The 52,782-nt window shown below is 62.6% G+C and carries 58 protein-coding genes, 1 tRNA gene and 2 pseudogenes (1 of these 61 running past the window's edge); 46 read left to right on the forward strand and 15 right to left on the reverse strand.

Translation table 11 applies throughout. The features are described 5' to 3' along the window. On the forward strand, positions 1-65 hold the end of the coding sequence (glyA, locus tag M2320_RS13165) for a serine hydroxymethyltransferase (protein WP_264597674.1). Its footprint begins 1,213 nt before the window's first position; 65 of the gene's 1,278 nt are visible here — the last part of the coding sequence; its start codon lies off the left edge, out of view; the stop codon is at positions 63-65. 74 nt (positions 66-139) lie between these two features. Continuing rightward, a complete protein-coding gene (locus M2320_RS13170) occupies positions 140-577 on the forward strand; it encodes a hypothetical protein (protein ID WP_184425296.1) in 438 nt (145 codons plus the stop codon). Between the two features lie 9 nt (positions 578-586). On the opposite strand, the gene M2320_RS13175 is transcribed toward M2320_RS13170, so the two are convergent. Next, entirely contained in the window at positions 587-1,390 is an 804-nt protein-coding gene (locus M2320_RS13175) for an NAD-dependent protein deacetylase (protein WP_264597675.1), read from the reverse strand. A gap of 111 nt (positions 1,391-1,501) precedes the next feature. Here M2320_RS13175 and nrdR point away from each other — a divergent pair, with 111 nt between their 5' ends. From nrdR to M2320_RS13190, 3 genes are read left to right on the forward strand one after another with little or no spacing between them, the layout of a single operon-like run. Then, positions 1,502-1,975 (forward strand): transcriptional regulator NrdR, encoded by a 474-nt coding sequence (gene nrdR / locus M2320_RS13180; RefSeq protein ID WP_184425300.1) that lies wholly within the window; start codon positions 1,502-1,504, stop codon positions 1,973-1,975. Beyond that, positions 1,972-3,075, forward strand: a complete 1,104-nt coding sequence (gene ribD / locus M2320_RS13185) for a bifunctional diaminohydroxyphosphoribosylaminopyrimidine deaminase/5-amino-6-(5-phosphoribosylamino)uracil reductase RibD (protein WP_264597676.1) — start codon at positions 1,972-1,974, stop codon at positions 3,073-3,075. The genes nrdR and ribD overlap by 4 nt, the downstream gene beginning before the upstream one ends. Beyond that, positions 3,076-3,693, forward strand: a complete 618-nt coding sequence (locus M2320_RS13190; RefSeq protein WP_264597677.1) for a riboflavin synthase — start codon at positions 3,076-3,078, stop codon at positions 3,691-3,693. It begins immediately after the preceding gene. Between the two features lie 5 nt (positions 3,694-3,698). Here M2320_RS13190 and M2320_RS13195 read toward each other — a convergent pair whose 3' ends face one another. Further along, on the reverse strand, positions 3,699-4,313 hold the full coding sequence (locus M2320_RS13195; protein ID WP_264597678.1) for a DUF2239 family protein: 615 nt from the start codon (positions 4,311-4,313) through the stop codon (positions 3,699-3,701). A gap of 116 nt (positions 4,314-4,429) precedes the next feature. Here M2320_RS13195 and M2320_RS13200 point away from each other — a divergent pair, with 116 nt between their 5' ends. Next, positions 4,430-4,765: a GIY-YIG nuclease family protein gene (locus tag M2320_RS13200; protein WP_264597679.1), complete on the forward strand. Its 336-nt coding sequence runs from the start codon at positions 4,430-4,432 to the stop codon at positions 4,763-4,765. A 45-nt stretch (positions 4,766-4,810) separates the two neighbouring features. On the opposite strand, the gene M2320_RS13205 is transcribed toward M2320_RS13200, so the two are convergent. Further along, entirely contained in the window at positions 4,811-5,512 is a 702-nt protein-coding gene (locus tag M2320_RS13205; RefSeq protein WP_264597680.1) for a YidB family protein, read from the reverse strand. Positions 5,513-5,668: 156 nt separating this feature from the next. Here M2320_RS13205 and M2320_RS13210 point away from each other — a divergent pair, with 156 nt between their 5' ends. From M2320_RS13210 to M2320_RS13230, 5 genes are all read left to right on the forward strand, one after another. Next, positions 5,669-5,929, forward strand: a complete 261-nt coding sequence (locus M2320_RS13210) for a GlsB/YeaQ/YmgE family stress response membrane protein (protein ID WP_184425311.1) — start codon at positions 5,669-5,671, stop codon at positions 5,927-5,929. Between the two features lie 69 nt (positions 5,930-5,998). After that, positions 5,999-6,481 carry a 6,7-dimethyl-8-ribityllumazine synthase gene (gene ribH, locus M2320_RS13215; RefSeq protein ID WP_264597681.1) on the forward strand — a complete coding sequence of 161 codons (483 nt, stop codon included), beginning with the start codon at positions 5,999-6,001 and terminating at the stop codon, positions 6,479-6,481. A gap of 4 nt (positions 6,482-6,485) precedes the next feature. Next, entirely contained in the window at positions 6,486-6,941 is a 456-nt protein-coding gene (gene nusB / locus M2320_RS13220; RefSeq protein ID WP_184425315.1) for a transcription antitermination factor NusB, read from the forward strand. A gap of 87 nt (positions 6,942-7,028) precedes the next feature. Then, positions 7,029-7,991 carry a thiamine-phosphate kinase gene (thiL, locus tag M2320_RS13225; RefSeq protein ID WP_264597682.1) on the forward strand — a complete coding sequence of 321 codons (963 nt, stop codon included), beginning with the start codon at positions 7,029-7,031 and terminating at the stop codon, positions 7,989-7,991. 274 nt (positions 7,992-8,265) lie between these two features. Next, positions 8,266-10,395 (forward strand): sodium-translocating pyrophosphatase, encoded by a 2,130-nt coding sequence (locus tag M2320_RS13230; RefSeq protein WP_264597683.1) that lies wholly within the window; start codon positions 8,266-8,268, stop codon positions 10,393-10,395. 272 nt (positions 10,396-10,667) lie between these two features. Here the strand turns inward: M2320_RS13230 and M2320_RS13235 are convergent, their stop codons facing one another. Then, positions 10,668-11,150, reverse strand: a complete 483-nt coding sequence (locus M2320_RS13235) for an outer membrane protein assembly factor BamE (RefSeq protein ID WP_264597684.1) — start codon at positions 11,148-11,150, stop codon at positions 10,668-10,670. 115 nt (positions 11,151-11,265) lie between these two features. Between M2320_RS13235 and M2320_RS13240 the strand changes: the two genes are divergently transcribed. The 27 genes from M2320_RS13240 to M2320_RS13370 all read left to right on the forward strand — a co-directional run bounded on the left by M2320_RS13240 (position 11,266) and on the right by M2320_RS13370 (position 33,388). Next, complete coding sequence (locus M2320_RS13240; protein WP_264597685.1) at positions 11,266-11,784, forward strand: ubiquinol-cytochrome C chaperone family protein; 519 nt, start codon at positions 11,266-11,268, stop codon at positions 11,782-11,784. Positions 11,785-11,835: 51 nt separating this feature from the next. Beyond that, complete coding sequence (locus M2320_RS13245) at positions 11,836-12,393, forward strand: YceD family protein (protein WP_264597686.1); 558 nt, start codon at positions 11,836-11,838, stop codon at positions 12,391-12,393. Between the two features lie 150 nt (positions 12,394-12,543). Further along, positions 12,544-13,629 carry a phosphate acyltransferase PlsX gene (gene plsX, locus M2320_RS13250; RefSeq protein WP_264597687.1) on the forward strand — a complete coding sequence of 362 codons (1,086 nt, stop codon included), beginning with the start codon at positions 12,544-12,546 and terminating at the stop codon, positions 13,627-13,629. A gap of 1 nt (position 13,630) precedes the next feature. Beyond that, positions 13,631-14,644 (forward strand): beta-ketoacyl-ACP synthase III, encoded by a 1,014-nt coding sequence (locus M2320_RS13255; RefSeq protein WP_264597688.1) that lies wholly within the window; start codon positions 13,631-13,633, stop codon positions 14,642-14,644. Between the two features lie 220 nt (positions 14,645-14,864). Beyond that, the gene (locus tag M2320_RS13260; protein ID WP_264597689.1) at positions 14,865-15,224 is read left to right on the forward strand and encodes an integration host factor subunit alpha; all 360 of its coding nucleotides are present in this window, start codon (positions 14,865-14,867) and stop codon (positions 15,222-15,224) included. Between the two features lie 149 nt (positions 15,225-15,373). Continuing rightward, positions 15,374-15,871, forward strand: a complete 498-nt coding sequence (locus M2320_RS13265; protein WP_264597690.1) for a MerR family transcriptional regulator — start codon at positions 15,374-15,376, stop codon at positions 15,869-15,871. 59 nt (positions 15,872-15,930) lie between these two features. Then, positions 15,931-16,008, forward strand: a tRNA-Pro gene (locus M2320_RS13270). Between the two features lie 1,491 nt (positions 16,009-17,499). Then, complete coding sequence (locus M2320_RS13275) at positions 17,500-17,802, forward strand: hypothetical protein (RefSeq protein ID WP_264597691.1); 303 nt, start codon at positions 17,500-17,502, stop codon at positions 17,800-17,802. Positions 17,803-17,811: 9 nt separating this feature from the next. Beyond that, positions 17,812-18,294 carry a hypothetical protein gene (locus tag M2320_RS13280; protein ID WP_264597692.1) on the forward strand — a complete coding sequence of 161 codons (483 nt, stop codon included), beginning with the start codon at positions 17,812-17,814 and terminating at the stop codon, positions 18,292-18,294. After that, entirely contained in the window at positions 18,291-18,536 is a 246-nt protein-coding gene (locus tag M2320_RS13285) for a hypothetical protein (RefSeq protein ID WP_264597693.1), read from the forward strand. Before M2320_RS13280 ends, M2320_RS13285 begins: the two co-directional genes overlap by 4 nt. 42 nt (positions 18,537-18,578) lie before the next feature. Beyond that, complete coding sequence (locus M2320_RS13290; RefSeq protein WP_264597694.1) at positions 18,579-18,785, forward strand: hypothetical protein; 207 nt, start codon at positions 18,579-18,581, stop codon at positions 18,783-18,785. A 47-nt stretch (positions 18,786-18,832) separates the two neighbouring features. Continuing rightward, positions 18,833-21,022: an AAA family ATPase gene (locus tag M2320_RS13295; RefSeq protein WP_264597695.1), complete on the forward strand. Its 2,190-nt coding sequence runs from the start codon at positions 18,833-18,835 to the stop codon at positions 21,020-21,022. 323 nt (positions 21,023-21,345) lie between these two features. Next, on the forward strand, positions 21,346-21,537 hold the full coding sequence (locus M2320_RS13300; RefSeq protein WP_264597696.1) for a hypothetical protein: 192 nt from the start codon (positions 21,346-21,348) through the stop codon (positions 21,535-21,537). Further along, positions 21,527-22,138: a hypothetical protein gene (locus M2320_RS13305; RefSeq protein ID WP_264597697.1), complete on the forward strand. Its 612-nt coding sequence runs from the start codon at positions 21,527-21,529 to the stop codon at positions 22,136-22,138. Before M2320_RS13300 ends, M2320_RS13305 begins: the two co-directional genes overlap by 11 nt. 522 nt (positions 22,139-22,660) lie before the next feature. Beyond that, positions 22,661-23,296: a hypothetical protein gene (locus M2320_RS13310; RefSeq protein ID WP_264597698.1), complete on the forward strand. Its 636-nt coding sequence runs from the start codon at positions 22,661-22,663 to the stop codon at positions 23,294-23,296. Then, positions 23,297-25,108: a phage terminase large subunit family protein gene (locus tag M2320_RS13315; RefSeq protein WP_264597699.1), complete on the forward strand. Its 1,812-nt coding sequence runs from the start codon at positions 23,297-23,299 to the stop codon at positions 25,106-25,108. Beyond that, entirely contained in the window at positions 25,092-25,511 is a 420-nt protein-coding gene (locus M2320_RS13320; RefSeq protein ID WP_264597700.1) for a hypothetical protein, read from the forward strand. The genes M2320_RS13315 and M2320_RS13320 overlap by 17 nt, the downstream gene beginning before the upstream one ends. 4 nt (positions 25,512-25,515) lie before the next feature. Next, positions 25,516-27,177 (forward strand): phage portal protein, encoded by a 1,662-nt coding sequence (locus M2320_RS13325; RefSeq protein WP_264597701.1) that lies wholly within the window; start codon positions 25,516-25,518, stop codon positions 27,175-27,177. A gap of 15 nt (positions 27,178-27,192) precedes the next feature. Beyond that, the gene (locus tag M2320_RS13330; RefSeq protein ID WP_264597702.1) at positions 27,193-27,528 is read left to right on the forward strand and encodes a hypothetical protein; all 336 of its coding nucleotides are present in this window, start codon (positions 27,193-27,195) and stop codon (positions 27,526-27,528) included. Positions 27,529-27,540: 12 nt separating this feature from the next. Next, entirely contained in the window at positions 27,541-28,158 is a 618-nt protein-coding gene (locus tag M2320_RS13335) for a hypothetical protein (protein ID WP_264597703.1), read from the forward strand. Positions 28,159-28,171: 13 nt separating this feature from the next. After that, positions 28,172-28,531, forward strand: coding sequence for a phage tail assembly protein (locus tag M2320_RS13340; RefSeq protein WP_264597704.1), 360 nt, complete (start codon positions 28,172-28,174; stop codon positions 28,529-28,531). Positions 28,532-28,719: 188 nt separating this feature from the next. Beyond that, the gene (locus M2320_RS13345; protein WP_264597705.1) at positions 28,720-31,050 is read left to right on the forward strand and encodes a phage tail tape measure protein; all 2,331 of its coding nucleotides are present in this window, start codon (positions 28,720-28,722) and stop codon (positions 31,048-31,050) included. 3 nt (positions 31,051-31,053) lie between these two features. After that, the gene (locus M2320_RS13350) at positions 31,054-31,458 is read left to right on the forward strand and encodes a hypothetical protein (protein WP_264597706.1); all 405 of its coding nucleotides are present in this window, start codon (positions 31,054-31,056) and stop codon (positions 31,456-31,458) included. After that, entirely contained in the window at positions 31,455-31,766 is a 312-nt protein-coding gene (locus M2320_RS13355) for a hypothetical protein (RefSeq protein ID WP_264597707.1), read from the forward strand. The genes M2320_RS13350 and M2320_RS13355 overlap by 4 nt, the downstream gene beginning before the upstream one ends. A 496-nt stretch (positions 31,767-32,262) precedes the next feature. After that, a complete protein-coding gene (locus M2320_RS13360; RefSeq protein ID WP_264597708.1) occupies positions 32,263-32,535 on the forward strand; it encodes a hypothetical protein in 273 nt (90 codons plus the stop codon). Positions 32,536-32,615: 80 nt separating this feature from the next. Further along, the gene (locus M2320_RS13365; RefSeq protein WP_264597709.1) at positions 32,616-32,942 is read left to right on the forward strand and encodes a hypothetical protein; all 327 of its coding nucleotides are present in this window, start codon (positions 32,616-32,618) and stop codon (positions 32,940-32,942) included. Between the two features lie 92 nt (positions 32,943-33,034). Then, positions 33,035-33,388 (forward strand): hypothetical protein, encoded by a 354-nt coding sequence (locus M2320_RS13370; protein ID WP_264597710.1) that lies wholly within the window; start codon positions 33,035-33,037, stop codon positions 33,386-33,388. A 420-nt stretch (positions 33,389-33,808) separates the two neighbouring features. On the opposite strand, the gene M2320_RS13375 is transcribed toward M2320_RS13370, so the two are convergent. Continuing rightward, complete coding sequence (locus M2320_RS13375) at positions 33,809-34,015, reverse strand: hypothetical protein (RefSeq protein ID WP_264597711.1); 207 nt, start codon at positions 34,013-34,015, stop codon at positions 33,809-33,811. Between the two features lie 228 nt (positions 34,016-34,243). Then, entirely contained in the window at positions 34,244-34,537 is a 294-nt protein-coding gene (locus M2320_RS13380; RefSeq protein ID WP_264597712.1) for a helix-turn-helix domain-containing protein, read from the reverse strand. A gap of 307 nt (positions 34,538-34,844) precedes the next feature. Between M2320_RS13380 and M2320_RS13385 the strand changes: the two genes are divergently transcribed. Then, positions 34,845-34,979, forward strand: a complete 135-nt coding sequence (locus M2320_RS13385; protein WP_264597713.1) for a hypothetical protein — start codon at positions 34,845-34,847, stop codon at positions 34,977-34,979. A 313-nt stretch (positions 34,980-35,292) separates the two neighbouring features. On the opposite strand, the gene M2320_RS13390 is transcribed toward M2320_RS13385, so the two are convergent. The 4 genes from M2320_RS13390 to M2320_RS13405 all read right to left on the reverse strand — a co-directional run bounded on the left by M2320_RS13390 (position 35,293) and on the right by M2320_RS13405 (position 42,447). After that, a complete protein-coding gene (locus tag M2320_RS13390) occupies positions 35,293-36,096 on the reverse strand; it encodes an HNH endonuclease (protein WP_264597714.1) in 804 nt (267 codons plus the stop codon). An 83-nt stretch (positions 36,097-36,179) separates the two neighbouring features. Then, positions 36,180-37,406, reverse strand: a complete 1,227-nt coding sequence (locus tag M2320_RS13395) for a tyrosine-type recombinase/integrase (protein ID WP_264597715.1) — start codon at positions 37,404-37,406, stop codon at positions 36,180-36,182. 714 nt (positions 37,407-38,120) lie between these two features. Continuing rightward, positions 38,121-41,261 (reverse strand): multidrug efflux RND transporter permease subunit, encoded by a 3,141-nt coding sequence (locus tag M2320_RS13400; RefSeq protein ID WP_264597716.1) that lies wholly within the window; start codon positions 41,259-41,261, stop codon positions 38,121-38,123. A gap of 22 nt (positions 41,262-41,283) precedes the next feature. Then, the gene (locus M2320_RS13405) at positions 41,284-42,447 is read right to left on the reverse strand and encodes an efflux RND transporter periplasmic adaptor subunit (RefSeq protein WP_264597717.1); all 1,164 of its coding nucleotides are present in this window, start codon (positions 42,445-42,447) and stop codon (positions 41,284-41,286) included. A 157-nt stretch (positions 42,448-42,604) separates the two neighbouring features. Between M2320_RS13405 and M2320_RS13410 the strand changes: the two genes are divergently transcribed. The 4 genes from M2320_RS13410 (at position 42,605) to M2320_RS13425 (ending at position 44,866) form a co-directional block, all read left to right on the forward strand. Next, complete coding sequence (locus tag M2320_RS13410) at positions 42,605-43,138, forward strand: TetR/AcrR family transcriptional regulator (protein ID WP_264597718.1); 534 nt, start codon at positions 42,605-42,607, stop codon at positions 43,136-43,138. Between the two features lie 155 nt (positions 43,139-43,293). Further along, complete coding sequence (locus M2320_RS13415; protein WP_264597719.1) at positions 43,294-43,497, forward strand: hypothetical protein; 204 nt, start codon at positions 43,294-43,296, stop codon at positions 43,495-43,497. Between the two features lie 193 nt (positions 43,498-43,690). Next, entirely contained in the window at positions 43,691-44,017 is a 327-nt protein-coding gene (locus tag M2320_RS13420; RefSeq protein ID WP_264597720.1) for an ArsR/SmtB family transcription factor, read from the forward strand. Between the two features lie 9 nt (positions 44,018-44,026). Beyond that, positions 44,027-44,866, forward strand: coding sequence for an arsenite methyltransferase (locus tag M2320_RS13425; RefSeq protein ID WP_264597721.1), 840 nt, complete (start codon positions 44,027-44,029; stop codon positions 44,864-44,866). A gap of 123 nt (positions 44,867-44,989) precedes the next feature. Here M2320_RS13425 and M2320_RS13430 read toward each other — a convergent pair whose 3' ends face one another. Beyond that, positions 44,990-45,184, reverse strand: a complete 195-nt coding sequence (locus tag M2320_RS13430; protein WP_264597722.1) for a hypothetical protein — start codon at positions 45,182-45,184, stop codon at positions 44,990-44,992. A 310-nt stretch (positions 45,185-45,494) separates the two neighbouring features. On the opposite strand from M2320_RS13430, the gene M2320_RS13435 reads away from it, so the two are divergent. Then, entirely contained in the window at positions 45,495-45,761 is a 267-nt protein-coding gene (locus M2320_RS13435; RefSeq protein WP_264597723.1) for a helix-turn-helix domain-containing protein, read from the forward strand. A 249-nt stretch (positions 45,762-46,010) separates the two neighbouring features. After that, positions 46,011-46,217: a hypothetical protein gene (locus M2320_RS13440; protein WP_264597724.1), complete on the forward strand. Its 207-nt coding sequence runs from the start codon at positions 46,011-46,013 to the stop codon at positions 46,215-46,217. Positions 46,218-46,594: 377 nt separating this feature from the next. Here the strand turns inward: M2320_RS13440 and M2320_RS13445 are convergent, their stop codons facing one another. Next, complete coding sequence (locus tag M2320_RS13445; protein ID WP_264597725.1) at positions 46,595-46,831, reverse strand: hypothetical protein; 237 nt, start codon at positions 46,829-46,831, stop codon at positions 46,595-46,597. A 66-nt stretch (positions 46,832-46,897) separates the two neighbouring features. Between M2320_RS13445 and M2320_RS13450 the strand changes: the two genes are divergently transcribed. Beyond that, positions 46,898-47,218 carry a DMT family transporter gene (locus tag M2320_RS13450; protein ID WP_264597726.1) on the forward strand — a complete coding sequence of 107 codons (321 nt, stop codon included), beginning with the start codon at positions 46,898-46,900 and terminating at the stop codon, positions 47,216-47,218. 41 nt (positions 47,219-47,259) lie between these two features. Here M2320_RS13450 and atzF read toward each other — a convergent pair. The 3 genes and pseudogenes from atzF to M2320_RS13465 form a co-directional block, all read right to left on the reverse strand. Next, positions 47,260-49,045, reverse strand: a pseudogene (gene atzF / locus M2320_RS13455) (allophanate hydrolase). Beyond that, a complete protein-coding gene (uca, locus tag M2320_RS13460) occupies positions 49,045-52,578 on the reverse strand; it encodes an urea carboxylase (protein ID WP_264597727.1) in 3,534 nt (1,177 codons plus the stop codon). The pseudogene atzF and the gene uca overlap by 1 nt, the downstream one beginning before the upstream one ends. Beyond that, positions 52,579-52,686 (reverse strand): annotated as a pseudogene (locus M2320_RS13465) (urea carboxylase); the annotation flags it as partial. Positions 52,687-52,782 lie beyond the last annotated feature (96 nt).

Here is a 52,782-nt window from a genome sequence, read left to right on the forward strand (position 1 = left end):
CGGCGGTCGAGGCCGGGGTGAAGGCCAAGGTCGAGGCGCTCACCAACCGCTTCCCGATCTACTGACAAAAAATTAAGCGGGGACAGGATCGCATTGCGCGCAATGCGTTCCTGTTCCCTGCTTCTTCCCGGAGCGCGCCATGTCCACAGAGTCGCAATTGCGCGAAAAGCTCCGCAAGATCGAGGCGCTGTTCGCCGGCGCGGGGACGCCGGGAGAACGGCTCGCCGCGGAAGCCGCGCTTGAGCGGGTCAGGGCGCGCCTGGCCGAGTTTGGCCGACAGGATCCGCCGATCGAGATGCAATTCTCGATTCCCGACCAATGGTCGCGCCATCTGTTCGTCGCCCTGGCGCGGCGCTACGGGCTCAAACCCTACCGGCTGAAGCGACAGCGGCGCACGACGCTGATGATCCGGGTCCCCAAGAATTTCGTCAATCAGGTGTTGTGGCCGGAGTTCAACGAACTCAACCGGGCGCTGCAGAGCTATCTGCACGAGGTGACCTTGCGCGTCATCCGCGACGAAATCCATGCCGACGCCAGCGAGGCGCAAGAGGTCGCCGACGCCCTGCCGGCGAGTTGACGGTAGCCATCACAGCAGCAACGACAGAGCCGCCGCGCAATCCGCCTCGACTTTCAAGGTCAGCAGCGCGTCGGCCCGGGTGCGGCCGAGATTGACCGCCGCGCAGGGTTTTCCCAGGCGCGCCGCCTCCTCGACAAACCGAAACCCGGAATAGACCATCAGCGACGAACCGACCACCAGCACGGCGTCGGCGGCGCGCACGGCGGCATAGGCCGCCTCCACCCGCTCGCGCGGAACGCTTTCGCCGAAAAACACCACATCCGGCTTTTGCACGCCGCCGCAGGCGGGGCAGGGCGGGACGATGAAGCTGGAAAAATCGGCGTTCAGATCGGCGTCGCCGTCGGGCGCGCCCGCCGCCTCCAGCGCCGCGAAATCCGGGTTGAGCCGCGCCAGCTCGCCTTGAAATTTCTCGCGAGAGTCCCGGGCGCCGCAGCCCATGCAACGCAAAGCGTCGATCCGCCCATGCAAGTCCAGCACGTTGGCGCTGCCCGCGGCCTGGTGCAGCCCGTCGACATTCTGCGTCACCAGCAAAGCGATTTTTCCCCGCGCCTCCAGCGCCGCCAGCGCGCGGTGCGAAACATTCGGCGCGGCGCCGGCGATTTTGGGCCAGCCGACCATGCTGCGCGCCCAATAGCGCTGCCGCACCGCCTCCGACCCCATGAAAGCCGAAAAATTGACCGGCGGATCGCGCTTCCACGCGCCAAAACCGTCGCGATAATCGGGAATGCCCGAGCCCGTGCTGCATCCCGCGCCGGTCAGCACGAACAGGCGGTCGTGCGCGTCAAAAAAATCCCGCAGCCCTGGAATGATCATACGCGCACTCTACATGTTGTGGGCGTTCTTGTCCTGTACTCGCAAAAATGCACAATGGCGCCGCTTTCGAATTGCGCCAGCGATTCGCGTCGAGTTTGTTCGGGAGGTGAAATGCGCTGTCCCTTTTGCGGTGGTCTGGACACGCAGGTCAAGGATTCGCGCCCGACCGACGATTCCGGCGCCATCCGCCGCCGCCGCGTCTGCCCCGATTGCGCCGGCCGTTTCACCACTTTTGAACGCGTGCAGCTGCGCGAACTTACGGTGGTGAAGAAAACCGGGCGCCGCGCCCCGTTCGACCGCGAAAAACTCGCGCGCTCGGTGCAGATCGCGCTGCGCAAGCGTCCCGTGGATTCCGAGCGGGTCGATCGCATGATCAATGGCCTCGTGCGGCAGCTGGAAAGTTCGGGCGAAGCGGAAGTCGCCTCCGACACGATCGGCGAACTGGTGATGCAGGGCCTGAAAAACCTCGACGAGGTCGCTTATGTGCGCTTCGCCTCGGTCTATCGCAATTTCCGCGAGGCGCGCGATTTCGGGCCATTGCTCGACGAGTTCGCCGAGGACGGCAAGAAGGCGGAGCAGGGATGAGCGTTTCGCCGGACGATCTCCGTTTTATGCGCGCAGCCTTGGCGATTGGCGCGCGCGAGCTTGGCGCGACCTCGCCCAACCCGGCCGTGGGCGCGCTGGTGGTCAGGGATGGCGTGGTGCTCGGCCGCGGCTGGACCCAAGCCGGCGGTCGGCCGCACGCCGAGCCCATGGCTTTGGCCCAGGCGGGAGAAGCCGCGCGCGGCGCCACGCTCTATGTCACGCTGGAGCCCTGCGCCCATCACGGCAAGACTCCGCCCTGCGCCGAGGCTGTGATCGCCGCCGGCATTGCCCGCGTCGTCGGCGGGCTCACCGATCCCGACCCGCGCACGGCGGGGCAGGGGTTTTCGAAACTGCGCGCCGCCGGGATCGAAGTCGAGACCGAGGTGCTGGCGCGGGAGTGCCGTCGCGCCCATCGCGGCCACATCCTGCGCGTCACCGAACATCGCCCCATGGTGACCCTGAAAATCGCGCACACGCCCGACGGTTTCGCCGCCGGCGCCGAGCACGACCGCCGCCTCGCCATCACCGGCCTCGCCGCCAATCTGCGCACCCATGTTTTGCGCGCCCAGCACGATGCGATCATGGTCGGGGTCGGCACCATTTTGGGTGACGATCCCTTGATGACCGTGCGCCTGCCGGGCGTGATCAGGCCATTGCTGCGCATCGTCCTCGACGCCCGCTGCGAGCTGCCGCCGCGCTCGCGTTTCGCCGCCACCGCCGTCGAGGCGCCAACGCTGGTCTTCTGTGGGGCGCAGGCCGATCCGGAGCGCCGCGGCGCGCTGGAAAAACTCGGGATCGAGACGGTCGAGCGCCCGCTGGTCGACGGCCGGATCGACCTGCGCGCCGCCCTCGAATTTTTGGCTGGGCGCGGCCTGACCCGGGTGTTTTCCGAGGGGGGCCCACGCGTCGGCGCCAACCTGATCGCGCAGGGCCTGGCCGACGAGGTTCTCCTCTTCACCGGAGAGCGGCCGCTCGGCCGACACGGGGTCGAGGCGCTCGACGAAAACGCGCGACACAAGCTCGCGGACCCCGCCTGTTACCAACTTTTGGCCCAGGGCTTGCTGGGCGCCGACAGCTACACCCATTATGAGAGAGTCTAAATGTTCACGGGCCTGATCACCGACGTCGGAACGCTTCTGAATGTGGAGGAGCGCGGCGGCCTGAAGCGCCTGAAGCTGGCGTCGTCCTATCCGGCGGACAGCCTGGTCCTCGGCGCCTCGGTCGCCCATAATGGCGTGTGCATGACCCTGGTCGGCTTCGGCCCGCAGGGCGAGGGCGGCGAAGGTTCTTGGCACGAGGTCGACGCCGCCGCCGAAACCCTGGCCGTGACCACGGCGGGCGAATGGAAGGTCGGCGACCGCATCAATCTGGAGCGGGCGCTGCGCATCGGCGACGAGCTCGGCGGCCACATGGTCTCGGGCCACGTCGATGGCGTGGCGACCATTGTCTCGCGAAAAGATTTCGACGGCATGGCCCATTTCGAGATCGAGGCGCCCAAAACCTTGGCCAAGTTCATCGCGGAAAAAGGCTCGGTCGCGCTCGACGGAACCTCGCTGACGGTGAACAAGGTCTCGGGAACGGTTTTTACGATCCTGCTGATCCCGCACACGCTGGAAAAGACCAATTTTGGCACGCGCAAGGCGGGCGACCGCATCAATATCGAGGTCGACACCATGGCCCGTTACGCCGCGCGGCTCGCCGAGGCGGCGGCGGAATAGTCGTGTTATGGCGACGGGGGCGCGTCCCCCGCGCCGAACGCCAGCGCCATGATGTGCGCGCGAATATCCTCGGGCCAATCGGCGATGTCTTGCGCCAGTTTTAGCCGATCCCCGGCGAACAGCGCTCGCGTCGCCTCCTCATAGCCGGGCCGGTCCCCGGCGATCGCCAGCATGAAACGGTAAGCGGCTTCCTGGGCGGCGCGCCTGCGCTGCCCCGCTTCGCCTTTGCGCCGCGCGTCATCCACCAGTCGCCGCAGCACGGCGGAGGCGCCGCCCGGTTGCGTAGACAGCCACTCCCATTGCCGCGGCAGCAGCGTCACTTCGCGCGCGACCACGCCCAGTTTCGGCCGCCCCCGGCCTCTCGCGCCATCCTGCGGCTCCGACTCAGCCGCCTCGGCTTCCTCCTCCGGCGGGGACAAACGCCCGAGAACCTCGGCCTCGGAGCCGCGCAGGTCCAGATCGATCACCCGCCCCGTCGCGTCGTCGAAGACCAGGATCGTGTGCGACGACTCCACTTCGCTCGCCGCCTTGACGGCCAGGGCGACCTCGCCCAACGGGCCGGAAAACAGCCGTTTTTCGCCGGCGAAGGCCGTGCTCGGATTGGTGGAAGATATTGACATGCTGCGAAGCCCAGGTTGAGGCAAAATATTACCCGGATAAAAATATTGCGTCAATATCACCCGTATAATAATAAGCGTCGGGATGCGGATGGGCCGCAGCGCAACGGAGATTGGCGATGAAGGGAGAGGCGCGCAAAGCGGCGACGGCGGCCTATAAGGAACGCAAGGTCGCGAGCGGGGTGTTCGCCGTGCGCTGCGCGGCGTCGGGCGAGGTCTGGGTCGGCCAATGGGTCGATCTCGCGACGATCCAGAACCGGCTCTGGTTCGCGCTGCGCCGCGACTCCCATCCGAGACGGGATTTGCTCGAGGCCTGGCGCAGCCATGGCGAAGCGCAGTTCTCCTTCGAGGTGCTGGAGACGCTCGATGAGGACGAGTCGCCCTATATCGGCGCCGCGAAGCTCAAGGAGCGCGCGACGCATTGGCGGGAGACGCTGAAGGCGAAACCGATCTGAACTTTTCGCGCATGCCCGGATTTGCGGCCGGGCATGCGATGCGCGTCAGCCCTGCGGCAGCCGGCCGCCGGGGGTCAGCTTGTCGACCAGCGTCGGCAGCGCCTGCGCCAGCAATTGCGACATTTGCTCCGGGCTGATGCCCGCCTGCGCCGCGATTTCGGCGATCTTGCCCTGTCCCAGCACGCTGTTGATCTGGTCGGGCGAAATCGGCTGGTTCTGGCCCGTGCCGACCCAGCTGTTGACCTGATCCGCATGGCCGGCGCCGCGGAACTGGTTGAGCAGCATGTCGAGGCCGCCGGAGACGGCGGTGCCCGCCGCCGCGCCGGCGATCACGCCGCCGAGCGGGCTGTTGGACAGGCTGTTGATGATGCCGCCGACAATACCGCCGCCGCCGAGGAACCCGCCGCCGCCCTGCTGCGGCGCCGGCTGTTGCCCAGGGTACTGCTGCGAGCCCGGGTATTGCGAGCCCGGATATGGCTGCGCGCCGGGATATTGCTGTTGCCCGCCCGGATATTGCGTCGGCTGCTGCCCGCCGCCCAGAGCGTTGCTGATTGCGGAGCCGATATTGTCGAGAAAGCCGCCGCCGCCCTGCGCGGGAGGAAGCGTGGGATTGGCCGGGTCGACCGGCGCGTCCTTCTTGCCGCCGAACAGGTGGCCGAGCAGCAGCGCGCCCGCCGCGATCATCAGCGGCTTGACGTAATTGTTGTCCGGAACCGCTTCGTTGACGGCGTCTTCGAGATTGCTCATCGCATCCTCCGGGAGGGTCAGCCGCCGAGGCGACGGCTCACATTATTTTGCCCCGCCCCCGGCGGCGCGCAAGTGACAATCCGCTTTTCTTGAGGGGGCGGCGGGTATCTAATCCTCGAGTTTCGCGTTTAGGTGATTTCTAAGGGAGGCGTGACCATGGGAATTATCAGCTGGATCGTCCTTGGCCTGATCGCCGGCTTCATCGCCAGCAAGCTGGTCAACCACACGGGTTCGGGCATGTTGATGGACATCGTCCTCGGCATCGTCGGCGCGGTGGTCGGCGGCTACATCGCCACGGCGCTGGGCATGGGCGGGGTGAGCGGGTTCAACTTGTACTCCATCATCATCGCGGCGCTCGGCGCCGTCGTGGTGCTGCTCGTCTATCAGGCGGTGACCGGCTCGCGCCGGACATACTAGCCGCGTTAAACGGTTGCGCGCCGGCGCGGCCCGCTCTATTCACTCGGACCCGAACAAAAGGAAGGTCCGATGGCGGAGCCGAGCCGCGCCCCGGAAACGGCGAAACCCGTTGACGGCGCGCATTTTCTCATCATTGAAGCCCGTTTCTACGACGCCATCGGCGAATTGCTGCTCGCCGGCGCGACCCAGGCTTTGGAAGCGTCGGACGCGCGCCATACGGTGTTCCGCGCGCCCGGCGCTCTGGAAATCCCGGCGGCCGCCGCCATCCTGCTCGACGCGGCGGAAAAGTCCGGCGCGCCCTATGCCGGCGTGATCGCGCTCGGCTGCGTCATTCGCGGCGAGACCTATCATTTCGAGATCGTCGCCGGCGAGAGCGCCCGCGCGCTGATGGACCTTTCGGTCGCCCGCAAAATCCCGCTCGGCAACGGCATTTTGACCACGGAAAACGAGGCGCAGGCGTTTGAGCGCGCCGATCCGGCGCGACTGGACAAGGGCGGCGACGCCGCGCGCGCGGCCCTCGCCATGTATCGCTTGAAGAGAGAGGCGCGCTAAGAAAATGGCCGCAGAAAATCGCTCCGCCGCCCGCCTCAACGCCTGCCAGGCCCTCTATCAGATGGAAGTGGCCGGCAAGGGTTTGAAGGAAATTCTGGCCGAGTTCGAGGTCTACTGGATCGGCGCCGAAGTCGAGGGCGACCAGTACAAGCCGGCGGAAATCGCCTTCTTCCGCTCGATCGTCTCGGGCGTGCTGGAAAACCAGGTGGCCATCGACCGCGCCGTCGACAAGATTTTGGCCGACGGCTGGCCGCTGCGCCGCATCGAGGCGCTGTTGCGCGCGATTCTCCGGGCGGGCGCGTTCGAATTGATGAAGCGCGGCGACGTGCCCGCGCGCGTGGCGATCAAGGAATATGTCGATGTCGCCGGCGCCTTTTTCGAGCGCGAGGAGGCCGGCATGGTCAACGCGGTCCTCGACGCGCTGGCGCGCAAGGCGCGCGCCGACGAATTTTCGGCGTAAGCTGCTCTTTCCCTAGCCCTCATCCTGAGGAGCCGCTGAAGGCGGCGTCTCGAAGGACGAGGGCGGTCCACGGGCCTTCGTCGCGCCATGAACGAGTCCGACCTCATCGCCCGCTATTTCGCCTCGCTTGCGGGGCCGGCGGGCCTCGGCCTGACCGATGACGCCGCCTGCCTGACGCCGCCGCCCGGCTGCGACCTCGTCCTCACCGCCGACGCCCTGGTCGCGGACACGCATTTCTTCGCCGACGACCCGCCGGACGCCATCGCCGCCAAGGCGCTGGGGGTCAATCTCTCCGACCTCGCCGCCAAGGGTGCGGACCCGCTCGGCTACCTGCTGTCGCTGGCCCTGCCGCCTGGCTGGACCGAGTCGTTTCTGGACGAATTTTCGCGGGGCTTAAGCGAGTCGGCCAAGGCCGCCGGCATCGCCCTGCTGGGCGGCGACACCGTCAAAACCTCGGGGCCGCTCACTTTGTCGATCACGGCGCTGGGCGCCGTCCCCCATGGAAAAATGATCCGCCGCTCCGGCGCGCAAAAAGGCGATCTGCTCTATGTCACCGGAACCATCGGCGACGCCGCGCTGGGCCTAACATTGCGCCGCGCCGAACGGGAGGGCGCGCCGCTTCCGCCCTGGGCGAACGCGCTGATCGACCGCTACCTGCGCCCGCGTCCGCGACTCGCTTTGACGCCAGCCCTGCGGGCCTGCGCAAGCGCCGCCATGGACGTTTCCGATGGCCTGATCGGCGATCTGCGCGCCATGATGCGGGCGAGCGGCGCCGCCGCCCAGGTCGATCTCGCCAAAATCCCGCTCTCCGCTTCGGCGCAGGCCGCGCGCGCCGCGGACGCGCGCGTCTTCGACACGATCCTCACCGGCGGCGACGATTACGAAATCCTCTGCTCCGTCCCGCCCGGGCTTGCGCAAAAATTCGAGTCGCTCGCAGAGACTGCGCAGCTCACCGTCACAAGCATCGGCGCGGTCGCGGATCGCGAAATTTTGGCCGGCCCCGACGGCCTTCCCCAAACCTTCGAACGCGACCGTTTCAGCCACGTCTGAAGCCTGAGCCCGCTGCGTCCAATCGCCGCATTTTCCCGGAAACCCGCACTAAAACTGCGCCGCGGCGGGCGTTTCAAGGCTTTGGCGCGAAAAGATTGATCTCGGTCAATCGATCCCAACTTTATACCAATGAGGCGGCTCCACAGCCCCGATTGCTCCCCCCGCGCCTTTGTGGAACATTCTGCGCCGAACCGTGAGCACTAAACGGAATCCGATCCGCGAGGACCGGAGCGATCCGGTTTTTTCATAAGCGGTCGAGCGAGGGGTAGGGAGTATGACAATCTGGCTGGTTATAGCGTGTGGCCTGATGTCGGTGGTCTACGGGGCCGTCACCATCAAGAGCCTGATGGCGGCCAACGCCGGCAACGCGCGCATGCAGGAAATTTCCGGCGCCGTGGCTGAAGGCGCGCAGGCTTATCTCAAGCGGCAATACATCACCATCGGCATCGTCGGCGTCGCCATCTTCATCGCCCTGTTCTTCCTGCTCGGCGCCAAGACGGCCGTCGGCTTCCTGATCGGCGCCATCCTGTCCGGCGCGGCCGGCTTTATCGGCATGAACGTGTCGGTCCGCGCCAATGTGCGCACCGCGCAGGCCGCGACGATCTCGCTGGCGGGCGGCCTCGACATCGCCTTCAAGGCGGGCGCGGTCACCGGCCTGCTGGTCGCGGGTCTCGCTTTGCTCGGCGTCGCCAGCTATTTCTATGTCCTCACCAGCCAGCTCGGCCTGGGTTTCGCCGATCGTGAAACCATCGACTCGCTCGTCGCCCTGGGCTTCGGCGCCTCGCTGATCTCGATCTTCGCCCGTCTCGGCGGCGGCATCTTCACCAAGGGCGCCGACGTCGGCGCGGACCTCGTCGGCAAGGTCGAGGCCGGCATTCCGGAAGACGACCCACGCAACCCCGCCACGATCGCGGACAATGTCGGCGACAATGTCGGCGACTGCGCCGGCATGGCGGCCGACCTGTTCGAGACCTATGCGGTGACGGTGGTCGCCACAATGGTGCTCGGCGCCATTTTCTTCGCCGGCAAGGCGACGCTTGAAGCCTCGATGCTCTATCCGCTGGCGATTTGCGGAACCTGCATCATCACCTCGATCGCCGGCGCTTATTTCGTCAAGCTCGGCTCCGACAATTCGATCATGGGCGCGCTCTACAAGGGCCTGATCGCCACTGGCGCGCTGTCCGTGGTCGGCCTGGGCCTGGCGACGCAGATCACCACCGGCTGGGGCTCGATCGGCCAGGTCGCCGGCCAGGACATCACCGGCCTCAACCTGTTCCTGTGCGGCCTGATCGGCCTCGCGGTGACCGGCGCCATCGTCTACATCACCGAATATTACACCGGCACGGGCAAGCGCCCGGTGGTGTCGATCGCGCAAGCCTCGGTCACCGGCCACGGCACCAACGTCATCCAGGGCCTCGCGGTCTCGCTGGAATCGACGGCTCTGCCGGCCCTGGTGATCGTGTTCGGCATCATCGCCACCTACCAGCTCGCCGGCCTGTTCGGCACGGCGATCGCGGTCACCACCATGCTCGGCCTCGCCGGCATGATCGTGGCGCTCGACGCTTTCGGTCCGGTGACCGACAATGCCGGCGGCATCGCGGAAATGGCGGGCCTGCCCAAGGAAGTGCGCCAGTCCACCGACGCGCTCGACGCGGTCGGCAACACCACCAAGGCGGTGACCAAGGGCTACGCCATCGGCTCCGCGGGTCTCGGCGCGCTGGTCCTGTTCGCCGCCTACACCAACGACTTGAACGCGTTCACCGCGCAGGGCCTGCCCTATTTCAAGGGCATGGGCCAGGTGTCCTTCGATCTGTCCAACCCCTATGTGGTGGCGGGCCTGATCTTCGGCGGCCTGATTCCCTACCTGTTCGGCGGCATCGCCATGACGGCCGTCGGCCGCGCGGCGGGCTCGGTGGTCGAGGAAGTGCGTCGCCAGTTCAAGGAAAAGCCCGGCATCATGGACGGCACGGAGCGCCCGGATTACGGCCGCGCCGTGGACATGCTGACCAAGGCGGCGATCAAGGAAATGATCATTCCCTCGCTGCTCCCGGTGCTGTCGCCGCTGGTCGTGTATTTCGGCGTGCTCGCGATCTCCGGCTCCAAGGCTTCCGCCTTCGCGGCTTTGGGCGCCTCGCTGCTGGGCGTGATCGTCAACGGCCTGTTCGTCGCGATCTCGATGACCTCGGGCGGCGGCGCCTGGGACAACGCCAAGAAGAGCTTTGAAGACGGATTCGTCGACAAGGACGGCGTGCGTCACCTCAAGGGTTCGGAAGCCCACAAGGCGTCCGTCACCGGCGACACCGTCGGCGACCCCTACAAGGACACCGCCGGCCCGGCGGTGAATCCCGCGATCAAGATCACCAACATCGTGGCCCTGCTGCTGCTGGCGATTCTGGCGCACTGAGCCTGATCGACAGGTCTGAAGATAGAAGGCCGGGCGAAAAGCCCGGCCTTTTTCGTTGCAAGGGTTCGCGGACGGAAAGAAAGTAGCCCACACCCTGAGGAGCCTGCGAAGCAGCGCTGAGCTTGCCGAAGCGTCGAAGGGCGGGGGGGCACGGGTTTTTCAGCAGCCCGCCAAAGGAAGAAAACGCTGCAAAATAAAAAACCCGCTCGGTGAAAAGGTTTCACCGAACGGGCTGCAAAAATCGGGCGCGGCCGCAGCCGCGCGGGGCTTTCTCAGAACATCTGGTACTTCAGGCCCGAGATCTGCTTGAGCATGCCCTGCAGCAGGCGGTTCTCGCCGCCGCCGGCGACCGTCTGGCGCGAGGTCATGTCGATGACGCGGCCGTCTTCCAGGCCGTAATTGGCGATTCGGGTGACGCGCTTGTTCTTGTCGAAATAAACGGCGTAGACGCGCTGGTTGGTGACCTTGGCGGGCATGGCCGGGATCGGCTGTTCGACTCTCTGGCTGATGTAATACCAGGCGTCGCCGCCGACCGTCGACGTCGTCGTCGGCGTGCCGAGCAGGGCGAGCACCTGTTCGGCGGGCGCGCCGACCTTGACTTGCGCCAGGGTCTGGTCGTCGAAGACGTAGCCGCGGGTGATCGTGCCCTGGTCCAGCGTCGAGCAGCCGGACAGAAGGCTCAGCGCCAACAGGGCGGGAGCAAGCCCCTTCAGGGCGCGGCTCCGTCCAACACGTCCATTGGCGATCGACTTCATTCCTGAATCTCCGGAAAATCCGCGAAAGGCTCTTGCGCTCAAGCGTTCACACGCCTAACCCCCACGCGGGGCAAAAGCAAGGCGTGGCCGCGCGCCAATTCAAGGATAGCGCCGAATGATTTTCGGATTCTTTCGCAAGAAACCCTTCAGGGACGAAGCGGCTGCGCTGGCCGGCGCCATTACGGCGCAATCGCGGCGGCCCGCGTTTTTTCTGCCGCCCTATGGCGCCCCGGACACATTCGAGGGCCGGTTCGAGGTGATGGTCCTCAACGCCGGCCTGGTGCTGCGCCGCCTGTCTCTGGCGGAAGCGCCGGGGCCGGAGCTCGCCCAGGCGACCTCCGACGCGGTTTTTTCGCTGTTTGACGACGCGTTGCGGGAAAAAGGCATTTCGGACACCGGCGTCCCCAAGCGGATGAAAAAGCTCGCCGGCGCCTTTTCCGGGCGCGGCGCCGCCTATGTACAGGCGGCGGAGCAGGGCGATGCGCCGCTGGCCGAGGCGCTGGCGCGCAACATTCTGTCGGGGCAGGGGGAGGGGACGGCCTTCGCCGCCTATTTCCGCCGCGCCGAAGCCGCGCTCGCCGAGGTCCCGGTCGAAACTTTTCTGCGCGGCGAGGCGCCTTTTTCCGCGCCCTGAGTTCAAACGCCGCGGACACGCGAACATCCGCAACGCGAGATTGGAGCCGTCATGGAAGAATATGCGTCGCCGTTTTCCCGCACCGTCGCCGTCGACAGCGTCGGCGAGGGCGGATCGAACGTGCGTTTCTCCGCGACTCCGGAGGAGTGCCAAAAGCTCGCTGAGCTCGACGAGCTCGTCGGCCTGCGCGACCTGACCGTCGAGGCGCAACTGATCCGCCGGGGCCGCGAGGGCCTTTTCGCGCGAGGGCGCGTCACGGCCGTCGTCACACAAACCTGCGTGGTCACGCTGGACCCGTTCGAGACGCAGGTCGACGAACCCTTTGAAATCGCCTTCGCGCCGGAGGCCGAGGCCAAGGCGGCTTACGAGCGCGCCATGGCCGAACTGGAGGCCGCGACCGACAAGGCGCGCCTGCTCGCGGAGCAGGCGGATCCGCCGGACCCGATCATCGACGGCAAGGTCGATCTGGGCGCGCTGGCCTGCGAATTCCTCGCGCTAGGCCTCGATCCCTATCCGCGCAAGCCGGGCGTCGCTTTCGACGGCCATGTCGAGGACGACGAACCCGCGCCTTCGCCCTTCGCCGCGCTGTCGAAAATCAAGAAGGACTGAGGCGGCGACGCCCCTGCGGCAATCTGGAGCGTGTTGGGGCTTGCCAAGAGCGCCGCAAAAGCTATTGTCGCGCGCTTCCAAAGGCCAAGCGTGGCGTGAAAACAAGGGCCAGGGCCGACGGCCGGTTGAAAAGGTTGGGATTCTTTTGCGATGGTTGAGCCTGTTCGGATCGCGCTCGACGCCATGGGCGGCGATTTCGGCCCCTCGGTAGTGATTCCCGGCGCGGCGCAGTTCCTCGACCGCAAGCCGGATTCTGTTTTCATCATCTATGGCGACACCGAGAAGATCGCCGAACACCTGAACGCCTTCCCGAAACTGCGCGCGGCGAGCAAGGTGATCCACTCCAGCGTCTCCGTGGGCATGGCCGACAAGCCGAGCCAGGCGCTGCGCGCGGGCCGCCGGGTCTCCTCCATGTGGATGGCGATCGAGGCGGTCAAATCAGGCGCGGCCCATTGCGCCGTCTCCGCCGGCAATACCGGCGCGCTGATGGCCATGTCGAAAGTCTGCCTGCGCACCATGGCGCAGATCGAGCGCCCGGCGCTGGCGGCGATCTGGCCGACCCTGCGCGGCCGCTCCATCGTTCTCGATGTCGGCGCCACCATTGGCGCGGACGCCCAGCATTATGTCGATCTCTCCATGATGGGCGCGGCCATGGCCCGCGCCTTGTTCGACATCGAGCGCCCGACCGTCGGTCTGCTCAATGTCGGCGTCGAGGAGGTCAAGGGCATCGAGGAGGTCAAGACCGCCTCGCGCCTGCTGCAACAGATCGATTCGCCGCTGTTCAGCTACCACGGTTTTGTTGAGGGCGACGACATCGGCCGGGGAACCTCGGATGTCGTGGTCACCGAGGGTTTTACGGGCAATATCGCGCTGAAGACGGCGGAAGGCACGGCCCGGCAGATCACCGCCTATCTGCGCGAGAGCCTGACGCGCTCGCTGATCAACAAGATCGGCGCCTTCATCGCGCGCGGCGCCTTTCGCGAGTTGAAGACGCGGCTGACGCCGCGCGAGACCAGCGGCGCCGTGCTGCTCGGCCTCGACGGCGTGGTCATCAAGGGCCATGGCGGCATCGACGCCAACGGTTTTTCCGGCGCGATCGAAATCGCCCACGGCATGGTGCGCCGCGCTTTGCTGCAAAAAATTCGGGACATGATGGCGCTGGCGGAAGAGCAGGTCGACGGCCAGACCGTCGCGGCCGCGGCCCCGTCGGAGCGCCCGCTAGCAACAGGACAATAAAGTGAGCGGAGTTTCTCGCCTGCGCGCGGTGGTCAAGGGTGTGGGTTCGGCGCTGCCGAAACGCTGCGTGACCAACAAGGAGCTGGAATCCACCGTCGACACCAGCGACGAATGGATCGTCCAGCGCACCGGCATCAGGCAGCGCTATATCGCGGGGGATGACGAAACCACCTCCACCCTGGGAATCGCGGCAGCCCGGGTCGCGCTCGACCGCGCCGGCCTGACGCCGGACGACATCGACCTCGTCGTCTGCGCCACCTCGACGCCCGACTACACCTTTCCCTCCACCGCGACCATGATCCAGGCGGGTCTGGGAATCACAAAAGGCGTCGCCTTCGACCTCCAGGCGGTCTGCGCCGGTTTTGTTTTCGCCGTGACCACGGCCGAAAAGTTTTTGGCCTCCGGTTCGCACAAGCGGGCTTTGGTGATCGGCGCCGAAACCTTTTCGCGCATTCTCGACTGGGAGGACCGCACCACCTGCGTGCTGTTCGGCGACGGCGCCGGCGCGATCGTGCTTGAGGCGCAAGATCAGTCGGAGCTGGCGCAGCCCGAGCAGGGGCAAGGCGACAATCTTCCGCGCGGACTTCTGGCGTCCTGCCTGCGCTCCGACGGCAAGCACCGGGCCAAGCTTTTTGTGGACGGAGGCCCCTCCACCACCAAGACGGTCGGCTTCCTGCGCATGGAAGGCAAGGAAGTGTTCAAATTCGCCGTCGGGCAGGTCACGGACGTGATGGCCGAGACGTTTGCGGCCTGCGGAATCACCGCCAAGGATCTCGACTGGTTCGTTCCGCACCAGGCCAACCGGCGCATTATCGACGCCTCGGCCCAAAAGTTCGGGATACCTCCGGAAAAGGTGGTGACCACCGTGCAGGATCACGGCAACACCTCCGCAGCGTCCATCCCGCTCGCCCTCGCCGTGGCCTGTGAGGACGGCCGGATCAAGCCCGGCGATCTCGTGATGATCGAGGCGATTGGCGGCGGCTTTACTTGGGGCGCCGCGATCCTGCGTTGGTAGAGCCCGATTTTTGGGCGCAAGAGCATTGAAAAACCGTCATTTTACGGCTTTTGCGGATACGCGGTCGCCTTGACAAGCCGCGTATCCGGCCTAGACTTACCGCTAAGTCGCAACCAATAAAGTTTTGTTTCTTCCTCAGGTTGCGAATGTGTGGCTCGCTCGGCTCCTGCCGAGGTTGAGCCAAGTTAAATAATCGTCATTTGTTTTATGGGGTGAGGCGATGTCCTCAAATGCTCTTTCAGTTGAAACGCGGCCCGCCACTTCTTCTACGGTAACTCTGCCGGAGAAGCACACGGTTACGCGTTCTGACCTCGCCGAGGCGCTGTTTCGCCGCATCGGTCTTTCGCGGATGGAATCCGCGCAACTCGTTGAAATGGTCATCTCGGAGATCAGCGACGCCATCGCCCGGGGTGAAAACGTCAAGCTTTCGAGTTTCGGCACTTTCCTGCAACGCGACAAGCGCGAACGGATCGGCCGCAACCCCAAGACCGGCGTGGAGGCGCGCATCACGCCGCGGCGCGTGCTGGTGTTCCGCGCCTCGCACATTATGCGCGCCCGGATGAACGGCGAAACCGACTGAGTCGCGCCGCGCCAGCCGGCGGCGCCTCGTCGTCGGCTGAATTTTGTGTAAAGTCTCCTCGACAGGTCATCTCCTCTGTCTCTGGGAAGAGGCGCGGCCCGAGGGCGGCGCTCTCGCCCGAGAGCTGATGCGCGTTCGAGGGAAAGCAGATGGACAAGACCACCGAAGCCTTTCGCACCATTGGCGAAGTGGCCGAAGAGCTTGATCTCCCCCAGCATGTCCTGCGGTTCTGGGAAACCAAGTTCACCGCGATTCGCCCGGTCAAGCGGGCGGGCGGGCGGCGCTATTACCGTCCCGACGACATTGCGCTGGTGGCTGCGATTCGCGTCCTGCTCTACAGCGAGGGCTATACGATCAAGGGGGTGCAGCGCATCCTCAAGGAGCAGGGGATTCGCGCGGTGCTCGCGGCCTCGGCCGCGCCGCGCGGGGCGACGCCGCTGGCGACGGGGCTCGCCCTGCGGGCGTCGACAGATGCTGCGCTTGCAGGGACCGATACGCCTGCGCCGGCGTCAGACGCAGGGCTCGTCGCGCGTTTGTCCAAGCCGGCCGCGCTTGCGAGCGGCGTGACGAGCCTGTCGATGCAGGATCGCCACCGGCTGGAGGCGATCCTGGCGGAACTGACGGAATGCGCGCGTCTTCTGGCGTGATGTTTTTTTCAACAGCCGCGTTGCCAGGACGAAAAGGCTTCTCTATAAGGCGACACAGTCGGAGTGTAGCGCAGTCCGGTTAGCGCACTAGTCTGGGGGACTAGGGGTCGTGGGTTCGAATCCCGCCACTCCGACCATTAAAACCCAAGGAAACCAAGGGTTTAGCAAAGAGCGGCGGATAGTTCCCGCCGCTCTTTTCGTTTCTGGGTTCGGAAATGGGACACAGGTAGCCGGGCCGCCCCTGCGAATCCTCACGAATCGTCGTTGGTCCCAAAGCACCATCAGGCGCTCTTGACCACCGATTCCCCGCTCTGTTACGTTCACGCCCGATCGATGCCACTGAAAACTGGCAGCCGACCAATCCCGCATAGGCCACCGCGCGCCCATGGGGACGGCGAGGAAGTAGGGGACAGGTTGCTGGTCGGGATTTGAAGGACCGACTGGACGCGCTGGACGAATTGGACGGTCAGCGCTGCAAACCGGCGACAGCCAGCGGGTTCAGGGCAGCGCAGAGAAAGCCCCCGCAATCACCTTCGCAACTGACGGGCGCATTGCGCCTGCTTGCGAGGTGAGGCAATGGCCGCTGAAAATCGAAATCCCCAATCTGAGCTTGTTCATGGTCGCCGCCCTATGGTGCGCCGTAGGGACCTTGCCGCGTTCTTGAAGGCAAGTCTGCCTACCGTCGATCGATGGCTTGCAGAAGGCTACCTACCGCCGCCCACCGTGAGGTTTGGCAACACGCCGCTATGGTCGCCGAGCATCTTGGACGACATCGCGGAAGGACGTCTGGGGCAAAGGCGCAGGCGTTCACCGGACGACGTGGCGTTGTCGTGACACGCAGCAAATCCATGGACAGCCCTCGGCGAAAGCCGGGGGCTTTCTTTTTGTCCAGGACGTCACACGTTGCAACGTTCAATGGTCTAAGTAACGCAACGTCGTTATGTCGTATTTGTGAAAATAGTACATACGAACATACGTCGTTTTGGCGCTTATAGTCGCATTATGACATTATAGGCCATGCATACAACTCAGGATGCACTTGACTTATATTTTAAAATATGCGCTGATGCCCCTATCGGGCGATTTGCCCCGAAATTTAGCCAAGCACGGCCACACCTGCCGCAGAACCCCATTTCTGCGAACGGCGAAGCTTTGCCCGAATGCGCTGCAATCATCGTGAATAGGGCGACCCGCTAGGCAAAACCTAGCTTGAGGGGAAGGGGCGGGGAGCGGTCCGCTTATAGCAAAAAGAACCGCCTAGCTGAGTGTTAGCGCACAGCTAGACTTGCGCGAGGACTGCCGACGACGGCTATGCGCGCTTCAGTATGAACAGAGAATTGGCGCGAAGTTTCATCGCGACGCGCCGTTTGGCAATTTTCAACGCCATAATTTTTGAGGAATAGACGAATGAACCGCTACGCGTCAGCGGCAGAAGCCGCTTCAATCACCTACCCCGACACAACCGGCGACGCTAAGACCGTCGCTTTTTCGTTGCCGCCAACGGACGTCTGCCGCCCGGCTTTGCACATTGGCGAGCCGTCTTTGCTCAGGCGCGCAGTTCAGTCCCCCGCGCCGTCTTAAGAACGTACCACTTAGCATACGGCGACTGGCTGGACGTCGCGGAGGCCGTGGAACGCAAGCTGAACCCGGCGACGCAGAGCGGTTACATCCCGTTCGGCTGGACGCCTACCGCGAACGCCGAGCCCACGCAGCCAAAGCGCTTGCCCGTCGATCCGATCACCCGAAAGATCGCCACCCTTGAAGCCGCTGCCGAAGCTGAGCGCCGCCAGCAGGCCGCCGAAATGCACGCCGCATTGACCGGGGCACCGCGCGACACGCCGCAAGCAAATTCTGTCGACGCGAAGCCTGCTGTGAACGTCACTGAGACGCCCGCCGAAACTGCCGACCCCAAGCCGCCAAAGAAAAAGTGAAGCCGCCACATGTCGAATCTACTGATAGCCTCTGACGGCGACCTGCTACCGCTTGCCAGCGTGCGCCGCATCGCTGAACGCCCGACGCGGCAAGGATATGAGACACGCGCCACGCTCGCCGATGGCCGCGAAAAGCTCCTGAGCTACGAAACAACGGACGAAGCGCTTTTGGCGACCGCGCCGGTTGTGCCCGCGCAGGACGACCATGTCGTGATCGTCGCGAGCGACCGCAGCGAAGGGCCTCGGGCCTGCGTCGGCGTGTCGATTCATCCCGTCGTCGGTTGGCGTGTCTATCGCGGCGGCGCGGTTCCAATCTGTGCGGGCTTCGATCCGACTGAGGAGCCCCACGCGCTGTTGGTGTCCGCATTTGGAGTTTGCCAAGCGGTCCGCCTGGATAACTCCAAATTTTACGAGAGCACGTGGGCTTGGCTTGACCAAGTGCTTGACGATTTCCAGCGCGACATTGACGCCGATCGAAAGGCGATCGCATGAGCGCGGTGCAACCCGATTGGGAAAATATGAGCGAGGCCCAAGCGCTAAAGGTAATTGCCGACTGTCAGCGAGAGGCAGCGGAAATTTTCCGGCAAATGCCGACATGCGAGCTGCTTCCATGGATCGATGACGAATCGTTCGGCCATCTCGTTGAGCAGGAGATAGAGCGCCGCCGAGCGCTTCGCCTCGCCGGCTGCAAGATCGATCCGCGATGCGCGGGTCCTGATGACGTTTTGAATTGAGCCGGCACCTGCCGGCTTTTTCTTTCCCGAGGACAAACATACATGAGCGAATTTATCGACAACGCGTCCGCGTTGACGGCCGAGCATTTCCGGGATGCTCTGGCCGAGATCGAACGGCAATTCGGGCGCGGCTACGCGCTGAAAAACCCCGCATTGGTTGGGCAATACCTCGGCGTACTGTCCGCGAACATCGCCGCCGAGACGCGACGCAGGCGGCAGGATGAACAGGCCCGCATGGGGCAGCGATAAACATACACACGCGAGTTTTTTGAATGGCCCCGAACCCGAAGCCCGTAATGGCTGAAACCTCTGGCGAGACGAAAGCTCGCCAGTCCCATAATCGCAAGCTGGCCCTGCGCCTTGTAAGCGCTGGCCTCGCGATCTTTCCGGCTGTGAACAAAAACCCGATCGCGAAACGCTTCCAGCACCTCGACACGGCTATGACAGCGTCAGAGATCGCCGAGGCCGCCGCCGAGTTCCGCGACAACTATGGGCGTGAACCCGCATATGTTGGCTCAACCAAAAACCCCGCCATTGTCCGCAAGCTCTGGAGCGAATACCCGGACGCCGTGCCCGCCATTTGCGGCGGCCCGAATGGCTTGCTTATTCTCGATGTCGATTTCGGCAATGGCAAAGACGGGCCGCGCAAACTGGCGGCTTGGCTGAACGACCAAGGGCAAGAGTTGCCGAAAGGCTCGCCGGTCACGGCGACCCAATCGGGCGGACTGCATGTCTTCTTTCGCGACCCTGACGGCATGGGCAACCACGAAGGCGTTTTCGCCGACCTCGACACGAACGTTCGCGGCAGGGGCGGCTATGTCATTGCGCCGGGGGCTTGGCGTGAGGACGGCAAGCGGTACTCCGCCGCGCCCAAAGCGCCCGATCTGGCAAGCGCCTTCGCATCCGGTTCAATTCCGGCTTTGCCTGCGTTCATTCGCGAGGCGATCCAGACGCGGACGCGCCCCATTGAGGTGAGCGACGCCGACGCCGCGCGCCTCACCCTCGACAACATGCCGGAATGGGATGCCGTCCGCGCGAAGTTTGACCTCGACGGGCTGGCCGATCGAAACGCGAAAATGCGTGCGATCCTCAGGTTTGACGATGCGCTGGACGATGCGCCGGATTTCTCGGCGAACCGCATCAAGCTCGCGACGCGACTTGCGGGCGATCATGGCGACGCCTTCACATTTGAGGATTGGGCCGCGATCGCTGAGAATTGCGAGGGGACCGGCCATTACGTCGAAAAACTCTCATCTGAAAAAGTGCCCGGCGAGTTCGATCTTCGGGCGTTGCGCCGCGAGTTCATGAAAGCAAAGGCCGCAACGAAGCAACCGGACGGGCTAGCGTTCGGCGTTGTGGAATTATCAGCCGAGGAAATGGGCGAACGCCCCCATGTCGCGAACGACAACGCGAAGGAACCGGAGAAGGCAGAGAAGCCGAAAATAAAGAGCTTTTCGCAGTTCCGGGCTGAATATGTCCCGCAATCCTTCGTTGCCGAGCCGGCGATCGTCGCCGCCTATCTCTACACACTGACTGCGCGCACCGGGCACGGCAAGACGCTGTTCTTGTCGTCTCTCGCAATCGCAGTCGCCACGGGGCGGCGGGATATCCTGGGGATGGAAGTCAGGCAAGGAAAGGTGCTCTATTTCAGCTTTGAAAATCCCGAAGACTTTCGTGTGAAGCTCTGCGCCGCCGCCGTCGCCCACAACGCGGACGTTGCCGCGCTGGACGCCAACTTGCACATTGTCTCAGTCAAGACCGCACCGGAGTTGATGCGCAAGCTCGCGAAGGCGGCGGCGAAGCCCTGGCGACTCGTCATCGTCGACACTTTGCAGGCCGGTTTCGACGGCAAGGACGCCAACGACAATATGGAGGCTCTGGCTTATTTGCGACGCCTTCGCCCGCTTTGTGCGACCGAAGGCCGCCCCGCTGTTGTCGTGGCGGCGCATCCGGTCAAGAACGCCTCGAAAGACAATCTACTGCCCTACGGGGCGGGCTCAGTCGCGAACGAGGCGGACGGCAACTTGACGCTTTGGAAGGACGACAGCGCGCGGATCACTACGCTTCACTGGCAGGGAAAGCTGAGGGGGTTCGACTTCGACCCCATGGCCTTTGCAATCGCGCCCGTGACGATCAGCGACATGCTGGACGACAAGGGCCGCCCGTTGGTCATGCCTGCCGCCAAGCCTGTTTCGTCGGATGATGCTGCAACAGCCCTGGAGAAAGCCGAGGCGCAGACTACCAGCCGGCGCGAGCGCATCTTGCGCGCCGCGCTTTCCGATCCTAGCGGATCAATCCAGAAATGGAGCGAGGCCACGGGGATAAACAAGGGCTCCATCCATCGCGATCTTGAGCGGATGGCGCAGGAAAAATTGGTCGAAAAGATCGGTTCGCGCTGGACGGTCACGGCAAGGGGAAAGCGCATCGCGGTCGCTTCTGAAGCGACCGAGCCGAGCGCCGGTTTCACCGCAGTTGATGACGACTGACGACCTTTTGACCCCAATTTCTGCCGTTGCACCCTTGCTGAGAAAAGGGGGGGTGCAACGGGTGGGTGCAACGGCCCGTTGCAGGTGCAACGCCGATGTGGCGCAACGCCTAGAAAACAGCCCCGTTGCACTGCAACGTTGCGCCTGCAACGGGACTGCTTGGAGGGGGTGCCGTTGCACCCTCTCCAAGTCCTTGGACTATGAGCGCAACGCAACGGCGCTTTTTGTTCAGCCGTCCAGCGCAGCCAAAAGCCCAAATGGGCAGAGCAGATCAAAACCACGCCCCGCCGCCAGAGCGGGCGCTATCCTATGGAGCGAACGCCATGAGCCCGACGAACCGTCTCGCCGCCGCGCAGGCGATCAATCCCGATGTCGCGCAAGCCCTCGCCGATCGCGCCGAACACTTGCGACAGCTCGGCGGGCGCGAACAGGAGATCAACGCCGAGTTCGAACAGCGGTCATTGGTCGCCGAGTTGCACCGCCGCCAGATGGGAGGCGCGAGCGATGGCCGTTGAGATAAGTGTTACACTCGACGCCAAAGAGTTCATCGAGCGAATGGAGCTTGCCGCGCGCGAGACGGTAAACGGCCTTCGTCGCGCAGTCGACAAGACAGCCCGGCAGGCGCGCAAGCAGGCAATCGCGAAAATGGCAATCGACATCGGCGTCGCGCCCTCGAAATTCAGAGACGCGACGCCGCTTGTTAAGCCGTCGACGCAAGGAAACATAAGTGCGAGCTGGACGGTCAACAAAGCGAAGATCGGCGCGCTCAATATCGGCACGTTCTCCCCCGGCCCGTCGTGGAATCGAGGAAGCTTCGCGGGTTCGACCTATCGCCTCACGGGCGGCGGTTCGGCAAGCCTAGCGATCGGAAAGGCTTTCATCCTCGAAGCCAACGGCGGACGTGCGTTGATGATACGCACCGGCAGCGGGCGAAAGGCTGTGAAGGCCATTTATGGCGAGACCCCAGCGACCGCGATGGGGCAAGATGGGGCAGCGCCGCGCCGCTCTTGGAAGTTCGCGGCGGAGATGATGCTTCGCCCGCAAGTCGAAATAGAGCTGCAACGGGCGCTCGACGGACAGCGGGGCGCAAACCCAGACAATCTCCCGCGCGACTAGCCAAGCAGAAAGCCTTGCTAGGCCGGCGCGACAGATGGGGCGGCTAGGGCTGTAGCGCGGCTGTCCTGAGCGCCGCCTAGGGCCAAACTATCAGCCCTAGCGCCTGTGCGCCTGGGCACGCGCCGCACCCCGCCCGCCGCCTGCCTGGAGGGTGCGCGGGTCCTTCCGGCAATGCTGAAAAACGCAGTGCGGCGCGCTGCCGCGTTTTCTTTACTGAAAACGTTGGTTTTTTGGTTGGTGCCAAAGGGTCATTTTTGATCGCAGCGGACTTTCGTCTCTCCGTAGACCTCGATTGCGCCATAACCCTGAGTCGCAGTGCAGAAATCGAACGACACGCCATTTCCTTCAGCGTGCCAGCCGAACCTTGCGCAGTCAGACTGTTCAGTCAGTTTGTATTTCTTTCCTCGCCATTCGAGGACGTTTTTGCTGTCATCTATGAGGAGAGGATAAGTCTTTCCGGGTACAACATTGCATCCGTCACCCGCACCTGTGCTTGGAAATGAGCAGGACTTGCACGCGTAGTTGAACGTGTCCGCATGCGAGCATGTGGAAATAAATGAAAACATAAGCACGATTGCAGGCTTCAGCATATTTGCGACATCCCGTTTGCGCATCAAGAACAAGGAACTTCACGCGGTGACACGCGCAACAATCTCGGCGCTCGCCGCCGAAAACCATATCGCGCGCTCTGTCGCGCTCCGTCACCTGAACGACGCTGGCATTTTTCGCGATCCGAACGACAAGACGTTTGACCACGACGAAGCAAGCGCCGCGATCAAGCTACGCCTCGACGAAGACCGGATCAACGGTAACCGCGTCGCAGGCCGCGCCTCGAACGGCAACAGCCTGGACGATGAAGCCCGCCGAGCGCTTAACCGCTCGAAGGCCGAAGCCGAGCAAATGCGCGCGCGGAAGATGCGCCTTCAGCTCGAACAGGCCGAAGGTCGCTTGGTTGAGCGCGAGGCCGTCGAAGCCGTATGCCGCGACATCGCCACTCGCGCCCGATCGGCCTTTCTTTCGATCGGCTCGAAGCTCGCGCCTCGCCTCGCTGGCATGACCGATGAACGGCAAATCCGCGCGTTGATCGATCAAGAGGCCGTCGCTGCGCTCGGCGTGCTCGCCGACCCGGAAACTTTCGATAAGGAGGCGCTGAGTTGAATGTATGATTTTGACCTTGCGTCAAAAATCCTCGCCGCCTTCAAACCGCCAAAACGTCTGACGCCCGCCGAATGGGCCGAACAGAACATCGTCCTTCCATCCGAGAGCAACGCCGAGCCGGGGCCGCTGCGCCTCACGCGTTATCAGCGCGGCATGGTCGACGCCGTCGCTGACGAATGCGCCGACACGCTCGTTTTCATGCTCGCATCGCAAACGGGAAAATCGATTTCGATCGATTGCGCGCTCGGCTTCGCGATGGCGCAGGACCCTGGGCCGGTCCTTCACGTGTCGCCGACAGAGGGCAAGGCCGTTGACTTCGTGCGCAACCGCCTGGACCCGGTCATTAAGGCGTCGCCGGGCCTGCGCAAGATCGTCGGCGGCGGAAGGAAGGGCGGCGGCGACAGCCTGACGCACAAACTCTTTCCGGGCGGCTCGCTGAACGTCGCATCGTCCTTCAAACCTGACGATTTGGCCGCCCGCGCGATCCGCTGGCTTTTCCTCGACGAAATTGACCGCTTCGCCGCTTCGGCAGGTTCGGAGGGTGACCCGGTCACGTTGGCGACGAAGCGCACGCGCACCTTCAGGAACCGAAAGCGGATCATCGCCAGCACGCCGACCGCCAAAGGCGCGTCACGCGTCAAGGAATGGTTCGATCGCGGAACGCAGGAACGGTTTTTCTGCCCGTGCCCCGAATGCGGCGCGTTTGATTATTTCCGCTTCGAGCAATTGAAATGGGAAAAAGGCAAGCCGCATACCGCGCGCCTCGTTTGCGACGATTGCGGGCACCACCTGACCGAAGCCGAACGCCTGCGGGCAATCGACCTCGGCGACTGGCAACCGACGAACGAAAACCCTGAACCGGGAATTCGCTCGTTTCACGCTACCGAGCTTGTTTCGGTTTTCAGCTCGCTTGCATCCGTCGCGCAACAGCGCGAGGAAGCCGACACGCCGGAAAAGCTGCGCGTCTTCCACAACACGACGTTGGCCGAAGTCTTTGACGATGGCGGCGAATTGAAGGTCGACGCGACGGAACTTCAGCAACGCGCCGAGCCGGTCCGCGCGCCGTATCCCGCCGAAATTGACATGGTAGTTGCAGGCGCGGACGTTCAGGCCGAACGCCTGGAGGTTTCCTTCGTCGGTGTCAACGTCACCGATAAGCGCGCTTGGGTTTTGAATCATATCGTGCTGCACGGCGACACGTCAGGCGCGCAAGTATGGCGGGACTTCGACGCCTTGCTCGGCGGCGCTGTCTTTGTCCTGCGCGACGGGCGGCGGCTCATGCTCTCGGCGTGCGCTATCGACAGCGGTTACAATACCTCGAACGTCGCCGAGTTCTGCGCGGCGCAGCGCAAGAAATCGCGCAACGTGCTCGCAGTTAAAGGCGTGGGCGGATTCGACAAGCCGACGATCCGCAAGGGCTCAAAACTTCGCAACATGACGACTTTGTATCTTGTCGGCGTTGATGGCGTGAAAGCGTCCATTCACCGCCGCTTGAACATGCAGGAAGTCGGGCCGAACTTCATTCACCTGCCCGACCATCTGGACGCATCCTATTTTGAGGGACTGACTGTCGAAACCCTCAAAACTCGTTTCGTGCGGGGATACGCGCGGCAAGAGTTTCACATGTCGTCGCGTTCTGGCGGCGGCAATGAACCTCTGGACGCGCTCGCTTACGCCTTGGCCGTCGCGACCATGACGAAGCCCCCGCCGAAATCGGCAACGCCGAAACCGAGCATAGCGGACGCCGCCGCGCGGCTGGCCGCACTTCACGACTCCAATCAGGAGAACATCACCCATGAACGTTACCAGTAAGACGAAACGTCCGACCGTCGCCGCGCGCAGCGAAGCGGAAATCAGAAGCGAAGCGATCCTGGCCGAACGCGTCCGCATTAACGCCATCTTGAACGGCCCCGAAGGCAAGAAACGCCCGAACGTCGCCAAAGAACTTGCGCTGACAACCAACATGACGTCGGCGCAGGTCGCGAACATTCTCCAGAAAATGCCCGTTGAAAGTCCGTTTCTCGAAGCCATGTCAATCGAAGGACCCGTGGGCGTTGCATCCGCCTTCGCCGACGCGCGGAACCTCTCGCCGGGCGGCGACGCCAAGGCGTCGCGTGCGGAGGAAATCGCGAAAACCGCCGCCGGATATGCGGTGGCGCGGGGCTATATTTCACCCGAACAGGCCGCCGCCAAGGGCGTCAACGTAAGGGCCTGAAGTCATGACCGCACCTAACATCACGCAAACGGCGGGCCTGCCCGCCGTCGCGCCGCCTGCGGCGCTCGCCGAGGCGCTGAAGGCGCAAGCCGGCTTCATGGACGGCACTGATGGCAAGGGACCGCGCCTTGCCTGGGCGCGCTATTCTGTGCCCTTCGGCGGGTATGGCTGGAGCACGGGCGCGAACGTTCCATATGCGATAACAATGGGCGGGCAGCACGCGCGGGAAGCGCCTTTGGCTTCGGCGGTTGCGAATGACCTTGCAACCTCCAATCCAGCGCTGGCGACGATCCTTGACAACTTGGAAGTGGACGGCGTTGGAACCGGCTTGACGCTCTCCAGCAAACCGGACGCGCAAGCGCTCGGCATTTCCGATGAAGCCGCGCGGGCGCTGTCGCACGCGATCGAAACCAAATGGGCCGCTTGGATCAACAGCCCGATCGAATGCGATTACGTCGGACGCTTCGACGGCCACCAAATCGCCGCCGCCGCGTATCGCGCGTATTTGCTGAACGGCGAGACGTTGGCAACACTCGAATGGGCGCGCGTGCCCGGCGCGACGACGCGGACGAAGGTCAACCTGTTGGACAATCGCCAACTCGACACGACGATTACGCGCATCGAAGATGGCCGCAAGGTTCTGAGCGGCGTTGCGTTCAACGATCGCGGGCAAATCGCAGGTTTCTACCTGCGAAGCCTGCCGCTCGGAAATACCGTCGTTGCGCCCATGGCGCAATTCGTTCCCGCGCGGACGTCATGGGGCCGCGTGAGAGTGGCGCACATTTTCGAGCTGCGCGACCCTCGGCAGGTTCGCGGCCTGTCGCCGCTGATCGCCGCGTTGACGCCAGCGCAGGAGAAGGAAAGCCTCGGCGAGTTCACCCTTGCGAACGCGATGCTGCAAACCCAATTCGCGTTGACCGTCGAATCAGACCTGCCGCCGCAACACGCTTTCGGCTCGCTCGAAGTGAACGACGCCATGTCCATCATAGACGGCTTCGTCAAACTTCGTGAAGAACGTTACAGTCAAGCGAAAATTCAGCCGCAACCGGGTGTGGTCAATCATCTGGCGCCCGGCGACAAGTTGAAGTTCAACAAGGTCGAAAATCCGCACCAGACGTTTGACGCCTTCGACAAGTCGTTGACGCGCAAGGCAGCGAGAGCGGCGGGCCTCGCGTACGAACAGGTTTCCGGCGACTTCGCGTCAACATCGTTCAGCGCGTCGCGCATGGCGATGGAAGCGCCGCATCGCATTAACATGAAGCGGCGGCGGAACATCCTCGAACGGTTCTATCGGATCATGTTCGAGGCATGGGCTGAAGAAATGTTCGAGACGGGGCAAATTGAGACGCCGGAAGGTGCGCCGCCGTTCTGGCAAGCGCGTGAGGCTTATTGCGCCGGCAAGTTCCTTGGGATTGGCAGGTTTGAGCCCGACCCGAAGAAGGCCGTTGAAGCGGACGTTCTGGCCCTGGAAAACAACATTGAAACATTGGAGGACGTGCTTGCGCGGCGAGGCCGCGATTTGGAGACGCACCTTGCGCAAGTCGCCGCTGAGCGCGCGCTAATGGCGCAATATGGCCTGACGTTCAAAGGCGTCGTCACGACGCAGGATCGCAACGAAACGATCGAAGAAGACGACGAAGCGCCGAAGGCGGCTCGTCACAACTAACCCACAGGTGACAACATGACAGCGTTCAATAGGCCGCCTCTGCGGTCTAGCGGCCTTCCTGCGCCCTCGGCACCGCCGCAGGCGATTGACAACCCTTGCGCGTACCTGCCGCAGCTTCGCGCGGCTTTGTACGCCCTCCTTAGCGGAGCGCAGAGCCAACAAATCCGCGACGGCGACAGGTGGCGGTCGACGCAGAACGGCAACGCCAAGGAGCTGCGTGCCGAGATTCGCAAACTCGAAATCATGTGCGATCCGCGCTTGCAACGCCGCGCGGTTCGGGCGGGGCCTTATGTGCCAGCCGACGCCGTACCCGGCTATGGCTACCCGTTCGGCTTCGCCTGGCCTTACTGATAGGGGCGCATCATGACCGACTTAACCGCAGAAGACCGGGCGGCGCTCGGCTTGCCCGAACCGCCTTCTCCCTATGCTGGAGTTTTCGCAGCGGTTCACGCCGGGCACCATGCTGACGGCGCAAGGCAACTCGAAGCGCAGCACCAAGAGCAACAGCGACGCATTGCGGCTCGAAATGCCGCCAAAGCGGCAGCCGATCGCCAAGCGTTCTTGGCTTCGCCTGCCGGCAAGGCCGAACAGCAGCGGCGCGAATACCGCCACGCGATCATGGGGCTTCCTGAAGCGCAGGAGCACGCCGACGCCGCAATTCTGTTGGCGCTCACCCATGACGCGAACAGCCTGCCGCCCGAACGGGCGGCGCTGATCCTCGGCGGCTTGCCCGCCGAAAACCTTGAACCATCCGAACCGCAAACCATCTCTCAGGAAACCGCCGACATGTCCGAACCGACCCTCAAGCGTCGCGCCGAAATCCGCCTCGCTGCGCTCAGTCACCGCGCCGACCTGGGCGACCACGCCGCCCGCTCCGAGGCCAACAAAATCAGCTACGCGCTGAAACTCGCCGCCGAGGGAATGAACCTGGCCGCCGCCTGCCAACAGCTCGGCGTTGACCTCTCGAAAATTCAGAACTGAAGGACGCCGACCAATGATCCCGAACAACCCGAATAATTCGACCGTGATTCCTGCGCCGCTGCCTGTCGCGACCGTCAACCTGTCGCGTCCGCTTATGACGCATAAGGGGCAAGTGACCTCGCTCGAACTGCGCGAACCGCTCGCCGGCTCGTTTTTCGACCATGCCGAGCCCTTCAAGATTCGCGTCAAGGATGGCCGCGTTGATTTCGACTACGACAACGCCGCGATGATGCGCTTTCTCGCCGACATGTGCGGGCATGATGTCACCGTCCTGCGCGGGCTTGCGGCGCGCGATTACATGACCGTTCGTACCGCCGTGACTGACATCATTCTCGGCCTCACGGGAACCGAGGAAAACCCTACAAATTCGTAAGGCGCTGGATCGCGCTTTTGCTCGCCGACTATCGGCAGGACATCGCCACGTTGCACGCGATGCCGCTTCGGCGGCTTTTTTCATATCTCGCCGCAATCGCTGACCTGAAGAAAGAGCGCGAGCGTTGACGCCTTACGACGAACAGAGCGGCCCCGACCGGGCCGCTTTTTTCATTTGGAGACAGAAGGATGTCTAACCCCCAAGTCACCGCGACCATTAGCGCGGAAGACAAGGCCAGCGCCGTCTTGAAGGCCGTTGCGCAGCTCGCCGACAAGGTCGCCAAGGACCTGGAGAAGACCGGCAAGACGAACGCGCTCGGAAACTTGCCGGGCCAGTTTAACGCGGCAACTTTGGCCGCAGAAAAACACCTTTCGGTTCTTCACCGACTAAACGCCGCCTTCAAAACTCTCGCCGCCAGCGCGGCGAGCTATGCGGCCTATAAATTCCCCCATGTCGCCGCCGACGCTGTGAAGGAATATCTGCCGATCGAACGCGAGCAAATCGCGATGAAGGCGGCGGGGCATTATTCCGACGCCGACATGGATATTTTGCGCAAGCAGCAAACGACCCTGGCGCAGAAATACGGCGAGACGCCCGAGGCGGTTGTTCACGCGCAATCGGAATTCGTCAAACGCCACATGGACGCCGGCACCGCCGCCGCCATGACCGAAGAGGGCGTAAAGCTCGCCAAGGCGATCGGCACCACTGCCGCCAACGGCGCGCGTATCCTTGAGGGTATGATTTTCGGCACCGGGCACCATGTCACGACGCCTGAAGAGGCGCACCGCCTGGGCAAGCGCTTCGCGGACATCGCCGCTGTTCAGAACAAGATGGGTGCGATGTCGCCTGCGGACATCGAAGGCGGGTGGAAATACGCCGCCGCCGCGACCACCGCCGCCCATATTTCGCCGGAGCAAGTCGCGGCCACGCAAATGGTGCTCAAGCGCGAACAGTTCGGCGGCGATGAAAGCGGCGTGTTCTGGCGGCAGCTCGGCGCGCGTGTGATGATGCCAACCAACGAAGGACGCATCGCGCTTCAGGCCGCAGGAATCAAGTATGACGACTATGTCGGACCCGGCAAGCTCAACGCGAAAAACTTAAATCTCACGTTCGCTGAAGCCGGCTTGAAGGAACTTCCGACGCACGAAATCGCGGGCTTGCAAAAGAAGGCCGAAGCCGGCGCGTTCAAAACGAAAGCTGTTTTCGGCGCGGCTGTTCGCGACGCATACGACCGTGCGTTCGGCGATACCAGCGCCAAGGACCTAAATGTGATCGGCAAGAAAGCCGGCGCGTTCTTCGAGTCGTCAAAAGGTCAGGTCGACGGCGCGAAGCTTTGGGAAGCTATGCTGCAAAAAATGTCGGCGCAGCAAATCCTTGAATTCCTGGGCACCAAGCAGGGCGCGAAAGGCGTCTCCGCGATTCAGCAGCTTCAGACGAACAAGGAATACGAAGACCTTCTGAAAAACGCGGGAGGCACAGCCGACCGGATCGCGCGCGAGCGCATGGATGGGCTCGCCGCCGCCGTCGACCGCCTGACCGCGTCCTATGACGACGCCAAGAACCAATTCGTTGAGGCGAACAAGCCCGTGTTGACCGGGCTTGCCAATCTCGGAACGAAGCTCACCGGCTGGCTTTCCAGTCTCGACGGCGCGCAGAAGCAGACAACCACTTATGCCGCCGCGCTGGCTTCGGTTATCGGCGGGGCTTGGGGGCTCAAGTCGGCGCTGGACCTGTCGAAGAAAGTGCTGGAAAGCATCACGGGCAAGCCCGCAACGCCGGGCGTGCCTCTTGCTCCTGCCGCCGTGCCTGGAGCGCCTGCCGGCGCAGCGCCTACCGCTGGCGGTTCAGCCCTCGGCGCAGTCTTGCCCGCCTCGCTCGGCGTCGCAGCCGGGGCGGTAGCGGCGGGCGCGATTCACGAAGCCATGTGGGGCTTGAAGTCCCTCGGTTTGATCGACTCGACTGTAAGGCCGCACGGGCCTGGACATTGGGAGGAAGCGCGCCAGGGCCGATCTACTTACCGCAAGTGGGTTCCTGATAGCCTGTTCGAACGGTACGACAATCAGAACCCGAAAAACGAATCCTTCCTGAAGGCGGCTTATGAGCGCCTGACCTACACCGACCCGTTCGCGCATCGCAGGGCAAGCGAAATGCTCGGAGCGCCTACGTTGGCAGGTGACAGGGCCGCCGCTGCGCTTGAACGTATGCAAAAACCCGAGCCCTCGCTTTATGGCGGCTTCGGCGCGAACAACGGTCAATTCCGCTTGCCTGCCGCTGAACCTTCTTCCGGGGCGGCGAGCGATAAGGGCAACCTGTCCGCGCTGCTTTCCGCCGTCAACGCGATCAACAGCAAACCCGTTGACGTCAACGTGGCCGGACAGGTGAGCGGACAGGCCGAAGTTCACAGCTCGATTCAAATTGAGTTGACCGGCGCAGACAAGGTCGCACGGCAGGCGGCGAGCATGGTCAAGATTCCACTCGACGGAAACCTGAACAAGAACGGACAGCAACAGCAAAGGTAACCCATGAGCTACGTGCAAACCAATTGGCTCGCCGGGATGCAAGACGTTTCGGCGTCGATAGATCAGGAGTTCGGCGAAGTCGTCACGATCATTCCTTGCAAAATGCGCCCCAACTTCAGGCCGCAACCACTTGAGGATCACGCCGTCACGTTGATGGCGGTTTTCTCGTGGCGATCTTTAATGGTCCTCAAGATCAATTCCGGCACCACGACGCGCGCCGACCCGATGGCGGAAAGCCGCAAGCCTGTTTTCAGCTTCAGCCGCGAGGCGTTGCCGTGGGCGCTCAATAGCGGCGACCTGATCCGACGCGAATGCAGCGGCGACGTTTTCGAGATCACGGGCGTTGAGCCGGACGGCGTGTCGCGGATCGTCGCGCGTACGACGCAGATGGGGCGGCAATCGCAATGACCGTCGCGCCCGTTTCGATCAGGCGCAAGCCGACAGGGCCGCCGACGTCGACAGACACGCCGATGTTGTTGCGTCCGGCGATCCGAGAGCTTCGGCAAGCACAGAACGGCGTCGCGGCTATGGCTGTTTTCGATGGCTTGCCCAAACGCGTTTGCCTGGAGGCCGCCGCCTTCATGGTTCAACGCCCGGCGCTGTTCGCGCCTGACGTCATTTCAACGGCGCTCAAGCTGACCGGCTTCAAGTGTCTGGCTCACAAGATCGGCGCGACCCGAGCACACGCGGCCTTTGCACGCTTCATCGTTCACTGATTCCGCTGGGGGGGTTCTCCGAACTTCGCGCCCGCTTCGGCCTCGGCGGCTCATTCGTGCACCGGAGCGGGCGCACTTCTCTTGAAAAGATTGGGGCAGGTCGAACGCTCCCGCACGCGCTCAAGACCTGCCCCTTTGGCCTGCCGGGGGCGAACCCGGTAACTCACCCGCTCGAACAGTTCATCCGTGCTCAAGGGCGGGCAAATCAGGACGGAAAATCATGTGCAAGAATGCGCAAAATTGCAAGAATGTTTTGCAAATATGCAACGAAATCCTGGCGTCGTGCGACCGCATGACAAGCCTTGCCGATCAACTCGCGAACAATAAAATAAAATAATGAGGGAATGCTATTTGTCATGAGTTAATATTCACGCAAGTCATGACAACTATGATGCAGGCTGATAACGTTGACAAAGCAATAATAAGGCGCGACCATATGCGCGCCCTCAAACAACACTGAAGGCGTTTCATTCATAAGATATCCATAGGAACCAAAATGACCCACAAAACAACCAAGCTTAATGCTGAGCACGAGGAACTGTCGCGCCGCTGCATCAACCGCGTTCGCGCTTGCATCGCCGACATGGCTGTTTTCGATGACGTCGAAACCAGCGACGACAGCAACCCTTCCGACCTCGCGGCAGTGGTCAACTCCGACCACGCCGTGAGCGCCCTTCGGGTTGCGCTTCATCTGCTGGAGACGGTCGCCTTTGAGGTGGACGACGCTTTGAGCGATCCTGACAATAACGCCGCCGCCGAAGCGGCATGAGACGCGCAAACGTGAACACATTGTAGTTGACTGACTACAAATGCGCACTATGCTGAACACGCCGCAAACGGAGTCCTGCAATGAAAGAGAGCGGGACCGTAACCGCATCGATCCGGCTACCCGCTGAGCTAATGGCGCTCATAAGGGCAGAAGCCGAAAGGCAAAACAGGTCAATCAACTTCCTAATGGTCGACGCGCTGAAGCGCGCGTTCCTGGCGGACAGCCAACCGACCAAGCCGAAGAAATCGACCTGGAATCAGGAGGCGATGCGCCGCGTGCTCCAGATCGTTGAAGACGCGCTGGAGAGCGCAAAGGCCGAAGTGGAGGCGGCGCAGAAAGCGCAGTCGACCAAGCCGAAGCCGACGAAGGCCAGCGCAACAAAGGCCAGAGCCAAGCCGGTAAAATAAGAAGCGGGCCGACTTAACGCCGACCCGCCCGCGATCACGTCACGCCGGAAGCCTTGGAAAGCAAGCGCGACACAACCGAAAGGCACACTATCATGAAAGCAAATAGAAAAGAACGCGGGGGCGATGCGCCCGCCGCGCCTGAACGCAGGCCGTCGACCCGCCGCAAGGCCATTGCAAAACGCGCGGCACCTGTCGCGGTCGTCTCGGAAGTTGCGCCCATCATGCCCGAGGCGGTCACAATCGAAGCGCCCGCCGCCGAGGTGCGGAACCTGCCTGCGGTGATTCCGTGCGAACCGCTGGACGTGTCCGTTGCTGTCGCCTCAATGGCCGCCACGTCTGCGCGGATCAATCGCCACCGCCCGTTTGTGGATTGGGACCTGTTGGCCGTCGCCGCCGCCGTGCTCGCCGCTGGCTTTCTGAAGCTCGCGGTGCTCGCGATCATCTGACGAGTGCGGACCTTGCAACGTTGCGCCCTGGCTTCAAGCTAGGGCGATTTCATCTCCGCAGGTTGAACCTCGCGAGCATCCGCCTAATCCGTACGTAGCCTTCCGAGACATCACGTGCGTCACGATGCTTAAAAAACCGTTGTTTTTATATACGCAATTAGTGTATGCATGCTTATTGCATGAGGCTTTGCCATGAAAATGGTCCATCATGAAGAAATCGTCTTCAGTAATAGCCGCACGGCGTATACGCTGTACCGTTACGGAACGTCATACCTGTTGAAGACGGCCACATGTGAAGGTTCACGCGAACAAGAAGTTCTCGAAATCCTTAGTCAAGTCGACGCCCAAGCGTGGCTCAACGGGACCGAAGACAGCGAACGTCAGTGCAGTTGATGGCTCGGACAAGTTGTAAGGTGACCCTCAATCAGCCGCGTTTCTAGCCCGCTGCGCGCGGATTATTTCTAACGCTTGCTCGACGTGCTGAAGGGCACGAATTTGCGACGAAGCGTCGTCTTTCGCAGCCCGCAACTCCGCCGCCGCATACAGGAGTTCGATCTCAATTAATTCTAAGAGCGTGTCGCAGCTCTTGCGGTCAAGATCGCGGTCGCGAATGTTATCGTTCGTCAAATTGCCACCTCGGCGTTTGCCGCTTTACCGCGCTCACTGCGCAACGAGCCAGAACGTCGCGCCCTTTGGTGTGGCTTTCGTACAATGACGTTTTGTCAAAATCACCTAGAAACATTGCATTTCAAACACATAACCCAACCAATTTGGGTCAAGCCCGCTATTCGCAATCGTTATAGCTAGGCCACCAGACACTTCACCCGAGGCGAGCGCGAATAGGGAAGCGCACGGCTACTGTCCGCCATGCGCCCGTCGCACTTCACCCTCAGTAATTTCCGGCTGTGGAGCTTTCGTTTGAACGTCTTCGGACCAAGCGAAGAACTCAGATGCACGGACGTTCAACTCTTTGCACAGCGCCACCATCAAACGGGCATGTATCCGTTGTTGGCCATTTTCGAAGGCTAACAGTGCTTCTGTTCCTGTGCCGACAGCCGCAGCCAAATCAGCCAAAGTTCGATTGCGTGCAAAGCGAAAGCGGCGCAAACACTTGCCAACCTTAACGTCAACCTGATTTGTGATAGCCATTGCAACCTCGAAATCTTGAATGCCCCTTCGTCAGGGACCTAACACGCGTCATTGTTAATACAGTCTTAACAGATGCAACTCTAACGCGACCGCGACAGGCTGTCACTCCGGGGCGATGCGGCATCCCTGTAGGTAAAAAGACTGACAGAATAGGCATTTAGAGCATTTCGGCTCAAGCTCTTGCATTTTCAATTGGATAACGTAGAGTTGCGAGATTGAGCCGGACGCCAAGATCCGCGCAACCGACGTTGGTAAAGATGATTGCGTTCCGCCAGCCGGATTGGCTGCCCCGGGGGAGAAACCGATTATGAAGACAAACAGCAGCGACAAGCTGAGTGAACTTGTGCAGATTAATTTGCTTTATGCTCAGGGGGAATTGGAGCTGCGTTTTTCGACCAGTCGGCGCTGCTTCGCGCTCGCCAACACCTCGACCTTGCGTTGAAAGCGGTCCGCGCCGAGAAGCGCGCCAAGCTGAAGATCGCGAAGAGCGACGCCGCCTGAAGATAAGGCAGCCAATCGGACGCCCGGCGATCTGCCGGGCTTTTCATTTCAACCCAATCCGAACCTGCGGACGTCCGCCCGCGCCTGGAGCGCCTGCGGCTGGATCATCTACCAGGGTGACTTCCGAAGGCCGCTCGCCGCACGCCCGACACTTCAGCCGGGCAGCGCCTCGCCGAGTTGCACGTCACGCCCGGCACGCTCCGAGAGCATGGATATGGGCATGTAGGACAGTTTGCAGCGGCACCGCGTTTCGATCAGTGTCCAGGTGCCCGCATTCTGTCTTCCAATTCAAAGAGGCGGACCAAATCGTTGCGGGAAACGATGCTCGTTACGGGTATGTGGTGAGATTCTTGCAGCGCCGGCGTAACTAGTTCGGGTTTGATTCCAACTTCGTTTCGCATCTCTTTCAGTGTGCTCGCGACGCGCTCTTTGAAAAATAGATATTCATTATTGATTGGCAGAAAAATGAATGTATGTAGAGATTTGATACGAAAATCTGAAACTAAAACATTCTGATCAATAAACTCGACGCTTCTGTAATGGAAAAATGAAACATTTTTCATGTCATCAATGTTCCAATTACGTGCGTCTGTTTCAAGGCCTTCTAGCCCTAGGGCGTATAAATCGCTATTAACCCGCTCCCGATTTAAGATTGATCTGTAAATTTCTTCGGAAAAATGGTATCTGTCACCTGTTCTGATTGATTTAGTTATTTGTAAACAATTGAGGTGGGTTTTCATTAGCCAGTTCATGCGATTCAAATTAAAGGAGACGCTTCTGCCAATGAGATTATGATGGGCGCAAATTTCGCCAACGAATATTGCTGCTTCCGTGTCATAAGGGCTTAAGCTCGAATTGCAATCTTTGCATACGTGTTTTGATGTTGGTTCATTGTCTATTAAATTCCGCCCGCCAAACAATTCGCCGCCGACGATATTTTTTACCGGCGTCCCAAAAACTCTGCGAAGAACTGAGGCGGAAATGATATGTTCTTTGCTAAATTTTACTTTCGTTTCTCCGCAATATGGGCAGCGCTTTTTTGTGTTTAATTCTAGCATTTTTCTTGCCTTTCATGCCCCATCAATCCTGCAACGCTGTTCAATCGCGCTTTAGAAAATCATTTTCGTATCCGTTTGCGAGCCTATGCAACAATCATCTTGATCCTATCCGCCAGCCTTTCGACCGCTTCACGTTTCTCCGCAAGCATGTCGTAAAGGTCGTAAACGCCTGTGATTGATCCGTCGACATGGTTCAGCAATGCTCGGACCGTGTCGCGGCTGACGCCGGGTTCCTCGCCTACCTTTTTCCTGCATAGCGTCGCGCCTGTTCGACGCAGGTCGTGCGGCGTGAATGGCTTCAGGCCCTTTTCTATATGGTCCGCGTCCGAGCAAATCCGCCGCGTCGCCTGCGAAAGGCTGTGCCGAGCAATGCCGTCCGTTGAAGCCCATTTGCTCGCGAACACGTAGGGGCTTTCGCCGTCTATGCCACGGCGCTTATCGGCGAGCGCTTCCTTAATCGTCTCAACGGCGAGGGGTGATAGCGGCACAATATGGGCGCGTCTGTTCTTTACCCGTTCTTTGGGGATCGTCCATTGCGGGGCAGGGGTGTCTAGTTCCAGCTCTTCAACCTTCATCCCGGCGACCTCGCCGGGGCGGGCGCACGTCAATAGAATCGTACGAAGCGCAAGCTCAATGCTCCGCGACGTCGGCGACAAGGGATCATCAAGCGCCCACCAAAGAACCTTCAGCTCGGCGTCGCACAGTACCCGGTCTTTGGCCCTCTCCTTTTTGCCGCTGAACTTTTTCGCGCCGGCCAGGACGTTTTCTTTGATTAGATCGCGGTCAACGGCATAGCCGAGCATCGTACGTAGGACGGATTGCGTACGGTTCGCGGACACGGGGGCGGTTGCCGCAATGTCGGACAGCAGTTCCGCGAAGTCGCTGCGCGTGAGGCTGGAGGCTACCCGATCGCGCCACTTGTTCAGCGGGCGCTGCAAATAGCCCTTGTCATTCTTCCATGACGCCTTCGTGCGCTCGACATGCGCAAGATAACGTTCAACCAAGTCGCCAAACGTCATGCCTTCGCGCTTTGCGGCGATTGCCTCGGCTCGGATGTCTTGGCCGCCCTCAAGCTTCGCGCTCTCGGCGCTGGCTCTTGCTCGGGCTTGCGCAAGCGACATTGCGGGGTAGCGACCTAGCGTCAACCTGACGGTCGTGGCCTGACCTTTGCCGCGCGCCAAGAATCCCCAAACCTTGCCCGTGCTCGTGACGCGCAGACGAAGGCCTTTGCAGCCTTCGTCTGTGAATTCGAGGCGCTGCTTCGTTGATGCCGTTACGTGCTCGACGAACTCTTTCGTCAGCTTGGTCATTTTGCGCCCCTTCAGGTCAGACCCCTAGTCTCATACCACGAAAATGGGACACATGGGACACAAAATAGCGCGGGCTCCTGACTAGTGCTGATGGGTTCTGATGATAAAAGTCAACAGAAACAACGGTTATAAGAGCTTCTGAATGTGTCTGAAAACCACTTTGGCTGCCTGGGGGACTAGGGGTCGTGGGTTCGAATCCCGCCACTCCGACCATTCAACCGCTTGAAACGGTTGCAAAAAAAAGCCGCATCCCAAGGGGGTGCGGCTTTTTGCTGAAATGGCGCGGAAGTCTCCGATTTTTTCCGAACTCTGTTCGCGAGTTGTTCAATAGAGCAAGGCGCGAAAAAGCCGCCCGGGGAGCGGCTCGTTGCGCTGGCGGTCGTTTCGGCGCCTCTCTTGACCTTGGCTTTCTTGCGCCGCAGCGCCCGCGGCGACATCCGTTCCACGACATATGAGGGGGTCGGACAGTGGGCGATTGGCGGAAGGGGTGGGATTCGTTTCTCGCTCCCGCTCAAGTTCGGGATGGGCGCCTGTCGTTCCATTTGTGTCTGACCCAAAAACGCGACCATCACCGTAGCCATTTTCTGTGAAGCCCATGGTGTGCGGTCGTGATCGGCGGATTCTGGTCTTTGCCCGAACGGATGCTTCTCTTTCGACACCGGACGAAGACGAAATAGAAAAAGAAACATCGCCAAGCTGCCAGCGTCAACGACATCATACGGTTTGAGACGTGTCGGCGAGATCGACGTGGGACGCCAATGTCTGCTTGCTCTTTCCCTGAGAAACACGGACGATCAGCACATAGAGCAGCGGAGTGACGAACACCGCCAGCACGGTCGCTGCGATCATGCCGCCGAGCACGCCTGTGCCGATGGCGCGCTGGCTGTTCATGCCGGCGCCGGTCGCCATCGCCAATGGCGTCACGCCGAGAATGAAGGCGAACGAGGTCATGACGATCGGCCGGAAGCGCAGTTCGCAAGCCGCCAGCGCCGCCTCGCGCAACGAGCGCCCCTGCGCCAGAAACTCCCTGGCGACTTCGACGATCAGGATGGCGTTCTTGGCCGTCAAGCCGACCACGGTGACGAGGCCGACCTTGAAATAGATGTCGTCGGGCAAGTCGCGCAGCAACATGGCGACAACCGCGCCGAGGCCGCCGGTCGGGACCGCCAGCAGCACCACCAGCGGGATCGACCAGCTTTCATAGAGCGCGGCGAGGCACAGGAAGACGCTCAGCAGCGACAGGGCGAACAGGTAAACGGCCTGGCTGCCCGAAAGCTTTTCCTGAAGCGATTGCCCGGTCCAGGCGAAGTCGAAACCTTGCGGCAATTGCGCGGCGAGCCGCTCCATCTCCGCCATGGCGTCGCCGCTGGCGTAGCCCGGCGCCGCGCTGCCGGAAAATTTGATGCTCGGATAGCCATTGTAGCCGACCACCTGCGCGGGGCCCATAGTCCAGCCGATCCGGGCGAAGGATTGCAGCGGAGTCATCTGTCCCTGCGCATTGCGCACATGAATGCTCAGGAGGTCGTCGGGCTTCATGCGCCGGGCGGCGTCCGCCTGCACGATCACCTGCTGCATCCGGCCTTGGCTGGGAAAATCGTTGACATAGACCGAGCCGAGGCTGGTCGACAGCGCCTCGTTGATGCTGGCGAAGGCGACGCCGAGCGCATTCGCCTTCTGTCGGTCGATCATGAGTTCGATCTGCGGCGCCGTCGGCAATCCCTCGACATAGACGCCCTGAAGGATCGGGCTTTGGCTCGCCGCTTTCAACAGCTGGTCGCGCGCCGAGGCGAGCGCGGCATGGCCTTGCTGGGCCTTGTCCTGCAAACGGAAGTTGAACCCGCTGGAATTGCCCAGCGAGTCGATCGCCGGAGGCGCGAGCGCCATGGCGACCGCGTCGGGGAGCGCGCCGAGCGCGGCATTGGCGCGGGCGCTGATGGCGTCGGCGCCGTCCTCCGGGCCGCGCTCCTTCCAGTCCTTCAGGTTGACGAAGGCCAGCGTGGTGTTCTGGCCCTGGCCGGAAAAGCCGAAGCCGAGAATTTGCACATGCCCCGCGACCGCCTTTTCCGCGGAAAAATGGTCCTCGATCCGCTTCGCCACATCGAGCGTCCGCTCGGCGGAGGATTCCGGCGGGGTCTGGGCGTCGACGATCACATAGCCCTGATCTTCCGTGGGCAGGAAACTCGACGGCAAACGCGAAAAACCCCAGCCGAGCGCGGCCAGCAGCGCCGCGTAAACGGCGAGCGAACGCAAGGGACGACGAAGAATGCGCGCGACGCCCGACAGATAGGTCCGCTTGCTGGTTGCGAACGCATGGTTGAAGATCTTGAAAAAGCCGCGCGGCTCGTGGCCCTCCGCGACGGGCTTGAGCAAGGTCGCGCACAAAGCCGGCGTCAGCGACAAGGCGAGGAAGGCGGACAGCGCGATGGAGGTCGCCATGCTGACCGCGAACTGGCGATAGATCACCCCGACCGAGCCGGGAAACGCCGCCATGGGAACGAAGACCGCGACCAGAACCGAAGTGATGCCGATAATGGCGGCCCTGATCTGCCCCATCGCCTTGCGGGTGGCCTCGCGCGGCGAAAGTTTTTCTTCGGCCATGGTGCGCTCGACATTTTCGACGACGACAATGGCGTCGTCGACCAGAATGCCGATGGCCAGCACCATGCCGAACATGGTCAGCACATTCAGCGAAAAGCCGCCGATCAGCAGCGCGCCGCAGGCGCCCAGCAGCGCGATCGGCACGACAATGGCCGGAATCAGCGTGTAGCGCAGGTTTTGCAGAAACAGGAACATCACCGCGAAGACGAGGATCATCGCCTCGACCAGCGTCTTGAGCACCTGATGGATCGAAACCTCGACAAAGGGCGTGGTGTCATAGGGGGTGGCGACGCTGACATTGGCGGGCAGCGTCTTTTGCAGTTGCGCCAGTTTCGCCTTGAGGGCGGCCGCGGTCGCAAGCGCATTGCCGCCGGGGGCGAGCTGGATGCCGATGCCGGCGGCGGGGCGCCCGTCGAGGCGGGTCTGATTGGAATAGGACTGGCCGGCGCGCTCGACGGTCGCGACATCGCGCAGGCGCGCCAGCGATCCATCGGGATTGGCGCGCAGGACGATGTCCTCGAATTCGCCGACCGTGGTGAGCTGGCCCTTCACCAGGACGTTGGCGACGATGCGCTGGCCGGGGCTCGCCGGCAGCGCGCCGATCGTTCCCGAGGCGACCAAGGCGTTTTGGGCGGAAATCGCCGCGGTGACATCGCCGGGCGAAAGATTCAGGCCCACCAGCTTGGCCGGGTCGATCCAGACGCGCATCGCCTTTTCGGTCGAGAACAGGATGGCGCGGCCGACGCCGGGCACGCGCCGCAACTCGCCGAGGACGCGCCGCGCCGCGAGATCGCCGAGATCGGCTTCGCTCAGGGCGCCGTCGCGCGACGACAGCGTCACCACCTGGAGGAAGCTGGTGCTGGCCTCCTCGACGGTGACGCCCTGCTGGATCACGACGCGCGGCAGGCGGGCCTCGATGCGCTTGATCCGGTTCTGCACGGCGACGGTGGCGTCCGAAGCGTTGGAGCCCGGCGCGAACGAGATCATGATCTGGGTCTGACCGGAAGTGTCGCTGGTCGACTCAAAATACATCAGGCCGGGAACGCCGTTCAGCTCCTCCTCGATGATGCGGGTGACGCCATCGTAGAGCCGTTCCGGCGGCGCGCCGGGATAGGTCGCCGTCACCTGAACGGTCACCGGGGCGACGTCGGGATATTGCGACACCGGCAGAAAGACGAGCGCGATCAGGCCGCCGAGCGCGATGAAGATCGAGATGACCCAGGCGAAAATCGGCCGGTCGATGAAGAAATTGGTCATGTCCGCGCTTTCGAAAAACGGCTCAGGGTTTTGCGGCCGCAGCCGCGCCGGCGTCGCGCCACGGTTTTGGCGTGACCGGCATGCCCGGCTGGATTTTCTGAAAACCTTCGACGACGATCGTCTCGCCGGGTTTCAGGCCGTCTTCCACGATCCAGCCGGCCTCCGTCAGCGCGCCCGTGCGCAGCGGGCGCAAAACAAGGGTTTTGTCGCCGGTGACGACATAGGCCTGCGCCTCGCCGGCGCTGCTGCGCTGAATGGCCTGCGGCGGCACGATCACCGCGCCCGCCGTCACGCCGAAGGGAACGCGGACGCGGACATAGGCCCCCGGCAGCAGCGCGCCGTTGGGGTTGGCGAAGGCGGCGCGCAAACTCACCTGTCCGGTGCCGGCGTCCACGCTGACATCGGAAAACAGCAGTTTTCCGGCGCCGGGGCGCGGTGCGCCGTCGGCGCTGACCAGCCGGACTTCGGTCGCCGCGGCGTCGGCGGCGCGGTCCATGAGCCGTCCGACCTCGGAGGCGTCGGCGCTGAAGTCCGCGTAGATCGGGTCGATCTGCTGGATCACGGCCAGCCGGGTCGCGTCGCCTTGCGCCAGCGAACCCTCGGTGACCAGCGCGCGGCCGATGCGTCCGGCGATCGGGGCGCGAACCGTGGCGTGATCGAGGTCGATTTTGGCGCGGACGAGTTGCGCCTTGGCGCTGGCGACGTCGGCCTCGGCCTGCTGGAGAGCGGCGGTGGCGATGTCGTGCTGGGCGGTGCTGGCGGCCCGCTTTTCCAGCAGCGCGTCGGCGCGTTCGGCCTGTTTGAGCGCCTGAATCCGGTTGGCCTCGGCGCGCGCGACCGCCGCCGTCTTGGCGTCGACCTCGGCCTGATAGATCGAGGGGTCGATGCGGAACAGCACGTCGCCCTCCGCGACGCTGGCGCCTTCCTTGAAGGCGCGTTCCTGAATGATGCCTGCGACTTGCGCCCGCACTTCGGCGACGCGGGTCGAGGACAGGCGGCCCGGGAGATCGACAGTCCGCGGCGCTTCGACTGCTGCGGCGATGGCGGTGGACACCTCCATTGCGGCCTCGGCGGCGGGCGCCGGATCGTTGGCGGGCTTGCAGCCGGCGAGCGCCAGAACAAGACAGGCGGCGACGCCCGGGAGGGTCAGGACGCCCGGCAAGCGCCGGCATTCTCTTTGTCTCATGGCGGTGTCGATCCTGTTCATCTCGTCTTGCGGCGGGCCTTTGCTGCGGCGCTGGTCTGCGTCATGCGATAGGTGGAGCGGCGTGCGTCGTTCGGGGGGTCTTGCCAAAGCCTCGGCGAGTTTTTAAATCCATACGTATGTATTGAAAAGAGGAAAAATGGGCCGGACGCGAACCATCGACCGCGACAAGGTGCTGGATGTCGCCGAACAGATCGTTCTGCGCGAAGGCGCGGCCGCGCTCACCTTCGACGCCGTCGCAAAGGGCGCCGGCATCACCAAGGGCGGCGTGCAATATTGTTTCGGTGGCAAGGACGACCTGATCTCAGCGATCGTCGAACGCGGCGTCAAACTTTTCGAGGCGGAGCTCGCGCGAAACACCCCGCCGGACGCCGACAGCCTGGAGCGCGCGCGGGGGTATATTCTGGCGTCTGGCCGCATTGATGAGGCGACCCAGACGAAACTGGTCGGCCTGCTGCTCGCGCTGCTTCAGCTGCCCGGCCAAGTGCAGAATGTCCGCGCCTGGTACGCCCAGTGGATAGCCCAGCTTGATCCGTCCTGCGAGGCGGAGCGTCGGATCAGAACGGCGCTGATCGCCGCAGAAGGCGCCTTCTTCCTTCGCAGTCTCGGCCTCGTCGAAATGGACCAGGCCAACTGGGACGACGTCTTTGCGGACATACTCAAACTGCTCTGAAGCGAGCCGACCACCAAATCTGATCAGCGCCGGCCGGTCGCACGTGGTGACGCCGGAGCCCAGGGCGCGAACGGCAGCTTCACCCACCGAAGAAGGCCTCCTTTAACGGAGGTAGGCGCGCTTCGCGCCTGTTCGTCCGCGCATTTCGAATGGCGATGGCCAAGGACCGCTTCTGCCCGACGATCAACCGGGTCGAACTTGCGCGCGAGCCGCCGGATCGGCTCCGGCGGTGGCGCGGTGGCCGCCGTCAACAGAGTCGCAACTCTGACGGTCGGATCACGGTTGTCCACGTCGAGCATTTCGTCGTTCAAGGCGCCTTGCTTGACTGGTGGCTGGGCGTGAAGCCCAACAAGCGTTAGGCTTGGCCTCCTTGGCAGAAGAGGTGGTCGCGAGCGCCATGAGTTCTCGATTACGTTGATTTCTCGCAATGCTTTGTTCAAACAACGTTGGCGCGAAGTCCTCGCGACTGCGGATCGAGCTTGAAACGTCCCGCTCCCTCGCGTTGACGTTTGCTGTTTCTGCAATTATAGAAATATAGAATAGGGGGCTTCGGTGGACGATCAGGTCGCACGCTACGCCGACATGCTGGCGGCGCTGGGGACGGAGGCCAGACTCCGGATCATCCGGCTTCTGCTTGCCGCGCATCCGAATGGGCTTGTGGTCGGCGAGATCGGCGCGGAACTCGGCATTCCTCCCTCGACCCTGTCGCATCATCTCGACAAGCTGAAGAACGAAGGGCTGGTCGCGGTCCGGCGCGAAAGCACGTTCTTGCGCTATTCCGCCCGCACCGAAGCGCTGGAGGAAATCCTGAGCTTTCTGTTCGCGGAGTGCTGCACCCGCAACAAGGCGATCAATCCCAAGGCCGTCATCAAAGCATAGGAGGTTGCAATGACTGACTCCGCGATCAAGGACGTCGTCCGCGAAAAATATGCCGAGGCGGCGCGCCGCGTTTCGTCCTCAGGATCATGCTGCGGCGGAGGGGGCGCCGTGCTGGACGGTTGCGATCCCATCACCTCCAACCTCTACGCCGAGCATGAAAAGGGCGAACTCCCCGACGCCGCTGTCCTGGCGTCGCTCGGGTGCGGCAACCCTACGGCGCTCGCCGAATTGAAGCTCGGCGAAACCGTTCTCGACCTAGGCTCTGGCGGCGGCATCGACGTGCTGCTCTCGGCCAGACGCGTGGGCCCGACGGGAAAGGCCTACGGCCTCGACATGACCGACGAAATGCTCGCGCTCGCCCGCGCCAATCAGGAGAAAGCCGGCGCGACCAACGTCGAGTTCCTCAAGGGCGAAATCGAGGCCATTCCGCTTCCGGACAATTCCGTGGACGTGATCATCTCGAACTGCGTGATCAACCTGTCCGGCGACAAGGACAAGGTGCTGCGCGAAGCCTTCCGCGTTCTGAAGCCGGGCGGCCGGTTCGCGGTGTCCGACGTGGTCACGCGCGGCGACATTCCGGCTGAAATCCGCAGGGACATGCTCGCCTGGGTCGGCTGCATCGCCGGCGCGCTCGACGAGAACGATTTCCGCGCCAAGTTATGCGAGGCCGGCTTCGAGGAGATCGGCATTGAGCCGACTCGCGTCTACAAGGTCGAGGACGCGCGTGAATTCCTGGTCGGCCAGGGCTTGGATGTGGACGCCCTGGCGAAACAGGTGGACGGCAAATTCATGAGCGCGTTCGTGCGCGCGACCAAGCCGCCGCGACATGGCAATAAATGCTGCGGGTGATCGTCAGCCGACGCGGTTTCCCGCCGCGTCCGACGGTCAGCATCACCATAAATCGATTGCCGAGGTTGGGTTGAAATGAAAAGCCCGGCAGATCGCCGGGCGTCCGATTGGCTGCCTTAACTTTCAGGCGGCGTCGTTCTTCGCGATTTTCAGCTTGGCGCGCTTCTCGGCGCGGATCGCCTTCAAAGCATGGTCGAGGTGTTGGCGAGCGCGAAGCAGCGCCGATCGGTCGAAAAAAGCTAGGTCCAACTCGCCCTGAGCATAAAGCAAATTAATCTGCACAAGTTCACTCAGCTTGTCGCTGCTGTTTGTCTTCATAATCGAATTCTCCCCTGCGCAGCCAGGCCGGCTGACGAAACGCAATCACCTTTACAAACGTAGGTTGCGCGAATCCTGTCGTCGCGCTCAATCTCGCAACCCTACGTCACATGATTGCAAATGCAAGAGCTTGAGCTTAAATGCTCTAAACGCCTATTCTATCGGTCTTTTTCCATACGGGGACGCGGCGTCGCCCCGCCGGAGTGACAGCATGTCGCGGTCACGTTAGAGTTGCATATGTTAAGGCCGTGTTAATGTTGACGCGTGTTAGTTGTGTGACGCAGAGCAATTAAAGATTTCGAGGGTTGGAATGGCTATCACGAATCAAATCGACGTAAAGGTAGGTGCGTGTTTGCGTCGTATCCGCTTCGAGCGCACTCGGGCGTTAGCTGACTTGGCCGCAGCTATCGGAGTGGGAGTTGAAGTGATGTTAGCCGTCGAGAATGGCGAAAAGCGCATTAGCGCTCATTTGATGGTGGCGCTCTGCCAAGAATTGAATGTTCGTCCGTCAGAATTCTTCGCTTGGTCTGACGACCTTGAAACAAAAACGCCGCAATCAGAAGTGAGCGCGGCCTGACGCCGGGGCGCATGGCGACCGTGGTTGTGCGCTCCCCCATTCGCGGGAACATGGTTGCATCCGGCCAGCGAGCCATAACTATTAAGAATAGCACACTTGCGCTAAATGCGTGGGTTAAATGTTATAAATGTTATGTTTCTAACTAATTTTAACGATACGGCATTGTACGTTGGTCGCCTTGAACGGTGCGACGTTTTGTCTCGTTGTGCCGTTTCGACTTTGGAACGTGGCAATATGCCGAGGTAGCAATTGACGAACGACAACACCCTTGACCGCGACGAAAACGGCAAGAGCTGCGGCGGTTTTTTGGCATTGGTTGAAATCGATCTACGTTATGCAGCTGCGGAGTTGAGGACCGCACAGGGTAACTCTTCGGCGCAAAGCCGCGCCCTTCAGCATATCGAGAGCGCGCTGGAAAGTCTCCGCACGCATAGGGCCGGTGACGAGGCGGCCTGAGATTTTGCGGCTAGGCGCTCAGCTACACTGTCGTTCGTCGTCTTCGGTTCCATTGAGCCACGCTTGGGCGTTCGCTTGACTGAGGACTTCAAGAACCTCTTGCTCGTACTGCCCCTCGCACGTCACCGTTTTCAAGAGATATGACGTACCGTAACAGTAAAGGGTGTAGTCGGTGCGGCTTTCATTGAAAATAATTTGCTCGCGATGAACGATTCGCATTTCGCAACCTCGTTAGGTTGACGCGCTTTACGCTTATTCGTCAATTTCTGCAAGCTTGCGCATGTATTGACGTGCATCGATTCACACACACAGACGAAAAGCGACAAAAACCGAGCTGAAACGCGGCTTTAATTTCGTAGCGGTTCGAATAAAAGCGATCAGGCGATCGCTAGCGCCGCGAGTTTCAGCACGCCAGCGGCAAGCACCAAGGCGACGACATCCCACTGGTCCCAGCCTATGAACCGGCCAGGGCGATTGATCCGCGCCGACGTGGCGGCCATCGCCTCAACAGCAATCGCGGCTTCGAGTTGATCGCGTTGACGGCGGACAGCAACGTGGACAGGTTGACCTTGACAGGCTCGTGAAACACTAAAAAATGTGGTGAAGCGAGGCAACGTCCTCCTCCTGCAACCGTGCGGGACAGAAGTCCGGGACGGCCCGGTCCTGAAAAGGGGCCGGTCATGGCTTGGGTCTATCTCTTTCTCGCCGGTGTGATGGAAATTGCGTGGGCCTACGCGATGAAGCAGTCGGACGGGTTCACGCGTCTTTGGCCGACTGCGACCGTGATCGTGGCCCTGATCGGGAGCCTCGGACTTCTGGCGCTTTCGATGCGCACTTTGCCCCTCGGAACCGCCTACACGATTTGGACCGGCATCGGCGCGATTGGGGCCTTCGTGCTTGGCATTGTCGCGCTGGGCGAACAAGCAACCTTTGGTCGTCTGATCGCCGCGGCGCTGATCATATCTGGGCTGATTGCAATGAAGCTGAGCAGCAATCCGTAGCCGCAACACGAGCGGCTACTGGTCCTCAGCAGCGCGCGATGTCAGCGCTGCGACGCAAGAAAATCACGCCAGCCGCCGTGGTTGGTGATTTCACGCGCGCCAGTCAGGGCATGCGCCTCGCAAAGGAATCCCGTGACCCGCCGGCCGCTGGCGAGCGTGATCTTGCCGACGCCGAGCGGCGCCGGGATGGCGTCGACGAAACGGCCGAAGGCTTCGGCGGGCAGCGACCAGACTTCAACCTCGAGACCCGGTCCGGCAAAACCCGGCTCATGGATCAGACCCGGCTTGGGCGGCGTGGTGTTGGCGAGCGCATAGAGCCGATAGTCGGGCGCGGTGCGCGTCGCTTCGACCAGCCATCCGCCGGCTTGGGTGAGTTGCCAGTTCAAGGGCTGGCCGGCGAGATGGGCGCCGACGACGACGATCTCGAGGCTGCCGGTCAGAGGCGCCGGCGCCTGCGCCGGAACGGATTCTCGCGCAACACCGGCGCCGCAGCCCGACGCCGCGTGGAAGGCGGCGGCGAAGGGCGCCAGCGCCTCGTCGCTCTGCGGCGGGCCGATCAGGGTGACGCCAAAGGGCAAGCCGTCGGCGCGGAAGCCGGCGGGAACGGCGATGGCCGCCATGCCGCGGAAATTGACGAAATTGGTGTAGCGGCCGAATTGCGCATTGAGCCGCACCGGGTCGGCCTTCATGGCCTCGACCGTGTGAATGGTGGGCGACGTCGGCAGCAGCAGGACATCGAATTTTTCGGCTTCCTTGTCAGCGGCGCGGAAAAGCTCTTGCAGCCGGTATTGACCCCGGAAGGCGTCGGCGGCCGAGAATTTTTTCGCGCTTTCGATCAGGCCGCGCACGGTCGGATCGAGGGCTTCGGGTTTTTGGGCGAGGAAAGGCTCGATGGCTGCGAGCCGCTCCGCCAGCCACGGCCCTTCATAGAGCAGCGCGGCGATTTCGGCGAAGGGCGCATAGTCGAATTCGACCACGCGCCACCCCAGCGTCTCCGCTTGGGCGACCGCCTGCGCATAAAGCTTTGCATTCTCCGCGTCGCCGTAGAATTCGCGATCGCCCGTCGTCAGCACGCCAACGCGCGGCTGCGGCGGCAAGCCGATGGGCGCGGGCGCCGCGGAATAAGGGTCTTGCGCATCGAACCCTTCGATGATCCGGCGCACGGCAACGCCATCGGCGACATCGGCCGCAAAGACATTGACGCAATCGAGGCTGCGGCAGGCGGGGACCACGCCCGTCGCGGGGACGAGGCCGGGCGTGGGTTTGACGCCGACGATATTGTTGAAGGCGGCGGGCACGCGCCCCGATCCCGCCGTATCCGTGCCGAGAGAAAAGGCGACGAGGCCGCGCGCCACCGCCACCGCCGAGCCCGAAGACGAACCGCCGGACACGTAATCGCGATTGAACACGCAACGCGGCGCGCCATAGGGCGAGCGCGTGCCGTTCAGGCCGGTGGCGAACTGGTCGAGATTGGTCTTGCCGACCAGCAGCGCGCCCGCCGCGCGTAGCCGGGCGACCACGGTGGCAATCATGCTGCGCCTGATAGGCGTAATCGGGACAGGCGGCGGTGGTCGCCATGCCGGCGACGTCGATATTGTCTTTCACCACATAGGGGACGCCCCAAAGCGGCAGTTTTTTGGAATCGGGTTCGCGCGCGAAAAGGTCGCGGGCGGCGGCGCGCAGGTTTTGCGGCGCGACGCGGCTGATGAAAACCGCGGGATCGTCGCAGGCGTCGATCCGCGCCAAAACCTCCTCGACGACGTCGAACAGGTTTTGCGGATTTTCGGCATAGCGGGCGCGCAGGGAGCTCAGGGTGAACAGGGCCATCACACTTCCTCCAGAGCACAGACCAGGTCGCCGGCGCGAAGCGTCTGGCCGGGCTTGACCAATTGGCTGCGGACAATGCCGCGCGCCGTCGCGGCGATGGAAATTTCCATTTTCATCGACTCAATCACCAGGAGGGGCTGTCCGATCTCGACGTGATCGCCTTCGCCGACCCGCCATTGCCAGACATTTCCGGGCGCCTCGGCGAACTGGCCGATGCAGCCGTCCGGGACTTCGCCGCCGGAGCCGAGCGCGGCGGCGGCTTCATCCAGCGGCGCGTCGTCAATCTTCGCGTCGCGCCAGCGCTGCCGCTCGGCCTCGAAAGCCGCTTGCTGCTTTGTCTTGAACGCGGCGATCCCGTCCGCTTCGCGCGCGAGAAATTTTTTGTAGTCGGCGTAAGAAAATTCGGTCTGCTCGATTTTGACGGGATAGCCGCCATGCGGAAAAGCCGCGCGCGCCTCCAAAAGCTCTTCCGCGCTCACCGGGAAAAACTTGATCTGGTCGAAGAAGCGCAACAGCCATGGCGACCCCGGCGCGAATTCCGGCGTCGTGCGAAAACTGTTCCACATCTGGATGGTGCGGCCGAACAATTGGTAGCCGCCCGGTCCCTCCATGCCATAGACGCACATATAGGCGCCGCCGATGCCCACGGCGTTTTCGGGCGTCCAGGTGCGCGCCGGATTGTATTTTGTTGTGACCAGGCGGTGACGCGGATCGACCGGCGTCGCCACGGGCGCGCCGAGATAGACGTCGCCGAGGCCGAGCACGAGATAATTGGCGTCGAAAATGATGTTTTGCACCGCCGCCACATCGTCGAGCCCGTTGATGCGGCGGATGAACTCGATGTTGTCAGGACACCAGGGCGCATTGGGGCGCACGAGATCCTGATATTTGCGCATGGCGAGCTGCGCCTGCGGATCGTTCCACGACAGCGGCAGATGCACGATGCGGCTGGGGACGTTCATCGCATCGGTCGACGGCATGTCGGCCTCGATCTCGCGCAAAACATCGAGCAGTCTTGTGCGCGACAAGACCGAACTGTCGTAATGCACCTGCAGCGAGCGAATGCCCGGCGTCATGTCGATCAGGCCGGTCAGACTGGCCTCGCGCACCTTTTGCGCCAGCAGATGCACGCGCATGCGCAGGCCGATGTCGAGCGCCATCGGGCCATATTCGACAAGCAAGTTGTCGTCGCCGGCGCGGCGGTAGACGGCCGGGATTTCGCCCTCGACCTTGCCGAGAATGCCGGAGCCGGGCGCGCTTTTCACCGTGGGTCCGGCGACGGGATCGTTTTCCCGCGCGACGGGAACGAATTTCAGCTTGTCGCCCGGCTTGAGCTGTCCAAGCTTCCACAAATCCTCCCGCGCGGTGACGGCGGGGCAAACGAAACCGCCGAGGCTCGGGCCATCGGGGCCGAGCAGGATCGGCATGTCGCCGGTAAAGTCCACGGCGCCGATCGCATAGGCGTTGTCGTGGATGTTGGAGGGATGCAGACCGGCTTCGCCGCCATCGGCGCGCGCCCAGTTTGGCTTCGGGCCGATCAGACGCACGCCCGTGCGCGCCGAGTTGAAATGCACCTCATATTCGGCGGAAAACAGCTCTTCCACATCCGCGTCGAGGAAAAAGTCGGGCGCGCCGTGGGGGCCGTAGATCACCGCCAGCCGCCAGTCATGGGTGAGCGGCGGCCGTTCGTCCTCGCGGGCTGGTCGGGGCTCGCTCAGGGCAGGGGCGTCGCCGAAATGCAGGACGTCCCCGGCTTTGAGCGCGCCCACGGCGTGGCCGCCAAAACCGCTCAGCGTGAAGGTTGCGCGCGAGCCCAAAAACTCGGGCGCGTCAAAACCGCCGCGCAGCGCCAGATAGGTGCGCAGGCCCGGTCCCTCGACGGCGCCGACCGCCAGGACCTGTCCGGCTTTGGCGGCATGAGGAACATTGTTGGCGATCTCGGCGCCGTCGAGCGTCGCCTTCATCCGCGCGCCGGCCAGCGCGAACATTGCGTCGGAATTGAAGCGCAGCGTCGCGCCGCGCGCGGTCATCTCCAGGGCGGTCGTGGTTTCCGGATTGCCAACGATGCGGTTGGCCAGCCGAAAACTGTTTTCGTCCATCGGGCCGCTCGGCGGCACGCCGACATCCCAAAGGCCGAGGCGCCCGGGCAATTCCTGGATGGTCGATTGCGCGCCCGGGCTCAGCACGTCGAGCGAGCGCGGCTGGAAGGCGAAGTGGGGCAGCACATTGGTGGCGACCTCGCCCCGCGCGAAAACCTCCGATGCGGCGACGGCGCGCAAATAGGCCAGATTTGTTTCGATGCCGCAGACGCGAGTGGCGTCGAGCGCCGCACGCAATTTTGCCAGCGCCGCGTCGCGGGTGTCGCCATGGACGATGATCTTCGCCAGCATGGGATCGTAATTGGCGGTGACCTCCGCGCCGGTCTCGATCCAGCCGTCGATGCGCGCGTCCGCAGGGAACGAAACCTCCGTCAGCAGGCCGGCGCTGGGGCGGAATTTTTGCGCGGGGTTTTCGGCGTAAAGACGCGCCTCCATCGCCGCGCCGCGCTGGGTGAGATCGACGCCGGTGAGCACGTCTTCGCCCGCCGCCTGACGGATCATCCATTCCACCAGATCGACGCCGAACACCGTTTCCGTAACGGGATGCTCGACCTGCAAGCGCGTGTTGACTTCCAGGAAGTAAAAATCGTCGCGGGCGACATCGTAGATGAATTCCACCGTGCCCGCCGACTCGTATTTTACGGCGCGGCCCAGAGCGCAAGCCGCGTCCCGCAGGCGGGACTTGAGCGCGTCGGAAAGCCCCGGCGCCGGGGTTTCCTCGATGACCTTCTGGTTGCGCCGTTGCAGCGAACAATCGCGCTCACCGAGCGCGACGACGCGGCCCTTGCCGTCGCCGAAAATCTGCACTTCGACATGGCGCGCGCGCGCCACAAAACGTTCCAAAAACAGCCGCGCGTCGCCAAAACCGGCCTGAGCGGTCCGCTGCACGCTCTCGAATTTTTCGCGGAGAGATTCGGGCCCCTCGCAGAGCTGCATGCCAATGCCGCCGCCGCCCGCCGTGCTCTTCAGCATGACGGGATAGCCGATGGTTTCCGCCGCAGCCAGGGCGTCTTCGACCGTCTCCAAAATGCTCGTGCCCGGCAGTAGCGGCGCTCCCGCCTTTTGCGCAATGTCGCGCGCCGTGTGTTTGAGGCCGAAGGCGCGCAAATGCTCGGGGCGCGGCCCGATGAAGGCGATGTTTTCCGCCGCCAGCTTTTCGGCAAAACCGACGTTTTCGGACAGAAAGCCATAGCCGGGATGCACCGCCTGCGCGCCGGTCCGCTTGCAGGCTTCGATGATTTTATCCGCCTGCAAATAACTCTCGGCGGCGGGCGCCGGGCCGAGGCGCACCGCTTCATCCGCATCAAGCACGGGCCGTGCAAAACGGTCGGCGTCGGAATAGACGGCGACGCTTTTGACGCCCATTTTTCGACAGGTTTTTCCGATCCGGCCGACGATTTCGCCCCGGTTGGCAATCAGGATTTTCGTGAACATTTACGCCTCCGGAGCGTCCCAAATCAAAGCCTGGACCGGCGTGGGGATGAAACCGTTGCAGGGGTTGTTGATCTGCGGGCAGTTGGAGATCACGCACAAAATGTCCATCAGAGCTGGCCCGGAGAATCTGGACAGGACGATAAGTGGCTTTTGTGCCTGACAGCGGCGATGATCGCCGCGCATCAGGAGAGATCATGACCAAGC

Source organism: Rhodoblastus acidophilus (assembly GCF_025961575.1).
Lineage (GTDB): Bacteria > Pseudomonadota > Alphaproteobacteria > Rhizobiales > Beijerinckiaceae > Rhodoblastus > Rhodoblastus acidophilus_C.

Bases quoted from the DNA above. Each gene is read 5' to 3' on its own strand.
- M2320_RS13405 (WP_264597717.1), bottom strand. From the start codon at position 42,447: ATGAGACAAAGAGAATGCCGGCGCTTGCCGGGCGTCCTGACCCTCCCG.
- M2320_RS13320 (WP_264597700.1), top strand. From the start codon at position 25,092: ATGAACGTTACCAGTAAGACGAAACGTCCGACCGTCGCCGCGCGCAGC.
- M2320_RS13170 (WP_184425296.1), top strand. From the start codon at position 140: ATGTCCACAGAGTCGCAATTGCGCGAAAAGCTCCGCAAGATCGAGGCG.
- M2320_RS13325 (WP_264597701.1), top strand. From the start codon at position 25,516: ATGACCGCACCTAACATCACGCAAACGGCGGGCCTGCCCGCCGTCGCG.
- M2320_RS13285 (WP_264597693.1), top strand. From the start codon at position 18,291: ATGAGCGCGGTGCAACCCGATTGGGAAAATATGAGCGAGGCCCAAGCG.
- M2320_RS13370 (WP_264597710.1), top strand. From the start codon at position 33,035: ATGAAAGCAAATAGAAAAGAACGCGGGGGCGATGCGCCCGCCGCGCCT.
- M2320_RS13355 (WP_264597707.1), top strand. From the start codon at position 31,455: ATGACCGTCGCGCCCGTTTCGATCAGGCGCAAGCCGACAGGGCCGCCG.
- ribH (WP_264597681.1), top strand. From the start codon at position 5,999: ATGGCGGAGCCGAGCCGCGCCCCGGAAACGGCGAAACCCGTTGACGGC.
- M2320_RS13385 (WP_264597713.1), top strand. From the start codon at position 34,845: ATGAAGACAAACAGCAGCGACAAGCTGAGTGAACTTGTGCAGATTAAT.
- M2320_RS13410 (WP_264597718.1), top strand. From the start codon at position 42,605: ATGGGCCGGACGCGAACCATCGACCGCGACAAGGTGCTGGATGTCGCC.
- M2320_RS13335 (WP_264597703.1), top strand. From the start codon at position 27,541: ATGACCGACTTAACCGCAGAAGACCGGGCGGCGCTCGGCTTGCCCGAA.
- ribD (WP_264597676.1), top strand. From the start codon at position 1,972: ATGAGCGTTTCGCCGGACGATCTCCGTTTTATGCGCGCAGCCTTGGCG.
- nrdR (WP_184425300.1), top strand. From the start codon at position 1,502: ATGCGCTGTCCCTTTTGCGGTGGTCTGGACACGCAGGTCAAGGATTCG.
- M2320_RS13280 (WP_264597692.1), top strand. From the start codon at position 17,812: ATGTCGAATCTACTGATAGCCTCTGACGGCGACCTGCTACCGCTTGCC.
- M2320_RS13390 (WP_264597714.1), bottom strand. From the start codon at position 36,096: ATGCTAGAATTAAACACAAAAAAGCGCTGCCCATATTGCGGAGAAACG.
- nusB (WP_184425315.1), top strand. From the start codon at position 6,486: ATGGCCGCAGAAAATCGCTCCGCCGCCCGCCTCAACGCCTGCCAGGCC.
- M2320_RS13425 (WP_264597721.1), top strand. From the start codon at position 44,027: ATGACTGACTCCGCGATCAAGGACGTCGTCCGCGAAAAATATGCCGAG.
- M2320_RS13435 (WP_264597723.1), top strand. From the start codon at position 45,495: ATGGCTATCACGAATCAAATCGACGTAAAGGTAGGTGCGTGTTTGCGT.
- M2320_RS13245 (WP_264597686.1), top strand. From the start codon at position 11,836: ATGGAAGAATATGCGTCGCCGTTTTCCCGCACCGTCGCCGTCGACAGC.
- M2320_RS13365 (WP_264597709.1), top strand. From the start codon at position 32,616: ATGAAAGAGAGCGGGACCGTAACCGCATCGATCCGGCTACCCGCTGAG.
- M2320_RS13380 (WP_264597712.1), bottom strand. From the start codon at position 34,537: ATGGCTATCACAAATCAGGTTGACGTTAAGGTTGGCAAGTGTTTGCGC.
- M2320_RS13195 (WP_264597678.1), bottom strand. From the start codon at position 4,313: ATGTCAATATCTTCCACCAATCCGAGCACGGCCTTCGCCGGCGAAAAA.
- M2320_RS13200 (WP_264597679.1), top strand. From the start codon at position 4,430: ATGAAGGGAGAGGCGCGCAAAGCGGCGACGGCGGCCTATAAGGAACGC.
- M2320_RS13360 (WP_264597708.1), top strand. From the start codon at position 32,263: ATGACCCACAAAACAACCAAGCTTAATGCTGAGCACGAGGAACTGTCG.
- M2320_RS13235 (WP_264597684.1), bottom strand. From the start codon at position 11,150: ATGAAGTCGATCGCCAATGGACGTGTTGGACGGAGCCGCGCCCTGAAG.
- M2320_RS13340 (WP_264597704.1), top strand. From the start codon at position 28,172: ATGATCCCGAACAACCCGAATAATTCGACCGTGATTCCTGCGCCGCTG.
- M2320_RS13230 (WP_264597683.1), top strand. From the start codon at position 8,266: ATGACAATCTGGCTGGTTATAGCGTGTGGCCTGATGTCGGTGGTCTAC.
- M2320_RS13395 (WP_264597715.1), bottom strand. From the start codon at position 37,406: ATGACCAAGCTGACGAAAGAGTTCGTCGAGCACGTAACGGCATCAACG.
- M2320_RS13190 (WP_264597677.1), top strand. From the start codon at position 3,076: ATGTTCACGGGCCTGATCACCGACGTCGGAACGCTTCTGAATGTGGAG.
- M2320_RS13305 (WP_264597697.1), top strand. From the start codon at position 21,527: ATGGCCGTTGAGATAAGTGTTACACTCGACGCCAAAGAGTTCATCGAG.
- M2320_RS13300 (WP_264597696.1), top strand. From the start codon at position 21,346: ATGAGCCCGACGAACCGTCTCGCCGCCGCGCAGGCGATCAATCCCGAT.
- M2320_RS13240 (WP_264597685.1), top strand. From the start codon at position 11,266: ATGATTTTCGGATTCTTTCGCAAGAAACCCTTCAGGGACGAAGCGGCT.
- M2320_RS13265 (WP_264597690.1), top strand. From the start codon at position 15,374: ATGGACAAGACCACCGAAGCCTTTCGCACCATTGGCGAAGTGGCCGAA.
- M2320_RS13260 (WP_264597689.1), top strand. From the start codon at position 14,865: ATGTCCTCAAATGCTCTTTCAGTTGAAACGCGGCCCGCCACTTCTTCT.
- M2320_RS13350 (WP_264597706.1), top strand. From the start codon at position 31,054: ATGAGCTACGTGCAAACCAATTGGCTCGCCGGGATGCAAGACGTTTCG.
- M2320_RS13295 (WP_264597695.1), top strand. From the start codon at position 18,833: ATGGCTGAAACCTCTGGCGAGACGAAAGCTCGCCAGTCCCATAATCGC.
- M2320_RS13450 (WP_264597726.1), top strand. From the start codon at position 46,898: ATGGCTTGGGTCTATCTCTTTCTCGCCGGTGTGATGGAAATTGCGTGG.
- M2320_RS13430 (WP_264597722.1), bottom strand. From the start codon at position 45,184: ATGAAGACAAACAGCAGCGACAAGCTGAGTGAACTTGTGCAGATTAAT.
- M2320_RS13315 (WP_264597699.1), top strand. From the start codon at position 23,297: ATGTATGATTTTGACCTTGCGTCAAAAATCCTCGCCGCCTTCAAACCG.
- M2320_RS13205 (WP_264597680.1), bottom strand. From the start codon at position 5,512: ATGAGCAATCTCGAAGACGCCGTCAACGAAGCGGTTCCGGACAACAAT.
- uca (WP_264597727.1), bottom strand. From the start codon at position 52,578: ATGTTCACGAAAATCCTGATTGCCAACCGGGGCGAAATCGTCGGCCGG.
- plsX (WP_264597687.1), top strand. From the start codon at position 12,544: ATGGTTGAGCCTGTTCGGATCGCGCTCGACGCCATGGGCGGCGATTTC.
- M2320_RS13345 (WP_264597705.1), top strand. From the start codon at position 28,720: ATGTCTAACCCCCAAGTCACCGCGACCATTAGCGCGGAAGACAAGGCC.
- M2320_RS13210 (WP_184425311.1), top strand. From the start codon at position 5,669: ATGGGAATTATCAGCTGGATCGTCCTTGGCCTGATCGCCGGCTTCATC.
- thiL (WP_264597682.1), top strand. From the start codon at position 7,029: ATGAACGAGTCCGACCTCATCGCCCGCTATTTCGCCTCGCTTGCGGGG.
- M2320_RS13400 (WP_264597716.1), bottom strand. From the start codon at position 41,261: ATGACCAATTTCTTCATCGACCGGCCGATTTTCGCCTGGGTCATCTCG.
- M2320_RS13330 (WP_264597702.1), top strand. From the start codon at position 27,193: ATGACAGCGTTCAATAGGCCGCCTCTGCGGTCTAGCGGCCTTCCTGCG.
- M2320_RS13415 (WP_264597719.1), top strand. From the start codon at position 43,294: ATGGCCAAGGACCGCTTCTGCCCGACGATCAACCGGGTCGAACTTGCG.
- M2320_RS13290 (WP_264597694.1), top strand. From the start codon at position 18,579: ATGAGCGAATTTATCGACAACGCGTCCGCGTTGACGGCCGAGCATTTC.
- M2320_RS13175 (WP_264597675.1), bottom strand. From the start codon at position 1,390: ATGATCATTCCAGGGCTGCGGGATTTTTTTGACGCGCACGACCGCCTG.